Source organism: Paenibacillus sp. DMB5 (assembly GCF_001517085.1).
Taxonomy (GTDB): domain Bacteria; phylum Bacillota; class Bacilli; order Paenibacillales; family Paenibacillaceae; genus Paenibacillus_AQ.
Genome location: NZ_LRAC01000155.1, coordinates 1 through 57,167 on the forward strand (window position 1 = coordinate 1; position 57,167 = coordinate 57,167).

Consider the following 57,167-nt stretch of genomic DNA (forward strand, 5'->3'; position numbering starts at 1 on the left):
CCCGTAACCCCGTAACCCCTAACTCAAGCCCCTCAGTAACTTCCACTTTTTCTAACGGACACCAGCGCCTTTATTGGAAATCGGCCTGTTTAATCAGGCTAACGGACCGTAATGCCTTTATTTCCAGCTTGAAAGTGCTTTTTAAGCGGAAAGACGGGAAATAAGGTCACTGGTGTCCGTTAGCCTGCAGAAACAGGCCTTTTGCTGAAAATAAGCGTATCTGAGTCCGTTAGCCCGAACGCTGGTAATAATATTACTTGGAGTAGCAACAACATATTTCGTAAAGAACAGTCGACGAGCCAGCCGAGCCAGCCGAGCCCTACGTTACATGAGTGTACTGCAGCAGGTGAACTTGCAGGTTATTGCCAGTAATGGCGGGAACCTGTCGGCGGATGGGCTAGATTAGGATAAGCCGCCGCATTGGATGAATTGATAAAAACACCTCCAGGAGAATAGGCTCTGTCGTTAGACGGAGATTCTGGAGGTGTTTTTGTATTTACGGAAATAACGGTTACTGGGAGCCCGCCCCAGCCACATCATCAGCCTTCACACAATCAATCGCCACAACAATCGCAATCATGATGGCCTCCATTTGCTCATTCAAAATATGAATCTTGTAGCTATCGCCCCAGGTGAACCATTCTTTGTTGACCTCACCAATGACTGAACCGTGCTGCAGGACCTGGAAGTCCATGTCCCACCAGTTTCCGCGTACCTCAATGCCGGCTGAATCTATGGTATAGCGCGCTTTTAGCAAAGAAAATTCCTTCTTGATCGTCAGTATCTCCCGGCCGTTCACCTCCACAAAGAACTTCGGCAGCAAGCTGAACACCTTTTTCGTAATCAGTGCGACCTCCTCTCCGCGGGCATTCATAATGGAGAACGTTTTGGGAATCTGCATAAAGCTGCCCTCTACCAGATAGACATCCTGCTCCTGCTGGTTCTTAACTGTAAATTTCCCGCTTAGACTGAATACCTTCTGCTTCATATACAGCTCTTTCATAATGAACCTCCTTCGCGGTACTCGCGCGGTGATTTGCCATGCCAGCGCTTGAACTGGCGGCTAAAGTGGGCGATATCCCGGTAGCCGAGAATCGCCGAGATGTGGCTTACCGGCAGACGCGGATCGTCCAGCAGCACCTTGGCCTCATGCAGCATCTGCCGGGATAAGAATTCTCTCGGGGAGAGGCCGAACACCTGCCGGAATACCCGGTAGCAGTGCGAGGAGCTGATGCCCAGCTCTGCCGCGATATCATCGACGCCAAGCGTCCGGTCTTCCTGTGCATCCTGCTTGAACTGCTGATAGACAAGACCTTGCAGGCGGCTGCGGATCTGGTGGGCAAGCTCGACCTTTTCGTAGCTGGCAGAAGCCTGCAGGTTGGCCTCAACAGAGAAGGCCTCCCACAGCTGGCCGAATAGTTCAAACACGGCAGACTGCAGCATCATCCGCTGGGACATTGTGATGTCCCCGTGAATCTGGCGGGAGATATCGACCAGCCGGGTGAGTGAGGGCGTTAGCTTATGGGCAATCGTGCTGTCAGCCTTGAACAATACATGATGCAGCCGGCTCAAGAGCGAGATTAGAATTTTATCGTCGATATCAAAATGGATACAAAAATACGTGAACGGCCGCCCGTTGCCGCTCTGGCTGGAGTGCGAGTCTCCCGGCCGCAAAAGAACCAGATCCCCGGCACGCTGCGTATAGCTACGGCTGTTGACGATGATCCGCTGTTCCCCGTCCAGCACATAGTTGAACTCATACTGCGGGTGGGCATGAATTGGATAACTCCACGCACCGCTTACCGTCCGCAGATGCATGCCGAACAAGTTCAGCGTTGTTTTGACGTCGGGGATAATGATTTCACTAATGTTCTGGCCGAGTTCAGGCGGCAAAAAAGCCGAAGCCATAGGCGGTTCCTCCCGGTACACAAGTTCTCTGTCAATTTTAGTATAGCGGAGTTTAGCTTGATTTGGGTAAAATTCTGCCTGATTTGGCAATGTTCCCGGCATAGAGCCCCGTGATAGGATGAGAATGGGCAATCTATAAACTGCCAAACTCGCATGCTGCGTACCAGGAAGGAGCCATTATGACAAAGTCTAATCCATTCTATAATGTCCAGCATTCACCTATCGGGGCATTTGCAAGCTTCACACTCGGTTTTAAAGGTAAAAACGGAGGGCTCGGGCTGGAGCTGGGCAAACCGGCTGACCAGAATATGTACATCGGATTTCAGTCTGCGGACGGTGAAAGCTATGAGGTGCTGCCCTTTTTTGAGCAGGTGGCAGATGCCGGAGCCAGATATGATATAGAAAAAGCGGATGAGACCGCAAAAATTAAATTGAAAGCGTTTCAAAATGAGGGAATCAGCCGGACGCTGGGAACAGCAAGCGATACGTGGCAGGCTGGAGACCTGACCTTCAAGGTGTATTCTCCCGTCCGGTCGGTACCTGATCCGTCCAAGGCTGATGAAGAATCGCTGAAGGCAGCGCTGCTGCCGGCGGTTTTTGCTGAGCTTACGCTCGACAACACCCGGGGGACCTTTGCCCGCAGAGGCTTTTTCGGCTACGAAGGCAGCGATCCGTACAGCTCCATGCGCAGGCTGGGAGATACGAGCGGAGGCGCTTTTCAGGGGATCGGACAAGGCCGGCTGACGGCTATTGCCTGTGCGGAGGAAGGCGTGCTGTCTGCGCTCGGATTCACCATGGAAAAGATTCTGGAGGCCAAGCTTGAGCATAATCTATCCTTTGGACTGGGCGGAACGGGTGCCGTACTGATGGACGTTCCGGCTGGCGAAAAGCGGACGTACCGGTTTGCGGTTTGCTTTTACCGCGGCGGTCTTGTGACTACAGGAATTGATGCCTGCTATGCGTATACCCGCTTTTTCCGGAATATCGAGGAGGTGGCCGGTTATGCACTGGAGCATTTCGGCGAACTGACCGCTGCCTGTACGGACGCTGATGCCTGGATTCACTCGGCCGGGCTTAGCGCAGACCAGAGCTTTATGCTGTCGCATGCGATTCACAGCTATTACGGAAGCACTCAGCTGCTGCATGACGGCGAGAAATATCTGTGGATTGTCAACGAAGGTGAATACCGCATGATGAATACGCTGGATCTGACGGCGGATCAGCTGTTTTTTGAGCTGGTGATGAATCCGTGGACGGTACGAAATGAGCTGGAATTGTTCGCGGACCGCTACAGCTATGAGGATAAGGTTGTATTTCCGGGCGAAACCAGGGAATATCCGGGAGGAATCAGCTTCACCCACGATGTCGGCGTAGCCAATGTGTTCTCGCGTCCGCAGTATTCCGCATATGAGCTGGCGGGGCTGGATGACTGCTTTTCCTATATGAGTCATGAGGAGCTGGTGAACTGGCTGGTCTCGGCGCTCGTCTATATTGAACAGACCGGGGACCGTGAATTCGCGGACAACATGCTGCCGGTGCTCCGGGCCTGCTTCGAGAGCATGCTGAACCGTGATCACCCGGACAAGGAGCAGCGCAACGGCCTGATGGGTCTGGACAGCAACCGGACGCAGGGCGGAGCCGAAATTACCACTTACGACAGTCTGGACACCTCGCTGGGACAGTCACGCAATAACATTTATATGGCGGGCAAATGCTGGGCGGCCTATGTGGCGCTGGAGAGGTTTTTCGGGCAGGAGGGACTGGCGGAGCTGGCGGCGGAAGCGGGACAGCAGGCGGATAAATGTGCTGCTTCCATTGCAGCAGAGTTGAACAGCGAAGGGTACATTCCGGCTGTCATTCACGAAAACAACGATTCGCGCATCATTCCGGCGATTGAAGGGCTGATCTTCCCGCTTTTCACCGGCTGTGAGGAGGCGCTTGATCCGGACGGCCGGTTTGCCGGGTACCTCAGTGCGCTGAACACGCATCTGCAGACGGTGCTGGTTCCGGGCGTCTGCCTGTTCGACGATGGAGGCTGGAAGCTGTCCTCTACCAGCAATAACTCCTGGCTCAGCAAAATTTATCTCTCACAGTTTATTGCCCGCGAGATTCTGCATCTGCCTTGGGAGGAGAGCGGCCATGCGGCGGATGCCGCCCATGTGGGCTGGCTGCTCCATCCCGAGCTGTCCTACTGGTGCTGGAGCGACCAGATTCTGGGCGGCCTGATCGGCGGCAGCAAATATTACCCTCGCGGCGTTACCGCCATCCTCTGGCTGCTGGAAGGCATTGGCAGCCGGTCGCTGACGGAGCTGGCTCGGCAGGCCGGCGCTAAATAGCTGACTATGCAACTAAGAGCAGGGAGGTTCTATAACTGCAGTTTGTGCAACAAAAAGCAGGGGAAATCCGCATGTGGACGAAATAGCTGCATTTGGTACAGCTAATCGGCTGATATAAACAGTAACATTATTCAGGCAACAATCAGGAGGGGATTTCCGGATGAATGAAGCAAACAGGATCAGCAAGCGGACACAGGATCATGGCTATAATGCCTGGTTAAGCTATCCCGAGCTTTCGCAGGGCAGCCTGCAGGAGCAATATGTGAAATGGTGCCAAGCGGTGAGCGTTACAGAGACGGACGACACGGTTCAGGCTGCGCTGGCGGAATGGAAGCAGGGCGTTGCTTCGATGCTGGGCATCCAGGTGCAATTGGAAGCCGCTCCTGCGAATACCGCAGCAAATGCCCCGGAGCATTCTGCCGGGGCCGGCGCAGACCCTGTCGTTGCCTTCGGCACCTTTAGTGGCGGCAACGCAATGATCGATAGTGTGTTTGCAGAGGCCGACATCCGCAAGGCTGGCCGCGAAGGCTTCGCCATCCGCACCAGCGTAGAGCATAACTGCATTGCTGTTGGTGCCTCCGCGCCTGCCGGGGTGCTGTATGGAGTATTCCATCTGCTGCGGCTCATGGGCACGCTTCAGCCCATCGAGGCACTTGATGAGGCTGTGAATCCGGTCAATAGCCTGCGGATGATTAACCATTGGGATAATTTTGACGGCAGTGTGGAGCGGGGCTATGCCGGCAGATCATTCTTCTATGATAATAACCGGTTTGTCGGGGATATGGAGCGGGTACGCGATTATGCGCGCCTGATGTCCTCAGCGGGGATCAATGCCATTGCAATCAACAATGTGAATGTGCATGCACTGGAGACGCTGTTCATCTCGGAGTATCTGCCGCAGGTGGCTGAAATCGCGGACCAGTTCCGGGTGTATGGCATTGGGCTGTTCCTGAGTGTGAATTTTGCCGGGCCAATGCAGGAAGGCGGGGCGGGTACCGCCGATCCGCTAGATCCGGGCGTACGCCGGTGGTGGCAGGAGAAGGCTGCTGAAATCTATCGGGTGATCCCGGATTTCGGCGGCTTTGTGGTCAAGGCGGATTCGGAGAACCGTCCGGGGCCGTTCACCTACGGCCGCGACCATGCCGACGGGGCCAACATGCTGGCTGAAGCGCTGGAGCCGTTCGGCGGCATCGTCATCTGGCGCTGCTTCGTGTACAACTGCAAGCAGGACTGGCGTGACCGCAAGACAGACCGTGCGCGGGCAGCCTATGACCACTTCAAGCCGCTGGACGGCAGATTCAAGGATAATGTCATCCTGCAGATCAAAAACGGGCCGATGGATTTCCAGGTCAGAGAGCCGGTCTCCCCGCTGTTCGGTGCACTGGAGCATACTAATCAGATCATTGAATTCCAGATCGCCCAGGAGTATACCGGCCAGCAGCGCCATGTCTGCTACCTGGTTCCCCAGTGGAAGGAGGTGCTGGAATTCCAGACCCTTGCCAAAGGGGAGGCTTCTCCGGTGAAGCGCATCGTGGACGGCTCGCTGTGGGGCAACCGGCACAGCGGGATTGCAGCGGTGTCCAACACCGGCAATGATATCAACTGGACCGGCCATCTGCTGGCCCAGGCCAACCTGTACGGCTACGGCCGCCTGGCCTGGAATCCCGAGCTCAGCGCTGAAGCAATCGCAGCGGAATGGATTGCCCTGACCTTTGGTGGCAATCAGGAGGTAGCGGATGTAATCAGCAGAATTTTGCTGGATTCTTGGGAAATCTATGAATCTTATACTGCACCGCTCGGAGTGGGCTGGATGATCAATCCGGAGCATCATTACGGGCCGAATGTGGACGGTTATGAATATTCGCAATGGGGCACCTATCATTATGCCGACAACCGCGGGATCGGGGTCGACCGGACGGTGAAGACGGGAACCGGGTACAGCGCCCAGTACATCGGCAGCAATGCTGCCCGCTATGAGTCGCTTGAGGAATGCCCGGATGAGCTGCTGCTGTTCTTCCACCATGTACCGTACACCCATGTGCTCCATTCCGGCAAAACCGTGATCCAGCACATTTACGATACGCATTTTGAAGGAGCCCAGCGGGCGGAAGGACTGTTATCCTCCTGGCAGACCCTGAAGGACAAGGTAAGAGAGGATCTGTATGTGCAGGTAGAGCAGCGTCTTACTGGGCAAGCCGCGCATGCGAAGGAATGGCGGGACCAGATCAACACGTATTTTTACCGGAAAAGCGGGATAGAAGATCAGGCGTCACGCACCATCTACTAAGAGGATATGACCATGACGATTACCTTCGGAACCATTATTGACTGGCTGACGGCCGGAATTCCCGTGCCGGAGCAGACGGTAGACAGGCTGGAAACAGGAACACCGGAGACAGAGGTGCGGGGAATTGTAACCGCATTTACCGCCTCGCAACATGTGATAGAACAGGCAGCTGGACTTGGAGCCAACCTGATCGTCTCCCATGAAGGAATCTATTACAGCCATCACGATCAGCGCGAACGGCTTAGTCAGGACGCTGTTTACCTCCGGAAGTCGGCGCTGCTTGCCGGACAGGAAACTGGTATTTACCGCTTCCACGATTATGTTCACCGCTATACGCCGGACGGGATAACCGAAGGGCTGATTGCAGCGCTGGACTGGCAGGCGTATGTGACGGAGCACCGCCCGGCGGTGTCCCTTCTGACGGTCCCGCCGATGACGGCCAGAGAGGCCGCTGAGCATGTGAAAAGTAAGCTGCAGATTGCCTATGTGCGTGCAGCAGGAGATCTTTCGGCGGCCTGCAGCAAAATTGGCATCCTGGTCGGCTACCGGGGCGGGGGCCAGCTGGCGATTCCCCTGTACGGGGAAGAGGGGCTGGATCTGATTATTGCCGGAGAAGGCCCCGAATGGGAAGCGCCGGAATATGTCAGGGATGCCGATCAGCAGGGGCGCAGCAAGGCGCTGATCATGCTCGGCCACGCCGAGAGTGAGGCGCCGGGCATGAAGCTGCTGGCAGAGCGGCTGGCGGCGCAGTTTCCGGCGGTGCCGGTGCATTTTATCCGGGAACGTCCGGTGTTTGAAGTGATTTAACGCCTGAACCTCCTTGCTGCCAAGGAGGTTTTTGGTTTTGCCGGCGTGTCCTGACAGCGGGACATTGCAAGCTTTTTTATGATAATGACAATCCATTATGCATATTGAACATTGCTCCGGGCGCTGGTTATAGCTTACATTGAAGGTGCATGAAATCGCATGAAGTCGCACAGGGCGGTAACCGGCCCATATTTTACAGTGGAGGTCATCATGTTGATCAAAAGTTGGAGAGAAGGAAGGGCGAGGCATTCAGCCATTTGTTTACTGGGCATTGCCCTGCTTGCCGGAGGATGCGGAGGCTCTAATAATGAAAGCGCTTTGAAGACGCCTTCGGGCAATCCGTCTGCGGAATCCGCTGATTTTTCCTATCCGATGGCGGGGGATATCACACTCACCTTTATGAATGAACAGCTGGGCGGGACGCCGGAGCGTCTGCCGATCGATGACGAGTATGAGCTCAGGACAGGGATCCGGATCAGGCAGCTCGGAGGCACGCGATGACCGACCAGAAATTCAGTCTGCTGCTGGCATCGGGTGAGCTGCCGGATATTTTTCTCAATACCTGGCTGCAGTTTCCCGGCGGTCCCGATAAAGCGGTGGAGCAGGGCTATATTCTCAAGCTGAATGAACTGATCGGCCAATATGCGCCCAACCTGAAACGAACGCTTGCAGAGCACCCTGAAATTGACAAAATGATCAAAACCGACGCCGGAACCTATTACGCCTTCCCGTTCATCCGTTCAGAAAACGGCAGGGTGTACGGCGGGCCGATCATCCGCCAGGACTGGCTGGACGAGCTGGGGCTTGGCATTCCGGAGACGATTGACGAGTGGCATACGGTGTTGACCGCTTTTAAAGAACAGAAACAGGCGGCCGCCCCGCTGACGCTCCGGACCTTGTTCCTGGGTGAGCGGACCGGCGGATTTGCCGGCGCCTTTGGGGTGATGGGCAATTTCTACGTCAATGACGGGCACGTGGTTTACGGCTATCTGGAGCCTGGCTATAAGGAGTACCTGAAAACGATGTCCCAGTGGTATAAGGAAGGGCTGATCGACAAGGATTTTGCCTCCATCGATGCGGCGACTGTGGATAAGAAAATGACCTCCGGCGAGAGCGGAGCGACAATCGGCTGGCAATTTTACATTGAGAGCTACAATTCGGCAGCACAGGCCGCCGGGAAACAGGCTGATTTTGCAGCCGCCCCGTATCCTGCAGCCGCCAAGGGGGAAACGCCGGAGTTCGGCCAGCTCGACAATGCCTATGCCGGAACCTACTCCGCGGCTATTTCGGCTAATACGAAGCATGTGGAGGCGGCGATGCGCTGGCTTGATTATGCTTTTACCGGGGAGGGGAGTATGCTGAATACCTTTGGCATTGAAGGAACTACGTATACTTTGGCGGGCGGCGAGCCGGTGTACACGGACTTTGTGGCGAATAACCCGGACGGTATTTCCAGTGACAAGGTAATGCTCAAGTACTCGCACAGCACGAACTTCCCGATGATTCAGCAGGATAATCATCTGCCGGTGAAGTTTGCCCAGACCACAGCGGCCCTGGACATCTGGAAGAATACGAACCACGAGCGCCATCTGCTCCCGCCGGTTACGCCGACAGGCGAGGAATCCGATGAGCTGGGCAGCATTATGAACGACATCAATACCCTGGTGAAGGAAGCGGAGCTCAAAATCATCCTCGGCACCGAACCGGTGGATAACTACGACAAATATGTGCAGCAGATGCGGGATATGGGGATTGAGCGGGCACTGGACATCCAGCAGGCAGCCTATGAACGTTATCTGAAGCGCTGAGACCGGGCGAGTATCCGGAGAAAAGAATACAGGAGGAGAGTACAGGATGAACACTGCACGCAAATGGAACGGGGGCTGGCAGTTCAGCAAGCAGCAGCTGGGCTCTGAGCTGACAAAAGTAATGGCAGAGGCGGCCTGGATGCCCGTTACCCTGCCGCATGACTGGCTGATCTACGATACGAATGCGCTCTATGAGAACGGGGAGGGCTGGTACAGCAAGACGCTTACGCTGGATAAAATACCGCCGGAGCGTTGCTGCTCTCTTCGGTTTGAAGGCGTATACATGGATTCTACGCTGTATGTGAACGGACAGGAGGCGGGAGACTGGAAGTATGGGTATTCCACCTTTGAGTTTGACATTACGCCTTATCTGCAGGAAGGTGATAATACCATTGTGATGCGGGTCGTCCATGAATCACCGGGCTCCCGCTGGTATTCAGGTGCAGGCATCTACCGTTCGGTATGGCTGCGTGAATATCCGCTGAGCCATATTGCAGCTGACGGAATCTACATTGCCGCGCGGCCGGCGGACGGCGGGAACTGGACGGTGGATGTGGATACAGAGCTGGAGCTGGCAGATACTGCCGACAGGCCGGGAGACAACGGGCAGATTCATGCAGCCGGCAGGGAAAAGGCAGCGTACACGCTTTGCCATACGGTGCTGGACGGGGACGGTAATGCTGTGGCCCGGGAGGAGTCCGCAGTGCTGATGACGGACGGCGGCGGGACTGTGCATGCCCACAGCAGGCTGGCAGTGGAGCAGCCGGTGCTCTGGGATATTGCCAGCCCGAGCCTGTACTGGCTAAAGACAGAACTGCTGGCCGGCGGGGCCGTTATCCAGGAGGAACGCGAGCGGTTCGGCTTCCGGACAGTGGAGCTGGATAGTGACAAGGGATTTTTCCTGAACGGACACTCCTTTAAGCTGAACGGGGTGTGCCAGCACCATGATCTGGGTGCGCTGGGTGCAGCGGTTAATACGGCTGCGCTGCGGAGGCAGATCGTGCTGTTGCAGGAGATGGGTGTGAACGCCATCCGCACTGCCCATAATATGCCTGCGGTTGAGCTGATGGAGCTGGCGGATGAAATGGGCGTGCTCATTGTTTCGGAGGCGTTTGACATGTGGGAGCGCAGCAAGACGCCTTATGACTATGCCCGTTTCTTCCCGGAATGGTGGAGGAAGGATATTGCCAGCTGGGTCAGGCGCGACCGGAACCGTCCGAGCCTGATCATGTGGAGTATTGGCAACGAAATCTATGATACTCATGCCGGTGAGCGGGGCCAGGAGGTTACCCGGATGCTGCAGGATGAGGTGCTGCTGCATGACCCGCGCGGCAACGGATTTGTGACGATCGGCTCGAACTATATGCCGTGGGAAAATGCACAGAAATGTGCAGACATCGTCAAGGTTGCCGGATATAACTACGGCGAGAAATATTATGATGCGCACCATGCGGAGCATCCCGACTGGATTATCTACGGCAGCGAGACCTGTTCGACGGTGCAGAGCCGGGGAGTCTATCATTTTCCGCTGGAGCAGCCGGTGCTTGCCGACGATGACCTGCAGTGTTCAGCGCTTGGCAACAGCTCGACCAGCTGGGGCGCGAAGAATACAGAAACCTGCATCACCGGAGACCGGGACGCCAAGTATTCCCTGGGACAGTTCCTCTGGACCGGATTCGACTATATCGGGGAACCGACCCCGTACCATACCAAGAACTCTTACTTCGGACAGCTGGACACCGCCGGGTTCCCGAAGGATTCCTATTATATTTATCAGGCGGAATGGACGGATTACCGCACCGCTCCGATGATTCATATCTTCCCGTACTGGGATTTCTCGGAGGGGCAGCTGATCGATGTCCGTGTCTGCTCCAACGCCCCGCGGATTGAGCTGTTTCTGGATGACGTATCGCAGGGAACCTATGATATTGACCATATAAACGGCCACCAGCTTGCAGGGAACTGGAAGCTGCCGTATAAGGCAGGGGTTCTCCGGGCCGATGCCTATGATGAGCAGGGGAATGTGATAGCCTCGGAGCAGCGTGCTTCCTTCGGCGATGCTGCCTCCCTTGTGCTGACAGCAGACAAGCAGGAGCTTGCTGCTGACGGGCAGGATCTGATCTTCGTTACGATCACTGCCGCGGATGCAGCGGGTCTCCCTGTGGAGAATGCCAACAACCGGGTGCAGCTGAGCATCGAAGGACCGGGACGGCTGGTCGGCCTGGATAACGGGGACAGCACCGATTACGATGCCTACAAAGGCTCAAGCCGCCGGATGTTCACCGGTAAGCTGCTGGCGATTATTGCCGGCACACTGGAGCCGGGGGCGATTACACTGCGCGCGGAATCGGCAGGTATTGCCGGTGCTGAAATCGTGCTGCAGTCCGTGCCTGCGGCTAAGGCCGAAGGAGCGGAGGAGCCGGTGCTATACGCGGACTGCCCGCTTGAAGCCGGCCGGATCGCCGGGGATACCGATACCGGCGGCGGAGCCTTGCCTGAAGTGCCGGTGCGGAAGCTGGAGATCCTCTGCCCGGAGGGCACAGTGCTAACCCCGGATAAGTCCGGCTTGCCCATCCTCGTGAAGCTGCATCCGGAGAACGCCACTTATCATGATGTGGAATGGCGCATCACCAATGCGGCTGGAGTAGATTCCAATATCGCTACGCTTGAGGTTAAGGAACAGGAAGTGCTGATTACCCCTCTCGGGGACGGAGACGTCTTTGTGCGGTGCGGAGTGCGCAACGGGGCAGAGGGCATCCGGATCTATTCACAGATGGAGATCAAGCTTAGCGGCTTCGGCCAGGCTTATCTGAATCCGTATGAATTCATCTCCGCCGCCTACCACAGCAGCGCCAGCTATAACCTGACCAACGGCAATGAACGCGGCGTAGCGACAGCACGCGAAGGGGAGAGTCTGATCTGCTTCGAGCGGATTGACTTTGGCAGCTACGGTGCTGATGAATTGACGATGCCGATATTCGCTCTCGACAGCGAGGAATATCCAATAGAGATTTGGGAAGGGATACCTGGCCAGTCCGGTGCAGTATTGCTGGACACAGTACTGTACCAGAAGCCGTCCCGCTGGAATGTATATCAGGAGGAGACCTACAAGCTGTCCCGGCAGCTGCGCGGCATTACAACGATCTCCTTCATCCTGCGGAAAAAGATTCACCTCAAAGGCATCTCGTTTGCCCGCCGGCACAAAGCGTTTGCCCGCCTTGGCGCTTTGGAGAACAGCCGCGTTTACGGCGATACCTTCTCCGTCACAGAGCGTTCGATTGAGGGGATCGGCAACAACGTGTCCCTGGTCTACGAGGATATGGATTTCGGTAAGCAGGGGGCAGTGCGGCTCCAGATTTGCGGCCGGTCCGGGCTTGCTAACAATACCGTGCACCTGCTGTTCAGCGGCCCGGAAGGAGACTTCAAGCAGCTCGTTGAATTTCCGGGAGCGGACAGCTATACGGTGCGGGAATTTGCGCTTGAGCCTGTACACGGCGCACAGACGGTAACGTTCCTGTTCCTGCCGGGCAGTAACTTTGACCTGCAGTGGTTCCGGTTTCTGCCGGGTGAAGCTGAGGGGAGCCGGGATTAAGACCGGCGGATAATGCCATGAAAATTGAAACAGCGGCAGCCAGGGATAGGGAAATCATGTCCCGGGCTGCCGCTGTTTTTATGAACTAAAGTTTCATTTTAGTCCAAATAAAATGAAAGACCGCTGTTGAGTGCGTCCCCTCTCAGGTTTAAAAAGAGGCTGCTTTTTTTTCATAGACTCAATGTCAATCAACTAGAACAACAAAGGAATTACGCAGATGCTTTACGTCGCTCATTGGGGGGCGCCCAAACATGCGTACATACTCTCGGCTGAACTGAGATGGGCTCTCGTAGCCAACGCGAAAACCCGCATCAGCGGCTTCTAGTCCCTCTGAGAGCAGCAAACGGCGTGCTGTCTGGAGCCGAATAGCCTTCTGATACTGCAGCGGGCTAATCGCCGTTACCTTTTTAAAGTGCTTGTGCAGAGAAGAAGGGCTCATGTTCGCTTCTTTTGCCAATTCCTCTATTACAAGAGGCTTCGAGTAATCACGTTTAATCAGATGAATTACTTTTGAAATGCCATGCGCATAGCTGCCGGTTACAGCAGATTGCCTGATTAACGATCCCTGCTCACTTTGCAGCAGACGATAAAATATCTCGCGAATAATAAGCGGCGCAAGAAACTCAATATCCCCGGGCGTATCTAGAAGTCTGGTAAGCCGAAGCAAACCGTCGAGCAGCAGAGGATCGGATTGCCCCACCCATATACCCCGCCCTGTCTTCCCCTTCCATTGAATACGGCTTTTATGAATGATCTCCAAAATTACTTCTGGATTAATGGACAATTGAAGACTAAGATACGGGAGCTTAGGCGAGGCCTGAGTGATTTGTCCGATTACAGGTAGATGCACTGATGTGATCATGTATTTAGTCGGATCGTATACATAATTTTCCCCGGCCAGCGCTGCTGTCTTAGATCCCTGTACAACTACATATAGAGAGGGCATATTGACTGTATGCATCGGTTCAGACATTTGACTAGCGCGCCTGAGGCACAGTTCTGGTATTGCCGAGATGTGTGTGCCGTCTGAAGGAGTCTGGCGTTTAATAAGTACAATCAGTTCTTCCAGATAAGCAGAAATTTTAGGGGCATAGGGTTGATCTTGCATCTTCCATCTTTCCTTTCCCGAACCGCTGATGGCTAATTATATCCGCACCGAAGAGGATTAGGCAAGAATCGTACATGATTAATCTACCTGGTTCAAACGATTTTTTCTTACAATACACTTGCAAGACCAATAGATTAAGAAAGAAGGATTGAACTATGAGCTTGGAAGGAAGTATGGAGAACAAAGCCGTCGTCATTACGGGTGCGAGCAGCGGCATTGGAGAAGCAACAGCATTATTACTTGCTGAGCGAGGAGCAAAGGTCGTGCTTGGGGCACGTGGGGTGGCTCGCCTTGAGGCACTAGCATCACGCATCAAGGAAAGGGGAGGTGAAGCTGTTTATGCAAGCACTGACGTGAGACGGCGTGAAGATTTGTCCAGACTCGTTGCGCTGTCCTGCGAACAGTTCGGGAAGATAGATGCGCTTGTCAGCAATGCCGGTGTTATGCCCATTTCCCCTCTCGATGATCTGCGTGTGGATGATTGGGAGCACATGATCGACGTCAACATTAAAGGTGTTCTGTATGGCATTGCAGCAGCGTTACCCATCTTTCGCGAACAGGGCTTCGGACATTTCGTGAACATTGCTTCTACAGCAGGACACAAAACTGTTCCTAATCAGTCGGTCTATTCCGGCACCAAATTCGCCGTACGTGCGATCTCGGAAGGGCTGCGCCAGGAGGCTGGCGATAAGCTGCGCGTAACCATCATTTCCCCCGGAATTGTACAGACCAATTTCACTGAGAGCTTAACAGACCCGGCATTAAGAGAGCAGCTCGCTTCTGTCCGGGATAAACTAGCGATGACTCCGGATGCCATTGCCCGCGCCATTGCATACGCAATCGAACAGCCACACGATATTGATGTGAACGAGATCGTGATCCGTCCGACGGCTCAGTTGTAACATAAATGTCTACTTGGGTTGTGGTACGGATATGGCCTACCCAGTAAATCATACGCCAGTTGCTTGTGATAAGGTTCATCACATTGGATCTTAGGCAATCCTGCCCTTTAACTTAATGGACAGCGGGCTACTTCGTTCTCTTGCTTCCTGTAAGTAGGGGATAGTGTAGTCGACAAAGTTAATACGCCATGAGCTGAGCAGGGTTTTGAGACAAATTAGTGTGTTCCGGATGGCGGATTGTGTATGCGTATCGCCGAAATGAAGGGCAAAAATGCCTTTGATTTTGCCCAAAGCGGGCGTATCGCCGAAATGAAGGGCAAAAATGCCTTTGATTTTGGAAAGCGGGCGTACCGCCGAAATGAAGGGCAGAAATGCCCTTGATTTTGCCCGACGCGGATTGTCCCGCTGACAGGCGTGCAGCACAGCCCCGGGGCCGTCCTAGCCCCGGATATAATCCGCAAAATTCTCCTGCAGATACAAGGAATTAATATCCTCCCGCAGATGGTGGTGGATCAGTGCCTCTAGCTTGTCTGTTTCGCGCTGCGTCATGTATTCCAGAATGTGCTGATGCTCGTTCCAGATTTCCTCCAGCTTTTCTTTGCGCAGCATGTGCAGCCTGCGGTAGCGGACATAATGCACATTGGACTGCTGAATCAGGTTCCACAGGTACTCCCTTCCGGCCAGCCGGAATAAGGCGGCGTGAAATGCATCGTCCAGGTTGAGGAACGGTTCGGTAGCATTCTCTTCACGGATGACGGCCTTCTGCCGGTCCAATATATCCTTCAGCTCATGCACACCTTTCAGGGCAAGATGCTCCGAGAGATATTTGATGATCTCCTTCTCCAGCACACTCCGAAGAAAAATAATCTGCTCCACCGACTCCAGATCGATAAAAGAGACCAGATTCCCCTTTTTGGGATAAATATCGATATACGATTCCAGACTGAGCTGCTTCAGCACATCACGCAGCGGGGTCCGTGAAATCTGGAACCGTTCGGATAGGACAGTCTCACTGAGGATAGCACCCGGTTTTAAGGTCAGGGTGAGGATTTCCTGCTTCAGTGTCTTCATAATTTCTTCTTTGATTGACATGGCTACATTTGCTCCATCGATTGTATTTTAAGAACTAGTATACATCATGCCGAAGGTTAATAAAAGAATACATTCAGGAGTCTTGTGAAAAAAGCCGCAAATTCCGCTATTGTAAGGGCATACATATATGATTTTAATTGGGCATTGACAACTTTATAGAGTATAAATTATGATCAAGTCAAACTTGTATACAAGATTGTTGTTTGTCAGTCTTACCTTTGGCAACTCGCTGTAAGTCTGATTGACACAATGCTTCTTCATTTTCTTTATACATCATAAGGAGGGTTTATTTATGAACATGACATGGAGATGGTACGGCGAAGGGAACGACAATATCACTCTGGACCATATCCGGCAAGTTCCGGGGGTAATGGGCATTGTATGGTCGCTGCATCATAAGGTGGCCGGTGAAGTGTGGGAGATGGAGGAGATCCAGAAGGTTGCGGATCAGATTACGGCCAAGGGCTTCAGCCCCGCTGTAGTTGAGAGTGTTAACGTTCATGATGATATTAAGATCGGCCTGCCGTCACGCGACAAATATATCGACATTTACATTGATACGATCCGCAAGCTGGCCAAAGTCGGCGTAAAAGTCATCTGCTACAACTTTATGCCGGTGTTCGACTGGACGCGAACGGAGCTGTACAAGGAGCTGCCGGACGGATCGAACGCCCTCTTTTATGAAAAGGCTGCCATTACCGATAATCCGCGTGAAATGGTTGACCGTATCCTCAAAGGCGCAGGCGAATTCACGATGCCCGGCTGGGAGCCTGAGCGTCTGGAGAGGCTCGATGATCTGTTCGCGGCTTATGCAGATGTGACAGAAGATAAATTGTTCGATAACCTGGTGTATTTCCTTGAGCGCATCATGCCGGTGTGTGAAGAAGTGGATATCAAAATGGCCATCCACCCCGATGATCCGGCCTGGCCGATCTTTGGACTGCCGCGCATCATCCGCAGCCGCGATACGATCCGCCGGATGCTGGATGCCGTAGACAGCCCTTACAACGGGCTGACCTTCTGTACCGGCTCGCTCGGCACGAATCCGGAGAATGATCTGCCTGCGATGATCCGCGAGTTCCATGACCGGATTTATTTTGCCCATATCCGTAACGTTAAGGTATTCGACAATGGCGACTTTATCGAAGTCTCACACCGCGGCCGCGACGGCAGTGTTGATGTGGCTGAGGTGGTAAAGGCTTATCACGAGAGCGGGTTCACCGGCTATGTGCGTCCGGACCACGGCCGTCACCTCTGGGGAGAAGAGAAGAACTGCCGTCCGGGCTATGGCCTCTACGACAGAGCGATGGGTATTATGTATCTGCTTGGCGTATGGGATAGCCTGGAGAATGTAAAGGAGGCGAAGTAACATGCTGCGCCTGACCCGATCCAGTATCCGGAATGAGGCGGCCTCCTGGGAGGCCGCCGGTGTAGAGCTTCCCAAGTTCGACTATGACGCAGTAGCGAAGAACACGCTGGAGAAGCCGGAATGGGTGCATTTCGGCGCAGGCAACATCTTCCGCGGATTCGTGGCCAATGCCCATCAGAAGCTGCTCGACGGCGGGGCGGCGGACACGGGGATCATTGCGGCGGAGACGTTTGATTTTGAAATGATCGACAAGGTATACAAGCCGTATGACAATCTGACACTGCTGGTGCTGATGAATGCACGCGGCGAGTTCCAGAAGAAAATCATAAGCAGCATTGTGGAAGGCATCACTGCCGACAAAACCCGTGAAGCGGATGACCAGCGGCTGACGGAAATCTTCGAGAACCCGAGCCTGCAGATGGCCAGCTTCACGATTACCGAGAAGGGCTATTCCCTGACGGGACCAAACGGCCAGTATCTCGGCATTGTGGAGAAGGATATCGCCGACGGACCCGGGCAGCCGATCCATGCGATGAGCATCGTGGCTGCCCTTGCATACAAGCGGTATCTGAAGGGCGCATACCCGATGACTTTTGTCAGCATGGATAACTGCTCGCATAACGGCGATAAACTCAAGAACGGGATCGTTACAATTGCCAGGGAATGGGCGGCAAAAGGCTCCGTGGAAGCAGGCTTCGTAGACTATCTGCTGAATGAGCAGCTGATTACCTTCCCGCTGTCGATGATCGACAAAATCACGCCGCGCCCGTCCGAAACCGTTCAGGCTGCACTGCTGGAGCAGGGCATCGGCGAAATGGATGTCATTGTTACCTCCAAGAATACTTACACCGCTCCGTTTGTGAACGCCGAAATCAGCGAATATCTGGTCATAGAAGACAAATTTACGAACGGCCGTCCGGCGCTTGAGCAGGCGGGGATTATTTTTACCGATCGGGATACGGTCAATAATATAGAAACCATGAAGGTAACCACCTGCCTTAACCCGCTGCATACGGCCCTTGCCGTAACCGGCTGCCTGCTCGGCTACACTCTAATCGCTGATGAGATGAAGGACGATACGCTGCGCAAGCTGGTTGAGATTATCGGCTACAAGGAAGGGCTGCCGGTTGTTGTTGATCCGGGTATTATCAGTCCGAAGCAGTTCCTGGATGAGGTGCTGAAGGAGCGCTTCGCCAATCCGTTCATTCCCGATGCGCCGCAGCGGATCGCTACAGATACCTCGCAGAAGGTCGGCATTCGCTTTGGAGAAACGATTAAGTCTTATGTCCGCAGAGAAGACCTGGATCCGGCTGACCTGACGGCCATTCCGCTGGCTATTGCTGTATGGTGCCGTTATCTGCTGGGGGTGGACGATAAAGGCGAGGCCTTTACGCTCAGTCCTGACCCGCTGCTCGAAACATTGCAGGGCCATCTGCAGGGTGTGAAACTGGGCGATACCAGCTCTAATGTGCGTGCTATTCTCGAAGATGAGCAGCTGTTCGGCGTGAAGCTGTATGACATCGGGCTTGGGGACAAGATCGAGGGTATGTTCTACGAGCTGCTGGCCGGACCGGGAGCGGTAAGAAGCACAATTGAGAAATACGTGAAATAAAGGCAGGGGAGCATACGTAATGAAAGGATTAATTCAGGAGGATTTTCTGCTGCAGTCCGAGGAAGCACGAATACTGTACCATGAGTATGCCAAGGCGCTGCCGATCATTGACTATCACTGCCATCTTGATCCCCAGGCCATAGCCGAAAATAAACGCTTCAGCAGTATCACTGATGTCTGGCTGGGCGGGGATCATTATAAATGGCGCGCGCTGAGAACGTTCGGCGTGGAGGAGAAATATATAACCGGTCCGGCTACTGATGAAGAAAAGTTCGCCAAGTGGAGCGAGGTGCTGCCCTATACGGTCGGTAACCCGCTGTACCACTGGTCCGCGCTGGAGCTGAAGCGTTATTTCGGTGTGGAGGAGCAGCTGAATCCGCAGAACTGGCGGGAGATCTATGGCCACTGCAACAAGCTGATTGCCACGGACGGCTTCACGGCTCAGGGGCTGATCACAAGCTCTAACGTGAAATGGATCTGTACCACCGATGATCCGGTTGACGATCTCAAGCATCATACTGAAATAGCGGCGCAAAAAGAGTTCAAAACCGGCGTCACGCCAACCTTCCGTCCGGATAAGGCCTTGTTAATCGGAGCCGAGACGTTTCCGGCTTATCTCGCCAGCCTGGAGCAGGCGGCAGGATACGAGATTACCAGCTATGCCCTGCTGGAACGTGCCTTGCTGGAGCGGATCGAATATTTCGACAAACACGGCTGCATGATCTCGGATCACGGCTTCACCGATTTGCCGTTTGAGGAGGCATTAGCTTCCGAGCTTGAAGCCATCTTCAGCAAGAGGCTGAGCGGACAAAGCCTCAGCAAGCTGGAATGTGACCGGTATGCAACGGCTCTGTTCCTGGCGATGGGACGCAAATACGCGGAGCACGGCTGGACGATGCAGCTGCATATCGGAGCGCTCCGCAATCCGAACACCCGGATGTTCCGGCAGCTCGGGCCGGATACGGGCTTTGATATTATCGGTGACCACAGCTATGCAGAGCGTCTCTACAAGCTGCTGGACGGTCTTGACCGGACAGGCGAGCTGCCGAAGACAATTGTGTATAATTTGAACGGCGCGCAGAATGATGTGCTGGCGGCGATGATCGGGGCTTTTCAGGGTGAAGGCATCAAGGGCAAGGTCCAGTTCGGCTCTGGCTGGTGGTACAACGACCAGAAGGACGGCATGATCAAGCAGCTGACCTCGCTGTCTAATCTCGGCCTGCTGAGCTGCTTTGTAGGGATGCTGACCGATTCCCGTTCCTTCCTGTCCTACACGCGCCATGAGTACTTCCGCCGGATTCTCTGTAACCTGATTGGCGGCTGGGTGGCCAGCGGCGAAGCGCCAAGGGATATTCCCTTCCTGGGCGGCATCGTGCAGGACATCTGCTACAACAATGCCGAGCGCTATTTCGGCTTAGTTGAAAGATTCTAATCTATCAGACTTTTATAGTTAAATTAAGTTCAATTCACGCAGAGCCCGAAATTAACGGGTTCTGCGTTTTTTTCATGTATAATTAGTTTCGTCCAGAAAGAATAGTCATAGGGAGCGGATAGAGAAATGAATGCTGGAGAGTTTCAACGGTATGTGAGAACGTTTAGTGAAGTTAAGGGCTTTGATACGAGCACGATCGAACAACGGATGCTGTATTTAATGACCGAGGTCGGCGAATTATCCAAGGAAGTGCTGTCCGTCTCCTTTCATCCGGATGAAGAACTCAAGGCCAATCTGGGCTATGAGATGTATGATGTGGTATGGAACATTTTTGATCTGGCGAACAAGCTGGGTATTGATCTGGAGCGGGCTTTCCGCGAGAAACGGGAGATTAATGACCGCAGAAGCTGGGATTGATCTGAAGGTACAGCAGGAATATATGGAATGGAAAGGACGAGCAGGAAATGTTGAAAACAGAATACATGGATGTATAGTCTTTTTCACAGCCGATGCCCGGAATTTATCCAGCATAATATCCTGATGCAAAAATGCCGTTTTAAATATCCGGCAACGGGTAAATTGGAAATGTGAAGCGCTATCCTGCATCAGTAGCTGCTGACAAACACACTATAACACCGGTCATGCAGGGGAGCCTCACAAATCCCGCCTCTGTCAGCCGAAAGAGAAAGCAGCGTCAAAGCGCAGGCGATGTCGTCGGATAACTGAATAAGCGGGACAGGCGGTATGCCGGCATTATCCGGTATACCTGTTTTGTTGTAGCGGAATCAGGCCTGCACAGCAGCATTTCCCTACAGCTCCCCAGCCGTCTTTTTACGGAAAAGATAAACCGCGTTGTCCTCAGACGGCGGCACAATCAGCGCTGACAGGCGCTCGTCTAACTCCATTGTAAACTTATCATCGTTATGGTAAGCCTCGAAATCACCGGTAATCTGCGGATTCCGCGTTCCAATCACGATATAGAGCTGCACGGAATCCGCCTTGAATACATGCTTTTCATACGGGTTCTTCGGCACGGGCCAGGAGCACAGCACCACTTTAGGGGTGTATTTTAGCAAGCGCCGTTTTCGCATCAGCCTTCTCCACGTAAGCCGGATAGTCGATATAATGCTTCCAGCTGTAATCATCGGTAGCGATGCAGACCGTACCCGCCTCATTCAGAAAACGTGTCAGCGTTCCATCCCCCGCAGCAATCTCCAGACATTTCCGGGCGCCGATCAACGCTGTCAGCTCCTTGATCAGTTCCTTGGAGTAGAAGCAGTAAATCCCCTTTTTGTTAACGAGCGGCATCAGAAGCTTTTTATCCTTAATGAATCTCCAGAAAAAGCGGAACAGGGGCAGTGACACAGGCTTGCGCTCGAACCCTTTGCGGAACAGCAGCCTTTGCAGGATGGTCCCGTCCCAGCGGTTAAAACGGACATTACCGGCAGGCGTTTTGGCGGACACCGCAATATTCAGCTGCTCCAGCAGATAGACCGCAAACCGCGCCTTGATAATATTCGGCAGAAAAGCATTCACGGTGGCTTCATTCATCCCGCTTTTGCTGATCTTGGTATTGGCTGTCTTGGCGCTGGCCGTGTACCGGTCGATGATGGCCTGTACTATATTCGCCGGGGTGCCCTTTTTCATTTCACCCAGCTCACGCAGGACCTCATCCTTATACTCCGGATATTGTTTCAGCAGTGCTTCGACACTGATTTCATTGGCCATTATTTTTCTGGCGGTTTCAATCGTAAACTTCCTCATTATGTAAGCTCCAGTGCTTCGTTTTTCTTTATTATAAAGAAAACAAGGAGCTGGTCCAAGACCAGCTCCTTGTTAAGCAAAGCAAAAGAATTATTCGCTGCGCAGAGCCACGACAGGGTCTTTCTTCGCCGCGAATTTGGCAGGAATGAAGCCGCCCAGCATGGTCAGGCCGACACTGAGCACAACGAGTCCGAAAGCATGCAGCGGGTTCAGCTGCGCGACATTCGACAGATCAGTAATCGACTTCAGAATGATGTTGACCGGAATGGTCAGCAGATAGGCAATCCCGATCCCGAGCAGCCCGGAGAGCGAGCCGATAATGCAGGTTTCTGCATTGAATACGCGGGTGATATCCTTTTTGCGGGCACCGAGGGCACGCAGTACACCGATTTCTTTTGTACGCTCCAGTACAGAAATATAGGTGATAATACCGATCATGATCAGCGATACAACCAGCGAGATGGAGGCAAAAGCGATCAGCACCATCGTAATTCCGTCCATAATACCGCTGGACAGGCTGGTTACCATGGCTGCAAGATCGGTGTACACGATCATTTCTTCCTTGCCGTGATCGTCATTCCATTTATCGAGATAGGCCACAAGGCTCTCTTTGGCTCCAAAATCCTTCGGATACAGGGAGATTGAGGACGGCGTCGCTACAGCGCCAAGCGCAGCGAGCGCAGCTTCCTGGGAGTTTGCGCTGCCCGGATCCGTACTTGTGCTTGAACCGCCCATGCCCATACCCATGCCCATGCCGCTCATGTCCATTCCGCCGATCTGGGAGAACACTTTGCCGGTTAGCACATTGACCTGATCCTGCTGCTCCTGGGCCTGCACAATGGCTGAGCCCTGTGCATTCTCAATGAACTGCTCCGCCAGGCTGTCGGAGTAAGCGATGCCCGCCGACATGGTGGACATCGGGGAGTCCTGCTGCTTGCGGATAATTCCCGAAATTTTCAGGGTAACGGCGTTAGCGCTGTTGTACATTTCACTCAGGTTGGCAGCGTTACCGTTCAGCTTGAACATGCCGTCTGCTTCCGTATAGAAGTCATCATTATAGATCAGCTTGAACTCACGGCCGACAACATCATCGAAGCTGACATTGGCAGCTTTATAATCTAACCCGAGCGCTTCGATAATACTCTGGTTCATCCGGTTGTATTCATCAACAACCATTACCAGATCGGTCGGTTGCTCAGGCAGGCTTCCGGCAAGCAGATCATAGTAATCCGCCAGATAGCTGCCTTCCGTACCGGCCGGCTTATCCGGGTAGGTGGTGAAGTTCAGGCTGGCTGTATCAACAGGAACGGCGGTTTCGCCGTCTGAACGCAGGATGTTCATGTTCACCTTGCGGCTGTAGGATACGCCATCCAGCAGGGCAGGGTCGATTTTGTCCAGATAGTCCAGATATTCCTGGCTCAGCTCATTCGTATGCAGAACCGTGTTGGCGGTTGGATCATACGGGTACACTTCAGAGGCATCGGTGAATTCGGTCCACTTCTTGTCAGCTTCTTCCGTTTGTGCTCCCGGCGGGTTAGACATATCAATCTGCGCGGCTGTTTCACTAATCGTCACCGGGAAGTTCGATAACGCCCCGGACTCATAGCTGCTGATCTGCTTATCGAACCCGTTCGATAAGGACAGGATCAGTGCAATGCCGATAATGCCGATGCTGGATGCGAAGGCGGTAAGAGCGGTTCTCCACTTTTTGGTCGAGATATTTTTGCCGGACAATTTGAGGGCGGTGAAATAGCTCATCGCCGTCTTTTTCAGCTGATAATTCGCGTTGGTTTTAAGGTCAGCCGGAGGGTTGGTATCGGAAATAACCTTTCCGTCCCTGAACTGCACAATCCGGTCGGCGTAGGCTTCGGCCAGCTCCGGGTTGTGTGTAACCATGACGACGAGCTTGTCTTTGGCGATTTCCTTGATCAGCTCCATAATCTGCTCACTGGTTACGGTATCAAGTGCGCCGGTCGGCTCGTCTGCGAGAATAATATCAGGATCGTTGGCGAGCGCTCTGGCGATGGCGACACGCTGCATCTGTCCGCCGGACAGCTGGCCCGGCTTTTTGTGGATATGATCCTTCAGCCCGACCTTCTCCAGTGCTTCCACTGCCTTGCGGTGCTTGATGTCGGCACTTACGCCGCTCAGGGTCATACCCATTTCCACGTTATCCGTGATGCTCAGGTGGGAGATCAGATTGTAGCTCTGAAAAATAAACCCTACACTGTTGTTGCGGTAAGCATCCCAGTCACTGTCCTTGAACGCTTTGGTTGAGGTTCCGTTAATAACCAGATCCCCGCTGTCATATTGGTCGAGCCCGCCGATGATGTTCAGGCAGGTGGTTTTACCCGAACCGCTGGGGCCGAGAATGGCCACGAACTCGTTTTTCCTGAAATCGAGACTTACATCATTAAGTGCAGTTTGCGTGAAACTGCCGGTGGTATAGCTTTTGGAGATGTTTTTAAGCTGCAGCATACCGTTAATCTCATCCTCTCTTCATCCATGAATCTCTGTCTTTGTGCAAAGCGTAACATACATTTATGAACTGAACATCAACTCGTACCGCCCCGGACAGCAGGAGGGTGGCTGATACATAGTAAGTGATACGCGCTAAAGTTCATAATGGGTTCATATAAATATTGTACAATGTGAACAGGCATTGGAATTGCAGGACGGTTGTAATGACTTCTAAGGGATTGCGGGTGTATTTCACGTTTTCTTATTGAGAGACTAAGCATAGAGGAAATCAAGCGGACGGCGGCGAATGACATTGTATCCGGAATAACCAGATAGTCCTTGTATCCAGGACAATGCTAACACCACTATTTTAAGGAGATTATATATGTCCTATAACAACTCCAATAAAACAATAACTACGGAACGGCTGCTGCTGAGAATGTTCACCTCATCTGATGCAGCGGCGGTAGCCAGGCTGTGCAACAACTATAATATCTACAAAACAACCCTATACCTCCCGTATCCCTACACGATAGATGATGCCCTGAGCTGGATTGACCGCCATGAAGCTAATTTTGAGGCAAGGCTGTCGTATGAATTTGCCGTAACAGACAAGATCAGCGGAGCATTATATGGTGCGATAGCCTTGTCCTACACTGAAAAATCCAATAACGGGGAGCTGGCCTACTGGATTGGCGAAGAATTTTGGGGAAACGGATATGCAACCGAGGCGGCAGAGGCAATGGTGAAGTATGCTTTTGAAGACAGGCTGTACCATAAGGTATTCGCCCGTTACTTCAGTTCCAACATAGCCTCGGGTAAAGTAATGGAGAAAATAGGCATGAGTAAGGAAGGAATCCTGAGGGAACATATAAGAAAAGATGGCGAATACCACGATCTGGTGCATTACGGAATGATCCAGCCGTAGAAAAATGAAGTTGCTCGGGTAAAAAAGGAATCATCGTCTGAATCAGCATATAAACAAAGAAAAGAACGGCATCCGATGCCGTTCTTTTTTGTACATTAGCAGGAGTGAGTTACCTCAGCGATCTTATTTCGCACCTTTATTCTTCAGAATTTCCTGTACCTTGCTGACCATCGCGGTCCCGTCTGTACGGGTGATCGGGTCTTTCGGATTGAAATTGCCGCCTTCGTCCAGGCTGACAATCTTCAGGGAAAGCGCCGTCTGGATCGCCCCGGAGTTCAGAATATCCATTTGATCCTCGTCTGCAATCGCAACCGGAACGAGCTTATACATCGGCAGCTGGCCGCTTGTCTGCAGCGTATTAATCAGCAGGTAGGTGAAGGCTTCTCTGCTCATGCTGGCTTCAGGGGCGATCTTGATCTGCAGATCCGCTTCGGGGCCTACGGCTTCCTTGATCAATTGAACGGCTTCTTCTGCGGTGAGGATTTCGCTCTGGGCAGCCGGTGCAGGATGCGCCTTCAGGTAGGCCAGCGCATTGCTGATCTCAACCGCAGCCTCAGCCCGGGTAATCTGCTGCTTCGGATTCAGCTTGCCGCTGCCGTCCAGCTTCACAACCCCGTAAGCCAATGCGCGCTGGATCGAGCCTGAATACTCTGCTGTGACCTGATCCTGGTCTGCGAATTCCACAGGAGCGATCTTGATCATCGGCAGCCGGCCGCCCAGCTCAATCGCATCAATAAGCTGATGGGTAAAGGCCTCGCGTGTCAGCTTGCGGCCCGGCTGCAGATCAGCCGGCAGGTCCAGGCCGTGGACACCTGCAATAATGAGCGCCTGCGCGTACCAGGCAGAGTCATTGGCGTTGGCGAAATAATCCGAAGCCTTCGGCGCCTTCACAAACCGGATTGTATCCAGATTGAGGCCGGCGGCATTGACGATCATCTGCACGCCTTCCGCTTCAGAGATCGGCAGATGCGGGCCGAACTTTGTCGCGCTGATTCCTTTGATTAGCCCCATATCCTGCAGGGCGATGATTTTTTCTTTATCTGCTACATTATTCAGATCGGTAAAAGCGGCGGCGGAAGCGAATTGTTCCCCGGCAAAGCTGAACGCGATGGCGGCAGCGGCGGATAATGTAACGAGCTTGAATGATTTTTTCATTAGAGTTCACCTCAGGAAGTAGTTTGTGGTATTTGTTTTCATAGACGGACGATGGCACAAAAAGGTTACAACGATTTTTTTTATCCGCCGGAATGAACGATTCGCCCTGGCTGTTCGTATTACAGTTAGTTGTTTAACAGTATGGGAGAGGTGAAGGCATGCTAACCATCAGAGGATTTTCCAAAAGCTATAAGGGCGGCAAGAAGGCCGTACATAATTTGAATCTGACCGTCGAGCAAGGGGATATTTACGGCTTTATCGGACATAACGGGGCAGGCAAAACGACAACGATCCGGGCAGTCGTAGGGGTTATGGATTTTGAAGAGGGTGAGATTGAAATTGACGGCATTTCGATGAAAAAAGACCCTCTGGCCTGCAAGTCGCGGATCGCGTACATTCCCGATAATCCGGACCTGTATGATCATCTTACGGGGATTCAGTACCTGAATTTTATCGGCGATCTGTTTAACGTATCCCGGAAGGACCGTGAGCTGCTCATCGCCAAATACGGCGGCGCTTTTCAGCTGACCCCCCATCTCGGTGATCTGATCTCCGGGTATTCCCACGGCATGAAGCAGAAGCTGGCGATTATCTCAGCGCTTATCCACAAGCCGAAGCTACTGGTGCTGGATGAGCCTTTTGTCGGATTGGACCCGAAGGCGGCTCATATGCTAAAAACGATCATGGCGGAGGTGTGCAGGGAGGGCAGTGCGATTTTCTTTTCCACACATGTGCTGGATACGGCAGAGAAGCTGTGCAACAAGATTGCGATTATCAAGGAAGGCAGGCTGATTACAGAGGGCAGAACTGAGGATGTAAAAGGGGAAAATAGCCTGGAGGACGTATTTATGGAGCTGATTGATCATGGTTAATATCTGGAGACTGACGAAGCTGCAGCTGATCTCGACCTTTGGCCTCAATAAAGCCCTGCATACCAGGGATGCAAAAGAGCGGCGCAAGCTGCTCCTGCTCAGCATCGCCATTCTGCTCGGTGTGCTGATGATTGCCGTTTTTTCGTTCGGTTACAGCTATGCAATGGCAACAGCTTTTGAGCAAATCGGCCGGTTAGATCTGCTCCTGGCTATTATGATGGCAGTCACTTCAGTTGTCGGGTTCTTCACCACGGTATATAAAGCGGGCGGTGTGCTGTTCAGCTATAAGGACTACGATCTGCTGATGTCACTGCCGGTGAAGACGAGCCATGTGGTGGCGAGCCGGGTGCTGCAGCTGTATGTGCTGAATCTGTTTTTTACCGTGATGGTCATGCTGCCGGCGGGAGCAGTCTATGCGTTAAAAGTGCATCCGGAAGCGTATTACTATCTGCTTTTTGTGCCATTGCTGCTCTGTATCCCGTTAATCCCCATTATTGCAGCGACTGTAATCGGCGCACTGATCAGCTGGTTTTCCTCCCGGTTCCGGGCGAGCCGGATGATCAGCATGGTGTTGACTCTGCTGTTCGTGGTTGCGCTTATCCTGGGTTCATTCACACTGGACGGGAACGAGCCGGAGCTGGCTGATCTGGGAACAGGGCTGGCGGATTCGATATTCAAGCTATACCCGCTTACAGAGCTGTATGTGGATGCTGTGAGTGCATACCGGATGGATGCGTTTCTCTTGTTTATTTTGCTGTCCGTGCTCGCATTTGTAGTGTTCTGCGCCGTACTCGGAACCCGCTATAAAGCGATTCATACCGGTCTGACGACCAGCCGGGCAGGCGGGAAATATACGATGCAGCCGCTCAAAGCCTCCACGCCTTTCAGGCCCTGTACCGCAAGGAGCTGCGCCGTTACTTCAGCTCTTCCAATTATGTGCTGAACACCGGGATTGGCATGGTGCTACTGCTCATCATGTCAATCTCCCTGCTGTTCACCAGTCCAGAGCAGCTTGGACAGCTGGCTGACATTCCGCAGCTGCAGCAGTATCTTAATACACTGGCGCCGCTGTTCGTGTCCTTATTCGTAGCTCTTAGCTGCACTACGTCCAGTTCGATTTCCCTGGAGGGCAACAATCTGTGGATTCTGCGGAGCTCTCCAGTGCCCAAGCACATTATTCTGCTCAGCAAGGTAGCGGTGAATCTGACCATTACTGTACCTATAACGGTTGTGAGCTGTGTGCTGCTGATGATCTCGCTGGGCACAGGCTGGGCAGACAGCCTGCTGCTGCTTGCGATCCCTGTCATTTATGCCTGCTATACCGCGTTGATGGGTATTATCGTTAACCTGAAGCTGCCCAAGCTGGAGTGGACGAATGAGGTCCAGGTTGTCAAGCAAAGTGCAGCAGTGCTGGTGGCAATGCTGCTGGGCTTCATAAGCCTGATTATTCCGGCCGGACTGTCGTTTGTGCTGACCAGTGTGGACGGCAGGGTAATTATGCTCGGGGCCGGGGTGATCCTGGCTGGAGTGAGTGCGGGGATGTACAGGTATGTTAAGGCGCAGGGAGAAGGATTATTTCTGAGGTTGTGAGAAGTAAAATGTCGCTTATCCAATAATACAGAGATCAATCATTTAATTCATATAAACAATATAAAAACCGGTTCTGCTGTCCATGGGGGTAGACAGCAGAACCGGTTATTTATAATGCCAGATTAATTGCGGATCAGATAATCAAATGCTCCCAGGGCGGCAGTAGCGCCGGAGCCCATGGAGATGATGATCTGCTTGAAAGGGCTGTTGGTGCAGTCGCCTGCAGCGAACACGCCCGGGATGCTGGTTGCACCATGGTTGTCGACGATGATCTCGCCGAAGCGGGTGCGTTCCAGTGTCTCGGCCAGCCAGTCGGTGTTCGGCACAAGGCCGATCTGGACGAATACACCTTCAAGCTCGACATGCTGCTCCGTACCCGTGTCACGTTCGATAAAGGTAATACCGTTCACCTTGTCGGTGCCCGTAATTTCCTTAGTCTGAACGTTTTTGTGCACGGTTACGTTAGGCAGGCTGTACAAACGCTGCTGGAGTACGGAGTCTGCCTTCAGCTCGGGCATAAATTCCAGAACGGTTACATGGCTGACGATACCCGCCAGGTCAATTGCCGCTTCGATACCGGAGTTGCCGCCGCCGATTACAGCGACATGCTTGCCGGTGAAGAGAGGGCCGTCACAGTGCGGGCAGTACGCCACGCCTTTATTCTTGAACTCGGCTTCGCCGGGAACACCCACATTGCGCCAGCGGGCGCCAGTGGAGAGAATGACCGTCTTGCTCTTCAGCACGGCGCCGTTCTCCAGCTCGATTTCGATGAGCTCCTTCTTCTCCAGGCGCTTGGCGCGCAGAGTCTTCATCACATCGACTTCGTATTCCTTAACATGCTCTTCCAGACTCGCAGCGAGCTTCGGACCTTCGGTGTACTTCGTACCGATGAAGTTCTCAATGCCCATCGTCTCCATGACCTGGCCGCCGAAGCGCTCAGCGACAATACCGGTGCGGATCCCTTTACGGGCGGCATAGATAGCCGCACTCGCGCCGGCAGGACCGCCGCCGACAACCAGCACATCAAACGGTGCCTTGTCGGATAATTCAGAAGCATCTGGTCCCGTACCCAGCTTGGCGAGGATTTCTTCAGCGGTCATCCGGCCGCTGCCAAAGAATTCGCCGTTCAGGTAGACGGACGGTACTGCCATAACATCCTTGCTCTCGACTTCGCTCTTGAAAGCGGCACCGTCGATCATAGTACTGGTTACGCCGCTGTTAAGTACGCTCATCAGGTTAAGCGCCTGCACCACATCCGGACAGTTATGGCAGGTCAGACTGATGTAGGTCTCGAAGTGGTATTCACCCTTGAGGCCCTTGATCTGATCAATGGTCGCCTGCTCCGCCTTCGGAGCTCTGCCGCTTACTTGCAGCAGGGCAAGCACCAGCGAGGTGAACTCGTGGCCGAGCGGAACGCCGGCAAAGGTAACGCCGGTATCTTCACCCGGACGATTCACGCTGAAGCTTGGCGTGCGCGGAAGTGTGGTATGTTCTACTTTGATATTGGCCGACATTTCGGCCAGCTCATTCACCAGGGACAGCGTTTCTTGCGAAACGCTGTCGTCTCCGGCGCTGACCTTCAGCAGTACCTCGCCCTCCATGAGCTGAAGATACTGCGCTAACTGTGCTTTGATATCCGCATCAAGCGCCATGATTCATCCGCTCCTTAGATTTTGCCTACGAGGTCAAGGCTTGGTTTCAGGGTTGTGCCGCCTTCCTGCCATTTGGCCGGGCATACTTCACCTGGATTGTTGCGCACATACTGTGCAGCCTTGATCTTGTTGACCAGGATGCTGGCATCACGTCCGATGCCGTCAGCGTTAATTTCGACAGCCTGGATTACGCCGTCAGGGTCAATGATGAAGGTACCGCGGTCAGCCATGCCGGCTTCTTCAATCAGAACGTCGAAGTTGCGGGAGATGGTGTGGGAAGGGTCACCGATCATGATGTATGTGATTTTGCCGATGGCTTCGGAGCTGTCGTGCCATGCTTTATGTGTAAAGTGGGTATCAGTGGAAACAGAGTACACTTCAACACCCAGGCTCTTCAATGTTTCGTATTCGTTCTGCAGGTCTTCCAGCTCAGTAGGACATACGAAAGTGAAGTCTGCAGGGTAGAAGCAAACTACGCTCCATTTACCTTTAAAATCAGCTTCGGACACATCGATGAAGCTTCCATTGTGGTAGGCGGATGCTTTGAACGGCAGTACTTCTTTTCCAATCAGGGACATATTAATTTTCCTCCTAAAGTTGTGCCTGCATAAATGCGGCATTTTTTTTGAATTGCTATTTATATAGCATTTCTTTATTGATAATTATTATCATCTAGAAATTATTATTTGTCAAGTACGGGTTATTAATTTCACAAGTCGTTCATATAGGGCAAGTACAACAATAATATACACGTGGAAATGGCTTCCCATACATGGGCACAGCGGTACAGAATGGAGTTAGTGTCGGTTAACATAGGTCAATGGGGGAGTATTAGAAAGTATTCGCAGATTCACAAATAAATTACCCTGCTGCCGCGCTGATGAATGTGTAAAAAGTATGAACATTGCCATTCTTAATAAACAGAGGAATTTCATGTGAAATTTCGAACAATCTTTCGCTGAGCTTCGTAATGTAAGATGACAGAGCAGACGGAGGGGGAGAATGATTAGCGACAGACAGCTTATAGAAAGCTACAGATTAGGTCAGCAGGAGGCTCTTGAATGTCTGATCAACAGGTACAGGGATGATTTATTCCGGTTTTGCTATCATCTTTCCCTGGAAAAGCAGGAGGCAGAAGACCTGTTTCAGGAGGTGTGGGTGCGTGTACTCCGTAAGCTGGAGAAGTATGATCCGGAGCGGCCGTTTAAGGCCTGGCTGTTCCAGGTGACCCTTAATATACATAAAGACCGGTACCGGAAATGGAAAAAGCTCCGTGAGCGCCTGGCGCTGGCCTGGACCGACGAAAGCAGCAGGTTTAAGGAAACCGGGGATGCTGTGCCGTTAACAGAAGATTTTTTGATGAAAAAGGAAGAGGTTCTGTACCTTGAGCAATGCCTGCGAACACTGCCCAAGCGATATCTTGCTCCATTAGTATTGTTTTATTATGAAGAATTCAGCTATGAAAGTATCGGAGAAGTGCTGGATGTTCCGCTGGGGACGGTAAAGTCCAGGCTGAATCAGGGAAAAAAGCTGCTTAAAGCAGCGATGGGGGAGCGGAGAGAGTGAACGAGCCAATGGACAATGAGCAGCTGTTAAAAGAATACTTCAACACTCCGGTAGCCGCGCCGCCTTATATAGTCGCCAGTACTACTCGGAAGATTGACGAAAGTCAGCCTCTCGGCTTATTGATGAGTGCAGTTGCAATAAATATGATTGTAACGCTAATTCTCGCGTTTATTCTGCTGGCCGCACCGCTCTTGCTGCTCTGGAAAATAGGGATGCTGCTGGTCTTTACATTGTTTCAGGCCATTGCCGTAGCGCTGCTGGTTTATAACATATCGTCGAGCTCTTTGGAGACCTCGGCGAATTAGATTAAGGAACAATACCATCTCCGGAAAGGAGCATTATGAAAAACCGGATAGGGCTGGAAAAATGGATTTTTTGTTTGCTGACGGCAATTGTTGTATTGGGGTTTGGCGCTTTTTTTGTTGTAATGGCTCCTTCTATAAAAGAAGTATTTGAGGATGATTATGGCTGGCTCACCGTGATTGCAGGGCTTATGCTGCTGTATTTAGCTTTAAATGTGCTGATTGCTGTGTTCATCTATAAGGATGCCTCCAGGAGGAAAATGAATCCCTGGCTGTGGATGCTGGCCGTCATCTATATTCCCAATTTTATCGGACTGCTGCTGTATCTGTTTGCCCGCAGACGGCAGCATACTGCCGCACCGGCTGATCCGGGGAGCAATTTGGTACAGTGTCCTCATTGCGGTAACTTAATTCACCCATAAGGAGTGTCAAGAGTGATGAATAAGAAATGGATTGTTCCGGGAGTGCTGGTACTGATGCTGGCAATGCTGCTTACCGCCTGTGAAAAGAAAATAATGTACGTGGGTTCGGATTTCGGCTCTAAAGTTAAGGCTTCGTATAAGCTGTTCACCGGAACAGATGTGAAGAAGGTTAAGCTGAAAAGCGGGGAGACGCTTGTGGTGGACTATAAGTCTAAGGTGGAAAAAGGGGAGCTGACGATAAAGCTATACGATCCCGATGGCCAGCTGGTCAAGGAACTGGAAACGGGCGGGTCAGGAAGCGAGGAGATTGAAGCAGACAAGGATGGAAAGTATAAGTTTGAAATCACGGGGAAAGGCGCCAAGGGCAGCTATGAAATTAAGTACAGCACTGATTAATACAGGTACAGGTGGGCCTTGAAAATGAAAATAAAACAGCGACTGCCAGGGACAGAACAAAGTCACTGGCAGTCGCTGTTTATATTAAATAATCTTTACCCGTCTATAAATCTTCTGCACCGGCAGGCTGATTTTTACTTGCTGCATTTGGCTTAGTATACAGTTTATTCAGAATGACCGTTTGCACGATAATGAACATGCCGCCAACAGCCCAATATAGCGGTAACGCTGCGGGCATCTGAAAAGAAAATATACCCATCATCACCGGTGACAACCATCCGAGGAACGCCATTTGGTTATTTTGATTTTGCTGAATCTGCGCTGAAGCGGATTGAGACACGCGGAACTGAACGTAGTATACCGCAGCGGCAATAAGCGGCAATATCATATCCGTTGTCCCAAGGTTAAACCACAGAAAATCGTGAGCTGCAATCTCCGGGGTACGACGAATGGCATAATAAAATGCAAGCGTAATCGGCCATTGAAGGAGCATCGGTAAACACCCCATGTTCAGGGGATTAAATTGATGCTTTTGGTACAGCTGCAGCATTTCGGCCTGCTGCTGTTTTTTGCATCCACGCTACTAGCGTTCTTATACTTCTCGTTAAGTGCAGTTAAATCCGGCTGCAGGACGGCCATCTTTTCTTTCATGTCCGTTTGCTTTCTGGCTTGATTCATCATGAGCGGCATGATCGCAAGTCTGACGATGAAGGTCATCAGCACGATCGATAATCCGTAGTTTCCGTGAAGTGCATCCGCAAGGAATTTGATCATGACCGAAAAGGGATAAATCAAAAAGTGATTAAATATCCCTGCTGAATCAGCATTAATCGGGTCTGACGGGGATGCCGCCGAACATCCGCTGAGCACAATGACCGGAAGAACTCCAATTAGCATGACGAGAATGGGCTTGGCCCATTTTTGAAGCAATACAATCTTTTTCATCGTTATCCTCCCTGATTGAATGAATGAAATATCAATGTGGGGAAGGATAATTGTCGTCTTCATCAGGGGCTTTTCTTCGTCTGGCGATACGTATGATCCACCGCTGAATACTGCTTACCTGCGGCAGTCTGACAGCTGCATACCAGGCTGAACCGGCTGCAGCAGTTTCATGATCCCAGTGTATCTTTTGTGCAGAAAAACAGGCGAATGGAAGTAACACTAAGGAAGAGAAGAGGGCAATTGAGAATGCCAATTGGATCAAGTCATAAAAATGCTCCAGTCAGGTTCACCTCCGCATGAGCCGTATGGGAATAATTTGAATAATGATCATACGTCAGAGTAACTGCGTGGTTTCATATGTTATTTATATGTAATAATTAATAACATAAATTAAGGAATTTTAAATTTTAAGCTTGCAAAGTGCTTATTCCTTGCTATAATTATGGATAAATCAGAGGAGTGAATAACCGAACTAGTAAAACCATGTAATATAAAGTAACACAATGTCTTGTTTATATTTTTTTAATCTCAAAAAAGAACAACGTTCCGCAAATAAGAACAATAGAACCAAGAGAGAGGTGGTTGCTGATGGAATCAGAATCTAAGCCAAAAAAGAAGCCCAAGCTGGAGACGGCGCACCGGATGCTGTTGCTGCTCGAATGTTTCACTGATGCCAAGCCGGAATGGGGAGTAACAGAACTGAGCGAGGAGCTGGACTGTTATAAAAGTGTGGTTCACCGCATGCTCTCCACTCTGGAGGAGCGCGGATATGTTACCCAGAATCCAGTGAATAAAAAATATTCCCTTGGTCTAAAGCTGTTCGAACTGGGAATGGTAGTAGCCCGCGGTATGAATCTTCGTACCTTGGCCAAGCCGGAGCTGAAAACGCTGGCTGAACAGACTGGAGAATCCGTGCTGTTGACGGTAGTGGACGGACACTCAGGCGTATGTATTGAGAAGTTCGAGAGTCACGAGTCGATCAAGTCAACCTCCCAGCTCGGAAAGAGAGTGCCGCTCTACGGCGGAGCCCCGACCAAGCTGCTTATGGCCTTTTTACCGGAGCCGGAGCAGGAGGAGATCATTGCCGCCGGCCTCCAAGCATTTTCTCCTTTTACGGAGACCGACCCGGACATCCTCCGCGAAGCCCTCGCTCAAATCCGCAAGCAGGACTACAGCTGGACTTTTCAGGAAGTGGATATGGGCTCGGTAGGCATCGCCTTTCCTGTAAGAAATCATGAGAACCAGGTTGTGGCCTCGATATCCGTGCTTGGCCCCCAGTTCCGGATGGAGGACAAGATGGAGAAATGTCATGAATGTTGCAGACAGGCTGCCCAGACAATTTCCTTGAAGTTAGGCTCCAAGTGGGTTTATGAAGCCCGGATCGCGGAAGTTTAGAACTGCTCCCGGAGGAAGGAGGACATATGGAAAAGGCAAACCGTTTTCTGATGATTTTTGGACGAGGCCGGGAACTGGAGAAGAAGGATGGGGGACTGCGAAAAGGCGGGCTGCTGGACAGGCTGGATCGTCTGAGTGATACTTCGACAGCCTATCTGTATTTAATGCCTACGATGACACTTATTTTGTTAACAGTAATTGTGCCGATGCTATACGCGCTGTTCATCTCATTTAGCAAAGTCGCTTTTACTCAAGGCAGCATGACCTATGATTTTGTCGGACTCAGCAATTACATGCAGCTTCTGCGCGACGCCCGTTTTCCGGATGTGCTCTCCAACACTGTGTTCTTCACTGTCACCAAGGTCGTAACTACGCTGGCTATCGCCTTCGGCATTTCACTGACCATATATTTCGGGGTATGGGGGGCAGGTTTTTTCAAACGGATCTTCCTGATTCCCTGGGCGCTCTCCAATGTAGTCAATTCCCTGATGTGGCAATGGATGTACAGCGGAGATTACGGCATCTTTAACGAGATCCTGCTGAGACTTGGTTTTATTGATGAATATCAAATGTGGCTGGTCAATGTACATACGGCCATGTCGGCCGTTTTATTCGCGGATATATGGAAGAGTGTCCCCTATGTGGCCTTGCTGCTGCTGGCAGCCATGCAATCTATCCCCAGAGAGCTGCACGAAGCGTCCAAAGTGGACGGCGGCGGCCCGATAACCGCTTTCTATCATATCATTTTGCCTCATATCAAACCTGTCATCATGGTTCTGCTCGTCATTGAGACGATGTGGACTTTACGGGTGTTCGACCTGATCTGGCTGCTTACCAAAGGCGGGCCGCAGGACAGCACCATGACCCTTAACGTATTCGCCTATGAACAGGCATTCCGCAACTTCGACCTCGGCTATGGAGCCGCAATCAGCTACTGCATTACGATTTTGACTCTGATATTCACCTTTTTCTATATGAAAACACTGAAAGTAGAGAATTAATCAAGAATCCATGGATACGAGAGGAGATTGCAGGATGAAAAAGGAATGGTGGAAACGGAAGAAATTCCCGGCAATTGCAGGATTGGCATTGGTTACGGTGGTTTCGGGCTGTAGCGGATCAAATGCCGGAGACAACGGCGAAGCAGGCGCAGCGGATGACGATGATAAAGGGGAGATTACCGTTTTGTATGTCGAGACCAGTTCTGGCAGGATCAGGCTAAGGAATTTGAGCAGGTCTCCGGCATTAAAGTCAATTATGAAGTGGTGAACTTTACCGAGCAGCATGACAAGCTGGCCACCGCCTTCGCCGGCGGAAGCACGGAATATGACATTGTGCATGTCCGTGATGATTTTGTAGCAGAATTTGCCCCGAAAGGTTTCCTCACCCCGCTGGATGATCTCATTACAGAAGATATGAAAGCTAACATTTCCGAAAGCTACTTTACTCCGATGATGAATGGCGGACAGATCTATGGATTTCCCCGCTACCTGTGGCCGTGGCAGTTCTATTACAACAAGGCGCTGTTTGCTGAGGCAGGCATAGAGAATCCGCCGGCAACCTGGACCGAGTTTAACGCTGTTGCCGAGAAGCTGAAAGCCAAGGGAATAACGCCTTATGCCGAGCCTTGGGGCGAAACCTTCTCCTATACACCGTTTATTGTTCATCTGCGGTCAGAGGGCGGGGAATTCTGGGATGAGGAACAGGATCTGCCGACCTTTAACAGTCCGGAGGGGGTACGGGCGCTTCAGTTCATGGCAGATATGAATCTGAAAGACAAAATCATCAGTCCGCAATCTGTGCAGTATGACAGTACTGCGCCATTAGCTGATGCTTTTGCACAGGGGACGATTGCCATGATGATGAATGCCCCGCATACCTATCCTTTAGCCAACAATCCGGAAACCTCCAAGATTACAGGACAGGTTGGGGTAGCCCTGGTGCCGGGAGCCGAGCTTAAGACTGCCTCCTATGCCGAGACAGGCGGCCTTGCGATTCCGGCAGGCTCGAAGAACAAGGAGCAGGCGATGGAATACATCAAATTCGTGACTTCTACGGAACAGGAAAAAGCTATGGCAATCGGCATAGGACGGATTCCTGTGGATAATGTGGCGCTGCAGGATGCTGAGGTGCAGGAAGCGAATCCTCATTTTGCTTCTGTAGCGGAGCAAATGGAGTACCCTTACGGAATGTTCAAGCATGAAAAGGCCGCTGCGATTTCCACTGAAGTGTCCAGACATATTTCGGCTGCCGTTGCCGGCCGGGAAACTCCTGAAGAAGCGCTGAAAGCTGCCGAAGCTAACGTGCTGAAGATTATCGGGAAATAACGGGCGCTGCACAGCTAATAACGAGGAGGTACGGAATATGAATCACACGGCAACGCCCAAACGTACCCTCCGGCGTGCTGTTAAAGGCATTCTGGTTCGGGGCATTTCGCTCAGTCTGATGTTATATGTGCTCTTTCCCTTTCTGTGGCTGGTGCTGTCCAGCGTGAAGCTTCCTGTAGAACTGCTGTCGCGCCCGCCTGTCATCATCCCGGAAAAGCTTACGTTGAAATATTATGCCAACCTCTTTGAGAACGGTTCGTTTATGACGGCGGTATGGAACAGTCTGATCGTTGCCGGGTTTACCACCCTGCTGTCACTCGTTCTGGGCGTGTTCGCTTCCTACGTGTTCGCAAGGCTGAAGTTTCCCGGCAGGAAGACTGTATTTCTGACGATACTCGGCTCACAGATGCTGCCGCAGATGGCTTTGCTGATTCCGTTGTTTATATTGATGCGGATGACCGGCTTGCTGTACAGCTTTCAAGGCCTGGTGCTGGCGTACATTACCTTTTCGCTGCCTTATGTCGTATGGATGTATTACTCCTTTCTACAGTCTTTGCCGCATGAAATCGAGGAGGCTTCCCGGATAGACGGCTGTACCCGGCTGCAATCCATCTTCAGGATTATGCTGCCGCTGTCCGCAACGGGCCTTACGGCAACTGGAGTATTTGTCTTCATCGGAGCATGGAATGAATTTCTGCTCGCTTCGGTACTTACCGATTCCGGGAGCAGAACGCTTCCGTCGCGTATTTCCGAATTTATCGGCCAGGACCGCATCGCCTATGAGCTGATGTTCCCGGCCGGGGTAATCTCCTGCATTCCTGTTCTGGTGCTGGTGCTGTATTTTCAGAAATATATCGTTCAAGGCCTGACGGAAGGCGGAGTGAAATAATCAAGTCCTGATGAAAGCACCATATTCTGAACAAGAAAGGGATCCCTTATGAGAGAACCGGCAGATTTATTAATTACAGATTGCAGCCTCATGACACCTGAATTCGATATTCTGGACAACCAGTACGTAGCCATCCGGGACACCCTGATTATCGCGATTGGCAAGGCGGAAGAGATCAAGGACAAGTATGAGCCGAAGGAGGTCCTTGAGGGCAGGGGCAAGCTGCTTATGCCCGGGCTGGTGGATGCCCATACGCATACCTGCCAGCAATTCCTGCGGGGCCGGACTCTTGGCGAATATCCGATGATCTGGTCGCGGATCCTCGTGCCGTTCGAGAGCAGCCTCAGTGAAGAGGATACTTATCTGGGGGCACAGGTAAGCTGTCTGGAGATGCTGAAATCAGGCACAACCTCCTTTGCTGAATCCGGCGGAGTACATATGCACAAGGTGGCCGAAGCGACGATCGAATCGGGACTTAGGGGTGCAATTACCTGTTCGACTATGGACACAGGCCCGTTCATACCTGAGTCCATGCTGGCATCATCGCCTGGGGAGGCCGCTTCACGGATCGAGGAGCTGTACCGCGCCTATAATGGTGCGGGTGAAGGGCGGCTGCGTATCTGGTTTGCACTGCGGCAGGTAATGACAAGTACACCGGCTCTGATCACTTTAATGGCAGATAAGGCCAGAGAGTATAATGCCGGGCTGCATGTTCACCTTGCCGAACACCGGGATGAGGTCAGCTACTGTCTGCAGAATTACCAGAAAAGACCTGCAGAGGTGTTCGACCAGTTCGGCGCACTCGGCCCTAATATGCTGGCAGCGCACAATGTTGTTCTCTCCGATGGCGAGATTGCCCTGATGAAGGAGCGCGGCGTCAAGGTTGTTCACTGTCCGAGAAGCAATTTCGGCAGTCATGGCTTTCCAAAAACACCTACACTGATGCAGCAGGGACTGTCCATCGGAATGGGCAGCGACGGAGCGGCAGGCTCAAGCCTCAGCCTGTTTGATGAAATGCGTGTTTTCCGTTCCGGACTTCATGCCTTCTGGGGATTGCCGATTTTTGATCCGGTCGTTATTCCGGCGCATGAGCTGATCCGGATGGCTACGAGCGGCGGCGCACAGGCACTGCAGATCGAAGATCAGATCGGTACGATTGAGATCGGCAAAAAAGCGGACCTGATCCTGATTGATATCAATCAGCCTCATATCAGTCCGACTCACCGGATGATCCCTACCATTGTGGAATCCGTGAACGGCAGTGATGTCCGCGATTCAATTATCAATGGAGAAGTCGTAATGAAGGATCGTCAGGTCCTGACCATGGATGAAGAGAAGATTCTTTACGAAAGCGGCAGGGCGCTGCCCCGTGTAGCTGTTAGAGCGGGTATATAGGATATCCCGGGTGTAGGATGAGATCATCAACAGGAGTGTGAGAAATGAGTAGCCGTAAAATTCTTATGATAGATACCGATACTGCCGGCGATGATTGTACTGCACTGCTGCTGGCGCTCCGCTGGCCGGATGTGGAAGTCAAAGCGATTACAACTGTAGCGGGAAATGTTCCCCTGGCGCTGTGCACACGCAATGCGCTGACCACACTGGAGATCGCGGAACGCCCGGATGTTAAAGTCTATCCCGGAGCGGCCAAGCCGCTGATGCGGGAGCTGTTCACTGCAGAGCATATTCACGGCTCAGACGGAATGGGCGGAGCTAATTTTCCTGAACCTGCACTTAAGCCCGAGCAGGAGCATGCGGCGCTGGCCATCATCCGTCTGATCAATGAGTACCCCGGAGAAATCGAGATGATTGCACAGGCGCCGCTTACCAACCTGGCCCTGGCCTATTCACTTGATCCTTCTATTGCCGGAAAGCTGAAGCATTTGTGGGTGATGGGCGGGGCGAACAATTTCATGGGCAATGACAGTCCGGCTGCGGAGTTTAATTTTCTCGTGGATCCCGAGGCCGCTCATATTGTTGTTCACGCCGGCTTTAATCTCACGATGGTCGGATGGGATGTATGCCAGCGGAATCCGGTGATGGTGGAGGAGCATTTCCGGAAGATCGAGGCCATGGGCACCGGCTTTGCCGGCTTTTATATGAAGGTGCTGAAGACAGGCATGGAGCTCGGGCTGAAGCGGGGCGGCGGGCGCAGAATCTCCCATCCGGATACGCTTACGGTAGCTATGGCGATTGATAACCGGGTTATGGCACGTTCAAGCCGTTTTTATATTGATGTCGAACATAAAAGTGAGCTGACCAAAGGGTACAGCCTGGTTGATCAGAATGGCATACTGAACAAAGAGCCTAATGCGGAAGTATGTATGGAGGCAGACCTGGAATTGTTCCGTGAGATGGTATTTTCGCTGCTGGAGCAGAAGTAGTCCGAAGGGAGTGGCATCAGTGGAAGAACAAGTCTCTTGGGAATCTGAACAATATATTGTCATTGCAGGCGTTGTTGCCAGGTGCAGGGCCCGCATTTTTGGCGGGCAAAAGTTTTATGTGCAATATCCCTACGATGGCAGTGTCAGGGCTGTTAACCGGGAGTCCGGCGGCACCGCTGATGTAGAGAGCTATGTATTCAGCAGCAAGGAAGCCGCGCAGCAGGCTGTTCTGGGACAGACACTCAATCCCTGTGCACTGACCTGGCAGGCGTTCGGGCTTCCGGCCATATATTTGGCAGGCTTTCACGTATTCCGTCCTGATGCGGTAGAGGAGGGACGGAGGATGCGGGAAAGCTGCCGCAAATACGGGTTTGAAGGGCTTTTTCCGCTGGATAAAGAGAACTATGACAATCTGGGGCAAAGGGATACGGCTGCAATGATCTTTCATGCTAACGATGGCCTGATCCGTGAAGCGGATATTGTTATGGCCAATCTGAACCCCTTTCGCGGCGCTGAACCGGATTCAGGTACGGTATTCGAATGCGGGCTTGGATATGCGCTCGGCAAAAAGCTGTATGGGTATATTGCGGATGGCCGGAGTATGAGTGAACGGCTTGGGGCCTCTATAGATCCCGTTACAGCACTGTATAGTGACGGCATGCATGTGGAGGATTTTGATCTGCCGCTGAATCTGATGCTTGCGGTGCCGCTGAATATTGTCATTGGCGGGCTTGAGGAATGCCTGATCAGAGCGCAAAAGGATTATTATGGGGCAGGCTGAGTTTTCGCTGAAATGAATGCCAGGCTCCGGCGTAAGGGCACAAGCCTGCTTATACAAACCCGGTCTCCTTCAATGCAATCTGAAGGGCCGGGTTTCTATGTCTAATCCTCCGTTATCGAACCGAAGTCAGTGACTATGGTATGGTTCGCTTAGGCTTGCATACACCACCTAATAAAGCAGGGATGTTTTTTTGGTTTTCAGCAAGCCACATCATTTCCTTAGCGAAGCGGGCTGGCGGTACACTATGCTGATTCATATTAGCATGAATCCACCATGTGCTTTCCATATACCACAACAACTGTAATGAATATGTTAAATAGCCCTCTGCCACGTTCTGTTCCTCGCTGTACCCTTCCATAAATGCCGAAGCCAGGGAGATATCTAAATGATCATCTAAGGCACAAGATATAACAGCACGGGCTACATCAAGTTGCGGATAGTCATACTTTAGCCGGTCGAAATCCAGAATGGCACTTAATCCGTTGTCATTAAATAAAAGATTATCTACCCAAAGGTCACGATGTGCCCATCCTGCTTGAAGGAAATCGAGTATGTCCATATCCATTTCTTCTGTTGCCTTTATTTGAGTTTCTATATCAGCAAGCAGCTGAGGTTTACCAGCTTCCCTGGTCTTTTCCCTGACTAAGCTCCAATGTGCTAAACGCTCCTCGCGGCTTGGAGGAATAAATTGCGGACTATTCTTAATGCCAAGTGTCCCGTCATTTAATAGTCGGTGCATTTTTCCTGTTGCCCGGCCTAAATCGTATATTTGGCAGGCATTGGTCTTACCCGGCAGAATTAATATGCCCTGGCAATATTCCATCACCATGAAGAGCTCACCATTATCCGATTCAAGCAAAATACTTTCATTGTGGGATAACAGCCTAGGGCACGCCAGACCTTGGTCATGCAATCTAATCTGCTGAGTGAATGCAAACAATAGCTCCTCAGGGTTAAATAATTTATATCTTTCTTTGTTGTATTGTTTAACTAAAAACTCTCCTGCCTCAGTCGTTACTTTCCATTTTAAGTTTAACCAGCCTCGTTTTATTGAGGTCGTTTCAATTACATTCAAACCAAATAAACGTTGAAAGGTTGTTATTAGGTCATCCAGGATCATTTCCTCTGCTGATATAGCCTCCATATGGGTCAGCTCCGATATTTATAATGTATATGTTAATATTCCTTATGGAGACTTATATAACCTTCTCGGATAAACGCTTCAGAAACAGGAGACACCCGAAGGCCTTGATGGTATTCTGGAATAAATTCTTAAATAACAAGGGGGCTGGGTATCGATGCAAAGGATTATCGGAATGTACAAACAATTTTTGTGGGAGCCTCTGTGGTTTAAAATTCTGATTATAGCTTCCTTGCTTGCTGCAGTGGTATTCAGCAGTTCGTTTTTTGCGGATCACGGGTATTATCAGAGTATTGCCAAAATAGCAGCCGCCATTTTTTTTGGGGCATACGGGATCAGATTCAAGTCTAATACCCGGATTGCCGGTATCTTTTTTGGAGCAGCAGCCCTATGTGTATTTCTGTCCTGGACTTACTTGAACTGAATATTAAGGTTAAGCGGCCTTCGTCCGGTTTTTTGCACGGGATGGGGGCGTTTTTATTTTGCCGATAATAAGGTCTTGAAGTAGATCTGGAAATTTCTCCTTGCATTCTGCCGGAGCCTCTGCTAAATTGATATTAACAAAATGTAATTATCAAATAGTTAATATGTACTCAACTCAGGATATGTAGAGAAAATGGAGGTATGCTTCATGAGCAAAGCTACAGGGAACTGGAAGTGGTTCGAAATCGTCTGGCTGATCGTATTTTCGGCAATAGGGGTACTTTTCACATTACTGTCCAAGGATTCATTCTTTGGCTTTACGGTATTTATCACCGGGGTGCTGTGTGTGGTGCTTACCGCGAAGGGGAAGCTGATGAGCTATGTGTTCGGGATGTATAATACATTCGGTTATGCGTATCTGGCCTATGTTAATGGATTGTTCGGGGAAGTGCTGCTGAATCTGCTGTTTTTTGTCCCGATGAACATTGTCGGCTTCTACATGTGGAGTAAGAATTTTCAGGGCGGTAAGCTGGCGATGCGGCAGCTGGAGGTTAGAGGTATGCTTCTGGTTGGAGCTGTCTGTATCTCCGGGTTCCTGCTGTTAGGCTACGGTCTGTCGTTCATACCCGGGCAGAACTCGCCGTATATTGATGCCCTGACCACTGTATTGTCGGTCGTTGCAACGATCCTGATGGTGCGCAGATTCAAGGAGCAGTGGCTGGTCTATATTGTGCTGAATATGTTCACGGTGCTGCTGTGGGCAATCCGGACATCGGAGGGGAGCAGCGAAGGTCCGCTGATGATCGTCATGTGGAGCGCCTATCTGCTCAACGCGGCTTACGGCTACTATAACTGGAACAAAGGTGCGAAGGAGGCGCTGGCATGAAAACACTTGGACTGACACTGGGCAAATTCGCCCCGCTGCATAAAGGCCATCAGTATATGATCGAAACGGCGCTGCAGGAGGTAGATGAGCTCATTGTGGTGATCTATGAAACGGCGGTATCTCCTATTCCGCTGCACATCCGGGCGGGCTGGATCCGCAAGCTGTACCCGGCGGTCCGGGTGATCGAGGCCTGGGACGGTCCGGACGGCTATTCCGACGACAGGGAGCATGAGATCCGTGAGGAGCAATATATCCTGGGACTGTTAAAAGGAGAGCAGGTAACCCACTTTTATTCCAGCGAGTTCTACGGCAAGCATATGAGCATCGCTCTTGGTGCGGCAGACCGGCGGGTGGATGAAGCCCGTTTAAAAGTACCGGTATCAGCCACAATGGTCCGTTCCGATCCCTATAAGTACCGGGATTATGTCAGTGATCTCGTATACCGGGATTTAATTACGAAGGTCGTCTTTGTGGGAGCAATGTCCACCGGTAAATCCACCATTACCGAAGCGCTGGCCCGGCGGTACCGGACGGCTTATGCCAGTGAATACGGGCGTGATTATTGGGCAGAACATCAGGTGGACCGCCGGATCGGACTTGAGGCTTTTGACGAAATTGCAGCCGGCCATATAGAGCGGGAGGAGCAGGCGCTGCTTGCGGCGGACCGGTATCTGTTTGCCGATACGAATGCGATCACGACCTATATGTATGCGCTGGATTATCACGGGCAGGCCCCGGAGCTGCTGACCCGGCTCGCTCTGGAGAATGCGCAGCGGTATGATCTGTTTTTTCTGTGCGACGACGATATTCCTTACGATGATACGTGGGACCGCAGCGGGGACCAGAAGCGGCATGTGTTTCATAAGCAGATCATTGCTGATCTGCAGGCACGGCGGATTCCGTACATCACGCTAAGGGAAGCCTTGAGGAGCGGATGCGCAAAGTGGATGAGGTGCTGGCGAAATTCACGCCTTATAGCAACTATTTCGGTGGACAGGTATAGTAGTAGTAATAGATGAATGAGGGGGCAGCGGCAGTGGAAATTGTGGATCGTAACGGACTTACGGAGCGCGCGTTTTTGGAGCAATACCGGGCAGGGGATTATGAGCGGCCTTCGGTGGCAGCGGATATGGTGATTTTTGCGGTAGCGGATGCTGACCAGGGTGAAGATAGCGGTTTTCCGGAAAAAGAGCTGCGCCTCCTGCTCATCCGCCGGGGAGGGCATCCCTTTCTCGGGAAATGGGCGCTGCCGGGCGGCTTTGTCCAGCCGGACGAGACGGCAGACCAGGCTGCTGCGCGGGAGCTGAGCGAGGAGACCGGCTTGAACGATGTCTATCTGGAGCAGCTGGGAGTCTTCTCTGATGTCGGGAGGGACCCGCGCACCTGGGTGATAAGCTGCAGCTATATGGCGCTGGTCAGCAGCGGGCGGCTGCAGGTGCAGGCAGGTGATGATGCCCAGGATGCTGCCTGGTTCAAGCTGAGCTACCGCCAGCTGGCGGAGCATAAGGAGCAGCTGGATAAAGGATACGTTCAAGCATGGACGTATGAGCTTAAACTCAGTAACGGAGGGGAAGAGCTGAAGGCTGTTATAAGCCGGACTGTTACGGCCAGGCTGCATTCGAAGTCTGTTGCCTACTCTGTACAATTGAATGACGGCCTCGCCTTTGACCATGCGAAGATCATTGCCTGTGCCATTGAACGGCTGCGGAAGCAGACGCTGGACAGCGATATCGCGCTGCACCTGATGCCGGAGCAGTTTACCTTGCCGGAGCTGCAGCAGGTGTATGAAGGAATATTGGGCGAGAAGCTGCCGGTGGGTGAGTTTGAGCGCAGGGTGGAGGGAATGGTTGTTGAGACGGGGGAGTATTCGCATGATGCGGGACAAGTCTGTTTTCACGTTCGAAAGGAGTTTTAGTCTGAGATAATGGATGACAAAGCCCCTCATCCCAGAGGGGCTGAAAAGCCGAAACCCTCAGTTAAAGCGGAGAATCAGCTCAGGATAAGATCATGTAAACTCTCTAATGTAAATGTTAACCATAAAATATGAGAATAAGGATTTTCCTATGAGTGAATTACTGTTCTTGATTCAAGACTTGTGGTATTATTTACCTCATAACCGACAGACAGTCGGTCTGTTAACAGCTTGAATGTAACTACCACCCCATAAGGAGCCAACCATGAGAATCGTAAAAGAAGCGGAAGCGCGCAGAAATGAAATCCTCGATGCCGCCGATGAGCTGTTCGGGCAGAAGGGGTTCGACGGAACGAGCACCAACGATATTTTAAACAAGGTCGGGATCGCCCGGGGGACGCTGTATCATCATTTCAAATCCAAAGAGGATATTATGGATGCGCTGATTGAGCGCTTCAGCAGCAAGATGCTGGGGGCGGCGCAGGCCATTGCCCTGGACACCACTATTCCCGTGGTCGAACGGATACTCCGTGCCGTTATGGCCATGAACATCAGCAGCGGTAACGGCGGGGAGAGCAGTAAGGAAATTATGGAGCATATCCACCGGCCGCAAAATGCGCTGATGCACCAGAAGATCCAGAAAATCATTGTTAACGGCGTGCCGCCCATCCTGACCCCCATCGTCCGTGAAGGAATCGAGCAGGGGATATTTAATACTCCGTACCCGTATGAGAGCATGGAGATGATCATCATTTATGCGAACACCATTTTTGATGAGGAGATGGTTGAGATGAACGAAGAGGTGCGCATGTCGCGCATTCTGGCCTTTATTGCCAATGTGGAACGGCTGCTCGGGGCGGAGGAAGGAAGCCTGATAAGTGTAATGCAGGCTTTCGGCGGTAACGGGGGAGATGAGCGGGGCAATGAGTAATCCGCAAAAAGCCTTTGGAAAATTTCTGCTGCTGTGGTCAGGACAGCTGATTTCGGCGGTTGGCAGCGGGCTTACGGCGTTCGGACTGGGGGTTTACCTGTACCAGCAGACCGGGCAGGCATCTGCGATGGCCCTGGTCACTCTGCTTGCCTTCATGCCCTCCCTCTTGTTAAGTCCTGTTGCCGGCGTGCTCGCGGACCGCTATGACCGGAGATTATTAATGATGCTGGGCGACAGTCTGTCCGCTACCGGACTCATCTACATTCTGATCTGCCTGCTTAGCGGGGGAGCGGAGCTATGGCAGATCTGCCTGGGAGTGACTGTAAGCTCTGTGTTCTCCTCACTGCTTGATCCGGCCTATAAGGCTACAGTGACAGATTTGCTGACGGAGGAGCAATATACCAGAGCGAGCGGGTTCGTCCAGGTGGCCGGTTCGGCCAAATACCTCATCTCCCCGGCGCTTGCCGGCTATCTGCTTCTGGTGTCGGATGTGAAGCTGCTGCTGGTCATCGACATCTGCACTTTTTTTGTTACCGTTGCTTCAACGCTTGCTGTACGCAGGGGGCTTCCTTCCAAACCGGCAGAGCAGACAGGGTCCTTTATCCGTGAGCTAAAAGAGGGCTGGAACGCAGTTTCCGCAAGCAGAGGCGTGCTTTTACTGGTTATCATGACATCCGTAATGACCTTTTGTCTTGGATTCATCGAGACGCTGTCGATGCCGATGATTCTGGCTTTTGCCGATAGCGCTGCACTGGGTACGCTTGAAACTGTTATTGCACTAGGGATGCTGGCATCCAGTATAGTCATCGGGATTCTCCCGCTCAAAAAAGGCTTTGTGAAGATTCTGGCGCTGTCCCTGTTCTGCGGAGGGCTCTGTATGGCTGTATTCGGACTCCGGGAGAATGTGGTTCTGCTCGGGATTTCCGGATTTGTCTTTTTTGCTACCCTGCCGTTTGCCAATACCAGCCTGGATTATCTGCTTCGTACCAACATCAGCAATGCCGTGCAGGGACGGGCCTGGTCACTGATCGGGTTAGTCTCCAGCTGGGTTTTATAGCTGCATATATGCTGTCCGGGGTACTTGCGGATCATGTGTTTACTCCGCTCCTTAGTGATGGCGGACTGCTTGCGGGCAGTGTGGGCCGGATAACCGGTACAGGAAGCGGACGGGGAATCGGCCTTCTGATCATCCTCGCCGGGCTGCTGCTGAGTGCGGCTGCGGTTATTCTGTATAACCTGAAATCCATTAAAAGGCTGGACTCCGGAGGTGACCTATGTACTACAGGATAATCCGGGGCGACATGCGCGCCGGCAAGCTGATTGCAATGACCACGCTATTGTTCGTTACCGCTGCCGCTATGCTTGTTTCCCTGTCGGCCATTCTGACCGTGAATCTTACGGGGGCTATTGATACGCTGATGACGCAGGCGAAAACGCCGCATTTTCTGCAGATGCATTCAGGAGAGCTGGACCGGGCGCGGTTTACAGCTTTTGCCGGGCAGAACACCAAGGTTGAAGCTTATCAGGTGCTTGAATTTGTAAATGTGGAGAATGCGCAGATTGTCATCGGCGGCAAGTCGCTGGCGGACAATGTCCAGGACAACGGGTTCAGCACACAGAGCGGCAAATTTGACTACCTGCTGGGCCTGGACGGGAAGGTGATCACGCCGGCTGAAGGTGAGCTGTATGTGCCAATCGCCTATTTGAAGGACGGAACCGCGAAGGCCGGAGATACTGCTGTGATTGCCGGAAAAGAACTGACCGTGGCCGGGTTTCTCCGCGATTCCCAGATGAACTCGCTGCTGGCCTCCTCCAAACGATTTCTCGTCAGCGAACATGATTACGCCGCTATTCAATCCTCAGGGATTACGGAGTATCTGATTGAGTTCAGGCTAAAGGAGTTATCCATGCTTGGCGACTTTAAGAATGATTACACCTCGGCAGAACTTGAAGCGAACGGCCCCACGATTACCTATCCTCTTTTCAAAATGCTCAATGCCATGTCCGACGGGCTGATGATTGCCATTATCCTGCTGGTAAGCGTGCTTGTTGTAGCTATTGCCTTTATGTGTATCCGGTTCACATTACTTGCAACTATCGAGCGGGATACCCGTGAAATCGGCGTCATGAAAGCGATTGGACTTCGCGTATCGGACATCAAGAAGCTGTATCTCGCCAAATACGCGGGCATTGCTGCCCTCGGCTGTGTACTGGGATATACCCTTTCGCTCGTGTTCAGGAGCTTGCTGCTGGACAATATCCGGCTGTACATGGGGGGAAACGAAAAAGCGTCTTTGACCCTGCTGCTTGGACTGGCCGGAGTCGTGCTTGTGTTCCTTGCCGTTACCGGCTATGTGAACGGGGTGCTGGGACGTTTTCGCAGAATTTCTGCGGCAGAAGCAGTACGGTTCGGCACTGCGCAGGACAAATCAGGCGGAGCAAAGCAGCTGCGGCTGAGTGCGAACAGGCTGCTGAATACGAATGTTTTTCTCGGAGTCAAGGATGTGCTTGCCAGGAAAAGCCTGTATGCGACCATGCTTGCTGTGATCATCATTGCATCATTCGTTATCACTGTACCCCGGAACCTTTACAACACGATTTCTGCCAAAAGCTTCATCACCTATATGGGTGTAGGCAACAGCGATCTGCGTCTGGACATCCAGCAGACGGACAATATCGCCGCCAAAGCAGCAGAAGTGGCTGCGGTTATGGAGAAGGACCCTTCGATCTCCCGGTATGCCGTGCTTGCAACAGAGAGCTTTACCGCTTTGAGGGAGGACGGCACGGAGGAAAGGCTCAAGATTGAGCTTGGCGACCATTCCATTTTCCCGGTGGAATATGCTAAGGGCAGAGCGCCTGCGGCTGACGATGAAATCGCCCTGTCCGTGATGAACGCGGATGAGCTCGGCAAACATCCTGGCGATGTCATTACGCTGAAGACCGGCGGGCAGACGCTGGAGCTGACGGTATGCGGCATTTACTCGGACGTTACCAATGGCGGAAAGACGGCCAAGGCCGCTTTTGTCAGCCAGTCTGCAGAGGTGATGTGGTCCGTTATTTATGCGGAGCTTGATGATAAGACGCATGTCAGCAGCAAAGCGGGGGAGTATGCGGACCGGTTCTCTTTTGCCAAAGTATCCGGTGTTGATGAGTACGTTACGAAGACCTTCGGCTCGACCATAAGCTCAGTCGGTACGGCCTCCCGCATTGCCGTTGTTATGATGCTGGTGATCAGCGTACTGGTTACGGTGCTGTTCATACGGCTGCTTGTAGCTAAAGACCGGTATCTCATCGCCGTCATGAAGTCGCTCGGGTTTACTGACGGAGACCTCAGGGTGCAGTATTTTGCGCGTGCGGCAGCTGTGCTAGTAATTGGAATTGTACTCGGGACAGCTCTGGCCAACACACTCGGCGAGGGGCTGTCGGGTGCGCTTATCCGCTCGTTCGGCGCAGCCTCGTTCCAGTTCGTGGTCGATCCGCTTGCGGGATACCTGCTCAGTCCGCTGCTGCTGGCCGGCACGGTGCTCATTGCAACTATAATCGGTACAGCGGGTACGGGGCAGATCACCATATCCGGCTATATTAAGGAGTAGATCAGGAACATGAAGAAGATTATAGCAGCTGACCATATCGAAAAGGTCTACGGCCAGGGCGGAGAACGCCGCAAGGTGCTTAACGGAGTATCTGTGAGCATTAACGAGGGGGAGTTCGTGTCGGTGATGGGTCCTTCCGGCTCGGGCAAGTCGACGCTGCTGTTTGCGGTGAGCGGAATGGACACGGTGGACGGCGGGCGGGTGTTTTTTGACGGCAGGGAGCTTGGGGTACTTCAAGAGAATGAGCTTGCTGACCTGCGCCGGAGACGAATGGGCTTTGTGTTCCAGCAGCCGACGCTGCTGAAGAACATGAACCTGCTGGATAATATTATTCTTCCGGCGATGCGTGATCATAGAAAGAACGTGAAGAAGATTACGGAGCGGGCGATAGTCCTTATGAAAAAGACGGGCATTGGAGGCCTTGAAAAGCGGGACATCACCCAGGTATCCGGCGGCCAACTGCAGCGGGCAGGCATTTGCCGGGCGCTGCTGGGCGGTCCGCAGATCCTTTTTGGCGACGAGCCGACCGGAGCGCTGAACCAGGAGGCAGCCGAGGGCATCATGAGCCTGTTTGCCGAAATCAATGAGGCCGGGACTGCGGTAATGCTGGTCACCCATGACGCCAGAATTGCCGCCAGGACGGAGCGCATTCTGTTCATGTGCGACGGACAAATCGTAAGCGAACTGCGGCTGCCGAAGTTCAGGGAAGCGGGGCTCGGGGAGCGGATGGAGCGGGTTGTGACGCGGATGCGGGAGCTGGGGATATAGACAAATGAAAGGACCCTTCATTCTGAAAAAAGAGTGGAGGGTCTTTGGTTTTTATGTGATATATTGGATTTGTTCTATTAGAATCTACATTGCGGAATGGGGCCGTTATATGCCGTTATTTAATGAAAATGGAGAGTGTAGTCTGATCGAAGCTTTGAAAACGTACATACCGGAGGTTGAGGAGCTGTTGAATCCGGGAGTCGATGAAGTGCAAATCATGGAGGCCGAGAAAGAAATCGGGTTCCCGTTTCCGGATGACTTTAGAAAACTGTATATGAAGCATAACGGCGAGGGAGATCAGGTCATGGGCGTCATGGCCGGATTTACCTGGCAGAGTTTGCCGAGTGGTAATAATTGGGGAAATCAGAATCTGAATATCGTCTCCGGTAAACCGGATGCAATAAAAGAGGGAGGATACAGAAAAGGCTGGGTCCCGTTTGCAGATGATGGCGGCGGGTCGGTTCTTATTATGGATTTGGAACCCGGAGTAAAAGGAAGCTATAGTCAGGTAATCTCGTTAGACCGTAATACCAACGTCTCCTACGTTATTGCCGAGAGCTTCGGTGAGTTTGTTGAATCCATCGTCTCCCAGCTCCGAACAGGTGAGCTGGAACCGATGGAAATGGAGGATGTGATCTATGTTCACCGGAAGCGGGGACATTTGTTTGACGATTTGCTGGCGCTGACCCATATGGAGAACGAACAGAACAATCCCATTGCCGTTAGCGGATACTGGGCGGAGCATTTTGCAGATAACCTTGAAGATGGCTGTATTTCTACGGAAACGTTGAACAAACAGAAAATGATCTTTATCCGGCCTGAATTGGCGGAAAAACACGGGACAGTGTCTTTGGAGCTTTTGACGCGTATGCCTAACCTTAAGGAGCTTATTATCCACGCCAAGGAAATTGAAAGCTACGATGTGCTTAAGCGGCTGAATGGATTAACAAAGGTTGTTATGGGCGGTGCTTCGTTCACAGACTCTGATCTGAAATACCTGAGTTATTTGGAGGATTTAAGGGATTTATCACTGACAAGACTCTCATTGAAGGATTTAAGCATACTGAAGGATATCCCGAAATTAAAATCTCTCAGATTATATAAAATAGATTCAATTGACAGCAGCACTATTGGAGCTCTGGTAAACTTGACCGAGTTAAGCCTGGAGGAATTAACAGCTGGGGATTTAAGCTATATCTCCAACCTTACGAAGCTGAAAAAGCTGGAGCTCAAAAAGGTGACGATCCCAGGCTTTGCATTTATGAAGGATCTGAAGAATCTTGCTATTTTCAGAACAGACGGCCGGGCAGAGGATGAATCAGACATGGCCGCCCTGGGAGAGCTGCGCAAGCTTGAGGAGTTTACCTATCCGGTTGGCGATTTATCCATTTTCGCAAATTGCCTGAGTCTGCGGGAAGTCGGTGTAGATGCATCAAGATACAGCGGGCTGGCAGAGCTTGTAAGGTGTAATATTAGAGGAATCAAGGTGTTTGAGGCAAGCTCAGAGGAGCATGCAAAGTCTGTGGTTGCAGCGTTCAGTAAATATTTTAACCTTGGGTCTTACGGGTGGTCGGTAACGTGGGAATGAAGGGCGGCAGAGTGTTAATAGCTGCGTTAAAAGAGGAGGCATTCTTGTGATCGAACTAATCCGGTATGTTATAGAAGATATGAACAAGCAGCTTGAGCGGATTGAGAAGAGCCTGAATCTGTTAAGCGATGAGCTGGTGTGGACAAAAACGAAGGAATCCATGAACAGCATCGGCAACCTCTGTATGCATCTGGCAGGCAATGAATATCAGAATTTTGTCAGTGCCATCGGAAACAAGCCGTTCATCCGGGAGCGGACCCGTGAATTCACAACGGATGGAGGGATCTCCAAGGAAGAGCTGATAAGCCTGCTTCGTAATACGCGTTTACAATCGGAAGAAGTATTATCTGCTGTATCGAACGACGATTTGTCCCGCGAGGTGATTATCCGCTATGAGCAGGAGGACTGGAACCGGATGTACCGGAGTGCTGCAGGGGCCGGCGAAACTTATGATACAAGAACGATTGGCCGTCTGATTGTCCAGGTATCCACACATTACGGCTATCACGCCGGGCAGATTGTGCTGCTTGCCAAAATGCTGCTGGACACAGATGAGCATGTCACGGGCCAATATCATTGGAGGAAGGGGGGAACGATGTGATCAGACTGGAGCCGTTCGAACGCACTGATTTTAAGCAATTAATTGCCTGGATTGATTCACCGGAGTTTATGGTGCAGTGGGGAGGGAAAACGTTCAGCTACCCTTTAACGGATCAACAATTAGAGGATTATATCAACAGCAGTACACTAAGCTACCGGGTGGTGTATGAGAAGAGTAACGAAGTCATCGGACATATCAGTTTAACGCTGGACCCGTCAAATCAATCAGGAAGAATAGGAAAGGTAATCGTAGGAAACAAACATTTACAGGGGCTTGGCATCGGACAGCAGATGATCCGGCAGGTTCTGGATATCGCATTCGGACAGCTGAAGGTACACAGAGTCAGCCTTGGTGTATTTGATTTTAACCATGCGGCCATTGCCTGCTACGAGAAGTCGGGGTTTGTAAAAGAAGGCATGCTCCGGGAAGCGCGCAAAGTCGGCAGCGAGTTCTGGAATCTGTGGGAGATGGGGATTCTGGAGCAAGAATGGCTTAGCAAGAAGATAATCAAATAAATGAGTGAATGCTGTCTCTTGGAGCTCAACAAGCCTTCCATCCTGCCTTTCCGGCAGTGATAGAGGGCTTTTTGTCATTACAGCAAGATTTGAAAAGTGGATCATAAGCGCCTGTGTTACTTTGGATTTAGCAAAGCAATGATTACAGCAGGCAGGAGGGGTCAGGACACTGAATCTATCGGCAATTTTTTGACAGGTGCATAGATGTGGTAGGCGGATTGGAGGTCATGGACATCATCAAACGCCTGGATGAGCTCAATATTTGAGTCCCCGGTTTCCTGACGGGAAATCTTGAGAAACCTGGCATAATCCGTTTTGAGTACATCGCCAATTTCCAGAAGATCACCGGAATATTTGAATCTGGCACAGAATAGCTGTGGTACATCAATGGTGAAATAATAAGGCCCGTCAAGCCGGAGGTCAGCCGTAATGCCGAACAGCACCTTGAACCGGGTGGAATCAGGCTGACAGTTGGAATAGATGACATAGCAAGGTCCTTTTACCGTGGTATCAATAGCCTGCAGCAGCTGTGCCGAGTGCGAGCGGATCTGAGTTTTGTAATCTTCAGCAAGATCCACCTCAAAGGCAATCCCCGTTACCCCGATGGATTCGAACTCCGTCAGGGTGAAGTCGGTGACTACATCTCCGTTGATGTTTTTCAGGGGTCTTTTAACCACCGGGGGAATAGGGACTGGAGAGATGTCTGCTTCTTGCGCTTTTAGAGCGCTGGGAGCGATCCCGAATTGCCGTTTAAAAGCGCGTGTGAAGGAGGACTGGGCTCCAAAATTAAGCTGGTACGCAATATCGGTCAGTGAACATCCGCCGGATTGAATGAGTTCTACGGAAGCGTTCAATCTGCGGGAGAGTATGTAGTTGTTTAAGGAAGAGCCTGTGACAGCCGAAAAAAGCCGGTGAAAATAGTATTTTGACATGTTGAAGCTGTCCGCTACCGACTCTACTGACAAAGGCTGGTCCAGATTGTCCTCAATATGGACTAAAGCACGCTCGATGACTTCATAATGATCCATAGTAACCCCCGCTATATGTTTTGAAATAAAAAACCGCGTAAATTGAAAGTGTACGTACAGGAGGAAGTGCATATGACACAGGACAGAAGAAATGGAATCCTTATCGGAATTTTTTATATTGCAGCTGCCGTCACTTCAATTATCGCCGTAATCTCATATGAGCCGGTATTGTCGGAGCAATGGTTTATGGTTGTAGCAGACGGATTTAAGACAAAGGTTTTGCTCGGAGTTATTAACGATCTTCTGCTTGTGCTGACGGCCGTGGGTACAGCAGTGATGCTGTTTCCTTATCTCCGCCGCTGGAATGAACATCTGGCACTCGCCTATTTATGCTTCCGGTTTATGGAGGCCGTGCTGATTGCGATAGGTGTGGTAAGTATACTGGGTTTATTGCAGCTTAGTGTACATTATGAGGCAGGCAGCCTGAAAAGTGTAGATAATCTTGACGGGCTCGGCTATATGCTGCAGGGCTTTCACCGCTGGACCTCAATGCTGGGCCCCAATTTCATGCTGGGTGTGAATACGGTAATTTACAGCTATCTGCTGTTCAGAACGGGCATCGTCCCAAGACCCTTGGCGCTATTCGGTATGGTCACTGCTGTACTGGTTTTCATCGCCGGGCTGCTGGAAATGTTCGGTGTGGTAGAGCCTATGTCTGCGGTAAAAGGATTGATTGCCCTGCCTGTAGGTGTGTATGAAATGAGTCTGGCAGTATGGCTAATAGTGAAGGGGTTCGGCCGTGGGAAGCTTGAACAGCTAAAGCAGAGGTGAGTGGAACGCGCTTTTGATGAGATAGACGATTATAATCAAACTCTCCCTTGAAGGCAGTCATTCCCTCTATGTAAAATAATGGATGGGGGCTGACTGTAGCTGCCGCCAGGCATGTGTACAAGGAGAGGTGTGTATGAAATTTAACTGGATAAATGCTGAGGAATTTTCCTTTAACAGCTTTCTGCTACTGGACCGCTGGATTATCGGGATGATCTGCCGGAATTACCGGGAGTGGGCCGAATTTGAAAAGAACCTTGGAGCCGCGCTGGCCTACAATCCGGTGGTTGCCTGGTACTTCGTTCAGCGGAGTCCAGAGAGTAAGCCTTATGTTGAGCAGATCATTGCTGCTGCAGCAAAGGGGCTCAGTGCTGATGAGGTGCGCCAGGCCGAAGTTTTTGTCCTTCAGGCGATGGAAACCTCGGTGGTGTACGCTTACCCGGAAATCATGAACCGGAATTGTAATTATATCTATGATTGGGATAAGCAGCATCTGCTTCATTTGGCAGATTTCAGAGACGCTCTGGTGCTGGATGTCGGGAGCGGTACCGGGCGGCTTGCTTTTGCGGCAGCGGAGCAGGCCAGACGGGTCTATGCTAGTGAACCTTCGGACAGGCTGAGAGAGTACATGCGCGACAAAATCAGGCGGGAAAACATCCGCAATGTGAAAGTTCTCGACGGTACGGCAGATAGTCTGCCTTATGAGGATAATACCTTTGATATCGTGATGTCAGGGCATGTCTTAGGCGACAACTATGACCTTGAGCTGGCTGAACTGACCAGAGTCGTCAAAAATGGCGGTGTAATCATCGACTGTATCGGAGACGACGATCTTAAGAGAAAACTCAATGAAGAGCTGTTGCGGCGGGGCTTTGAAGCCTTTTACCATGTCAGCAAATCCGGCGGGGATATCTATACCTACCGCAAGAAAA

At 51.8% G+C, this 57,167-nt stretch carries 56 protein-coding genes (1 of these 56 running past the window's edge); 41 read left to right on the forward strand and 15 right to left on the reverse strand.

The genetic code is table 11. The features are described 5' to 3' along the window. Nucleotides 1-511 precede the first annotated feature (511 nt). Both AWJ19_RS27835 and AWJ19_RS27840 read right to left on the reverse strand, forming a co-directional pair. A complete protein-coding gene (locus AWJ19_RS27835; protein WP_068728452.1) occupies nucleotides 512-1,003 on the reverse strand; it encodes an LURP-one-related family protein in 492 nt (163 codons plus the stop codon). Next, on the reverse strand, nucleotides 1,000-1,908 hold the full coding sequence (locus tag AWJ19_RS27840; protein ID WP_068728453.1) for an AraC family transcriptional regulator: 909 nt from the start codon (nucleotides 1,906-1,908) through the stop codon (nucleotides 1,000-1,002). The genes AWJ19_RS27835 and AWJ19_RS27840 overlap by 4 nt, the downstream gene beginning before the upstream one ends. 179 nt (nucleotides 1,909-2,087) lie before the next feature. Between AWJ19_RS27840 and AWJ19_RS27845 the strand changes: the two genes are divergently transcribed. From AWJ19_RS27845 to AWJ19_RS27865, 6 genes are all read left to right on the forward strand, one after another. Continuing rightward, complete coding sequence (locus AWJ19_RS27845) at nucleotides 2,088-4,244, forward strand: glycoside hydrolase family 52 protein (RefSeq protein ID WP_068728454.1); 2,157 nt, start codon at nucleotides 2,088-2,090, stop codon at nucleotides 4,242-4,244. Between the two features lie 160 nt (nucleotides 4,245-4,404). Then, nucleotides 4,405-6,531: an alpha-glucuronidase family glycosyl hydrolase gene (locus AWJ19_RS27850; RefSeq protein WP_068728455.1), complete on the forward strand. Its 2,127-nt coding sequence runs from the start codon at nucleotides 4,405-4,407 to the stop codon at nucleotides 6,529-6,531. Between the two features lie 12 nt (nucleotides 6,532-6,543). Continuing rightward, entirely contained in the window at nucleotides 6,544-7,338 is a 795-nt protein-coding gene (locus tag AWJ19_RS27855) for a Nif3-like dinuclear metal center hexameric protein (protein ID WP_068728456.1), read from the forward strand. Between the two features lie 210 nt (nucleotides 7,339-7,548). Then, on the forward strand, nucleotides 7,549-7,839 hold the full coding sequence (locus AWJ19_RS36975) for a hypothetical protein (RefSeq protein WP_241781917.1): 291 nt from the start codon (nucleotides 7,549-7,551) through the stop codon (nucleotides 7,837-7,839). Beyond that, nucleotides 7,836-9,146 (forward strand): extracellular solute-binding protein, encoded by a 1,311-nt coding sequence (locus tag AWJ19_RS27860; RefSeq protein WP_241781918.1) that lies wholly within the window; start codon nucleotides 7,836-7,838, stop codon nucleotides 9,144-9,146. The genes AWJ19_RS36975 and AWJ19_RS27860 overlap by 4 nt, the downstream gene beginning before the upstream one ends. A 46-nt stretch (nucleotides 9,147-9,192) precedes the next feature. After that, complete coding sequence (locus AWJ19_RS27865; protein ID WP_068728457.1) at nucleotides 9,193-12,738, forward strand: sugar-binding domain-containing protein; 3,546 nt, start codon at nucleotides 9,193-9,195, stop codon at nucleotides 12,736-12,738. Nucleotides 12,739-12,922: 184 nt separating this feature from the next. On the opposite strand, the gene AWJ19_RS27870 is transcribed toward AWJ19_RS27865, so the two are convergent. Next, entirely contained in the window at nucleotides 12,923-13,846 is a 924-nt protein-coding gene (locus tag AWJ19_RS27870) for an AraC family transcriptional regulator (RefSeq protein WP_068728458.1), read from the reverse strand. A gap of 155 nt (nucleotides 13,847-14,001) precedes the next feature. Between AWJ19_RS27870 and AWJ19_RS27875 the strand changes: the two genes are divergently transcribed. Continuing rightward, nucleotides 14,002-14,748 (forward strand): SDR family oxidoreductase, encoded by a 747-nt coding sequence (locus tag AWJ19_RS27875; protein ID WP_068728459.1) that lies wholly within the window; start codon nucleotides 14,002-14,004, stop codon nucleotides 14,746-14,748. 90 nt (nucleotides 14,749-14,838) lie between these two features. Here AWJ19_RS27875 and AWJ19_RS36040 read toward each other — a convergent pair whose 3' ends face one another. Then, nucleotides 14,839-15,171 (reverse strand): hypothetical protein, encoded by a 333-nt coding sequence (locus AWJ19_RS36040; RefSeq protein ID WP_198536656.1) that lies wholly within the window; start codon nucleotides 15,169-15,171, stop codon nucleotides 14,839-14,841. A 15-nt stretch (nucleotides 15,172-15,186) separates the two neighbouring features. Continuing rightward, nucleotides 15,187-15,840 (reverse strand): GntR family transcriptional regulator, encoded by a 654-nt coding sequence (locus AWJ19_RS27880; protein ID WP_068728460.1) that lies wholly within the window; start codon nucleotides 15,838-15,840, stop codon nucleotides 15,187-15,189. A gap of 292 nt (nucleotides 15,841-16,132) precedes the next feature. Between AWJ19_RS27880 and uxuA the strand changes: the two genes are divergently transcribed. The 4 genes from uxuA to AWJ19_RS27900 all read left to right on the forward strand — a co-directional run bounded on the left by uxuA (nucleotide 16,133) and on the right by AWJ19_RS27900 (nucleotide 20,670). Beyond that, a complete protein-coding gene (gene uxuA / locus AWJ19_RS27885; protein WP_068728461.1) occupies nucleotides 16,133-17,209 on the forward strand; it encodes a mannonate dehydratase in 1,077 nt (358 codons plus the stop codon). A gap of 1 nt (nucleotide 17,210) precedes the next feature. Then, nucleotides 17,211-18,821, forward strand: a complete 1,611-nt coding sequence (locus tag AWJ19_RS27890) for a mannitol dehydrogenase family protein (RefSeq protein ID WP_068728462.1) — start codon at nucleotides 17,211-17,213, stop codon at nucleotides 18,819-18,821. Nucleotides 18,822-18,840: 19 nt separating this feature from the next. After that, complete coding sequence (uxaC, locus tag AWJ19_RS27895) at nucleotides 18,841-20,253, forward strand: glucuronate isomerase (protein ID WP_068728463.1); 1,413 nt, start codon at nucleotides 18,841-18,843, stop codon at nucleotides 20,251-20,253. A gap of 126 nt (nucleotides 20,254-20,379) precedes the next feature. Beyond that, the gene (locus AWJ19_RS27900; protein ID WP_068728464.1) at nucleotides 20,380-20,670 is read left to right on the forward strand and encodes a MazG-like family protein; all 291 of its coding nucleotides are present in this window, start codon (nucleotides 20,380-20,382) and stop codon (nucleotides 20,668-20,670) included. A 392-nt stretch (nucleotides 20,671-21,062) separates the two neighbouring features. Here AWJ19_RS27900 and AWJ19_RS36045 read toward each other — a convergent pair whose 3' ends face one another. From AWJ19_RS36045 to AWJ19_RS27910, 3 genes are all read right to left on the reverse strand, one after another. Continuing rightward, nucleotides 21,063-21,344 carry a hypothetical protein gene (locus AWJ19_RS36045; protein WP_198536657.1) on the reverse strand — a complete coding sequence of 94 codons (282 nt, stop codon included), beginning with the start codon at nucleotides 21,342-21,344 and terminating at the stop codon, nucleotides 21,063-21,065. Then, a complete protein-coding gene (locus AWJ19_RS27905) occupies nucleotides 21,310-22,017 on the reverse strand; it encodes a hypothetical protein (protein ID WP_198536658.1) in 708 nt (235 codons plus the stop codon). Before AWJ19_RS27905 ends, AWJ19_RS36045 begins: the two co-directional genes overlap by 35 nt. A gap of 90 nt (nucleotides 22,018-22,107) precedes the next feature. Beyond that, nucleotides 22,108-24,495 carry an ABC transporter ATP-binding protein/permease gene (locus AWJ19_RS27910; RefSeq protein WP_068728465.1) on the reverse strand — a complete coding sequence of 796 codons (2,388 nt, stop codon included), beginning with the start codon at nucleotides 24,493-24,495 and terminating at the stop codon, nucleotides 22,108-22,110. 367 nt (nucleotides 24,496-24,862) lie between these two features. On the opposite strand from AWJ19_RS27910, the gene AWJ19_RS27915 reads away from it, so the two are divergent. Beyond that, on the forward strand, nucleotides 24,863-25,405 hold the full coding sequence (locus AWJ19_RS27915) for a GNAT family N-acetyltransferase (protein ID WP_068728466.1): 543 nt from the start codon (nucleotides 24,863-24,865) through the stop codon (nucleotides 25,403-25,405). A 123-nt stretch (nucleotides 25,406-25,528) separates the two neighbouring features. Here AWJ19_RS27915 and AWJ19_RS27920 read toward each other — a convergent pair whose 3' ends face one another. After that, entirely contained in the window at nucleotides 25,529-26,560 is a 1,032-nt protein-coding gene (locus tag AWJ19_RS27920; RefSeq protein WP_068728467.1) for an S-layer homology domain-containing protein, read from the reverse strand. Between the two features lie 158 nt (nucleotides 26,561-26,718). On the opposite strand from AWJ19_RS27920, the gene AWJ19_RS27925 reads away from it, so the two are divergent. The 3 genes from AWJ19_RS27925 to AWJ19_RS36985 are packed head-to-tail and all read left to right on the forward strand — an operon-like array spanning nucleotide 26,719 to nucleotide 29,022. Continuing rightward, complete coding sequence (locus AWJ19_RS27925; RefSeq protein ID WP_068728468.1) at nucleotides 26,719-27,432, forward strand: ABC transporter ATP-binding protein; 714 nt, start codon at nucleotides 26,719-26,721, stop codon at nucleotides 27,430-27,432. Next, nucleotides 27,425-28,375, forward strand: coding sequence for a hypothetical protein (locus tag AWJ19_RS36980; RefSeq protein ID WP_068728469.1), 951 nt, complete (start codon nucleotides 27,425-27,427; stop codon nucleotides 28,373-28,375). The genes AWJ19_RS27925 and AWJ19_RS36980 overlap by 8 nt, the downstream gene beginning before the upstream one ends. Nucleotides 28,376-28,407: 32 nt before the next feature. Further along, nucleotides 28,408-29,022, forward strand: coding sequence for a hypothetical protein (locus AWJ19_RS36985; protein ID WP_241781919.1), 615 nt, complete (start codon nucleotides 28,408-28,410; stop codon nucleotides 29,020-29,022). A gap of 122 nt (nucleotides 29,023-29,144) precedes the next feature. Here AWJ19_RS36985 and ahpF read toward each other — a convergent pair whose 3' ends face one another. Both ahpF and ahpC read right to left on the reverse strand, forming a co-directional pair. Further along, a complete protein-coding gene (gene ahpF, locus AWJ19_RS27940) occupies nucleotides 29,145-30,674 on the reverse strand; it encodes an alkyl hydroperoxide reductase subunit F (RefSeq protein WP_068728471.1) in 1,530 nt (509 codons plus the stop codon). A gap of 14 nt (nucleotides 30,675-30,688) precedes the next feature. Further along, a complete protein-coding gene (ahpC, locus tag AWJ19_RS27945) occupies nucleotides 30,689-31,252 on the reverse strand; it encodes an alkyl hydroperoxide reductase subunit C (RefSeq protein ID WP_068728472.1) in 564 nt (187 codons plus the stop codon). 424 nt (nucleotides 31,253-31,676) lie between these two features. Here ahpC and AWJ19_RS27950 point away from each other — a divergent pair, with 424 nt between their 5' ends. From AWJ19_RS27950 to AWJ19_RS27965, 4 genes are read left to right on the forward strand one after another with little or no spacing between them, the layout of a single operon-like run. Then, nucleotides 31,677-32,240 carry an RNA polymerase sigma factor gene (locus AWJ19_RS27950; RefSeq protein WP_068728473.1) on the forward strand — a complete coding sequence of 188 codons (564 nt, stop codon included), beginning with the start codon at nucleotides 31,677-31,679 and terminating at the stop codon, nucleotides 32,238-32,240. Continuing rightward, complete coding sequence (locus tag AWJ19_RS27955; RefSeq protein WP_068728474.1) at nucleotides 32,237-32,545, forward strand: hypothetical protein; 309 nt, start codon at nucleotides 32,237-32,239, stop codon at nucleotides 32,543-32,545. The genes AWJ19_RS27950 and AWJ19_RS27955 overlap by 4 nt, the downstream gene beginning before the upstream one ends. Nucleotides 32,546-32,580: 35 nt before the next feature. After that, a complete protein-coding gene (locus tag AWJ19_RS27960) occupies nucleotides 32,581-32,964 on the forward strand; it encodes a PLDc N-terminal domain-containing protein (RefSeq protein ID WP_068728475.1) in 384 nt (127 codons plus the stop codon). 15 nt (nucleotides 32,965-32,979) lie between these two features. Next, the gene (locus AWJ19_RS27965; RefSeq protein ID WP_068728476.1) at nucleotides 32,980-33,360 is read left to right on the forward strand and encodes a hypothetical protein; all 381 of its coding nucleotides are present in this window, start codon (nucleotides 32,980-32,982) and stop codon (nucleotides 33,358-33,360) included. Nucleotides 33,361-33,463: 103 nt separating this feature from the next. Here the strand turns inward: AWJ19_RS27965 and yidC are convergent, their stop codons facing one another. Further along, the gene (yidC, locus tag AWJ19_RS27970; protein ID WP_277815844.1) at nucleotides 33,464-33,910 is read right to left on the reverse strand and encodes a membrane protein insertase YidC; all 447 of its coding nucleotides are present in this window, start codon (nucleotides 33,908-33,910) and stop codon (nucleotides 33,464-33,466) included. Continuing rightward, nucleotides 33,871-34,305 carry a YidC/Oxa1 family membrane protein insertase gene (locus tag AWJ19_RS37440; protein ID WP_277815845.1) on the reverse strand — a complete coding sequence of 145 codons (435 nt, stop codon included), beginning with the start codon at nucleotides 34,303-34,305 and terminating at the stop codon, nucleotides 33,871-33,873. The genes yidC and AWJ19_RS37440 overlap by 40 nt, the downstream gene beginning before the upstream one ends. Before the next feature lie 588 nt (nucleotides 34,306-34,893). Between AWJ19_RS37440 and AWJ19_RS27975 the strand changes: the two genes are divergently transcribed. From AWJ19_RS27975 to AWJ19_RS34370, 8 genes are read left to right on the forward strand one after another with little or no spacing between them, the layout of a single operon-like run. Further along, nucleotides 34,894-35,700 carry an IclR family transcriptional regulator gene (locus AWJ19_RS27975; RefSeq protein WP_068728477.1) on the forward strand — a complete coding sequence of 269 codons (807 nt, stop codon included), beginning with the start codon at nucleotides 34,894-34,896 and terminating at the stop codon, nucleotides 35,698-35,700. 26 nt (nucleotides 35,701-35,726) lie between these two features. Continuing rightward, the gene (locus AWJ19_RS27980) at nucleotides 35,727-36,701 is read left to right on the forward strand and encodes a sugar ABC transporter permease (protein WP_082708169.1); all 975 of its coding nucleotides are present in this window, start codon (nucleotides 35,727-35,729) and stop codon (nucleotides 36,699-36,701) included. Nucleotides 36,702-36,735: 34 nt separating this feature from the next. Beyond that, complete coding sequence (locus tag AWJ19_RS27985; protein WP_068728478.1) at nucleotides 36,736-36,969, forward strand: hypothetical protein; 234 nt, start codon at nucleotides 36,736-36,738, stop codon at nucleotides 36,967-36,969. Further along, a complete protein-coding gene (locus AWJ19_RS27990) occupies nucleotides 36,963-38,027 on the forward strand; it encodes a sugar ABC transporter substrate-binding protein (protein WP_068728479.1) in 1,065 nt (354 codons plus the stop codon). Before AWJ19_RS27985 ends, AWJ19_RS27990 begins: the two co-directional genes overlap by 7 nt. Before the next feature lie 37 nt (nucleotides 38,028-38,064). Next, nucleotides 38,065-38,916, forward strand: a complete 852-nt coding sequence (locus tag AWJ19_RS27995; protein WP_082708171.1) for a carbohydrate ABC transporter permease — start codon at nucleotides 38,065-38,067, stop codon at nucleotides 38,914-38,916. Between the two features lie 48 nt (nucleotides 38,917-38,964). Further along, nucleotides 38,965-40,311, forward strand: coding sequence for an amidohydrolase (locus AWJ19_RS28000; RefSeq protein WP_068728480.1), 1,347 nt, complete (start codon nucleotides 38,965-38,967; stop codon nucleotides 40,309-40,311). A gap of 44 nt (nucleotides 40,312-40,355) precedes the next feature. Further along, complete coding sequence (locus tag AWJ19_RS28005; RefSeq protein WP_068728481.1) at nucleotides 40,356-41,300, forward strand: nucleoside hydrolase; 945 nt, start codon at nucleotides 40,356-40,358, stop codon at nucleotides 41,298-41,300. A gap of 19 nt (nucleotides 41,301-41,319) precedes the next feature. After that, nucleotides 41,320-42,081 (forward strand): nucleoside 2-deoxyribosyltransferase, encoded by a 762-nt coding sequence (locus tag AWJ19_RS34370; protein WP_198536659.1) that lies wholly within the window; start codon nucleotides 41,320-41,322, stop codon nucleotides 42,079-42,081. Nucleotides 42,082-42,214: 133 nt separating this feature from the next. On the opposite strand, the gene AWJ19_RS28015 is transcribed toward AWJ19_RS34370, so the two are convergent. Continuing rightward, complete coding sequence (locus AWJ19_RS28015) at nucleotides 42,215-43,225, reverse strand: phosphotransferase (protein ID WP_068728482.1); 1,011 nt, start codon at nucleotides 43,223-43,225, stop codon at nucleotides 42,215-42,217. A 154-nt stretch (nucleotides 43,226-43,379) separates the two neighbouring features. Here AWJ19_RS28015 and AWJ19_RS28020 point away from each other — a divergent pair, with 154 nt between their 5' ends. From AWJ19_RS28020 to AWJ19_RS28070, 12 genes are all read left to right on the forward strand, one after another. Further along, a complete protein-coding gene (locus AWJ19_RS28020) occupies nucleotides 43,380-43,646 on the forward strand; it encodes a hypothetical protein (protein WP_068728483.1) in 267 nt (88 codons plus the stop codon). Nucleotides 43,647-43,853: 207 nt separating this feature from the next. Beyond that, nucleotides 43,854-44,531 (forward strand): nicotinamide riboside transporter PnuC, encoded by a 678-nt coding sequence (pnuC, locus tag AWJ19_RS28025; RefSeq protein ID WP_068728484.1) that lies wholly within the window; start codon nucleotides 43,854-43,856, stop codon nucleotides 44,529-44,531. Continuing rightward, complete coding sequence (locus AWJ19_RS28030) at nucleotides 44,528-45,550, forward strand: AAA family ATPase (RefSeq protein WP_241781920.1); 1,023 nt, start codon at nucleotides 44,528-44,530, stop codon at nucleotides 45,548-45,550. The genes pnuC and AWJ19_RS28030 overlap by 4 nt, the downstream gene beginning before the upstream one ends. Before the next feature lie 17 nt (nucleotides 45,551-45,567). Continuing rightward, nucleotides 45,568-46,446 (forward strand): NUDIX domain-containing protein, encoded by an 879-nt coding sequence (locus tag AWJ19_RS28035; protein WP_068728485.1) that lies wholly within the window; start codon nucleotides 45,568-45,570, stop codon nucleotides 46,444-46,446. Between the two features lie 262 nt (nucleotides 46,447-46,708). Continuing rightward, nucleotides 46,709-47,374: a TetR/AcrR family transcriptional regulator gene (locus tag AWJ19_RS28040; RefSeq protein ID WP_068728486.1), complete on the forward strand. Its 666-nt coding sequence runs from the start codon at nucleotides 46,709-46,711 to the stop codon at nucleotides 47,372-47,374. Next, nucleotides 47,367-48,431: an MFS transporter gene (locus AWJ19_RS28045; RefSeq protein WP_241781921.1), complete on the forward strand. Its 1,065-nt coding sequence runs from the start codon at nucleotides 47,367-47,369 to the stop codon at nucleotides 48,429-48,431. The genes AWJ19_RS28040 and AWJ19_RS28045 overlap by 8 nt, the downstream gene beginning before the upstream one ends. A gap of 8 nt (nucleotides 48,432-48,439) precedes the next feature. Next, complete coding sequence (locus tag AWJ19_RS36990; RefSeq protein ID WP_241781922.1) at nucleotides 48,440-48,664, forward strand: hypothetical protein; 225 nt, start codon at nucleotides 48,440-48,442, stop codon at nucleotides 48,662-48,664. Further along, nucleotides 48,649-50,967 (forward strand): ABC transporter permease, encoded by a 2,319-nt coding sequence (locus AWJ19_RS28050; RefSeq protein ID WP_068728487.1) that lies wholly within the window; start codon nucleotides 48,649-48,651, stop codon nucleotides 50,965-50,967. Before AWJ19_RS36990 ends, AWJ19_RS28050 begins: the two co-directional genes overlap by 16 nt. Nucleotides 50,968-50,976: 9 nt before the next feature. Further along, nucleotides 50,977-51,735, forward strand: coding sequence for an ABC transporter ATP-binding protein (locus tag AWJ19_RS28055; RefSeq protein WP_068728488.1), 759 nt, complete (start codon nucleotides 50,977-50,979; stop codon nucleotides 51,733-51,735). 109 nt (nucleotides 51,736-51,844) lie between these two features. Beyond that, nucleotides 51,845-53,323 (forward strand): SMI1/KNR4 family protein, encoded by a 1,479-nt coding sequence (locus tag AWJ19_RS28060; protein WP_068728607.1) that lies wholly within the window; start codon nucleotides 51,845-51,847, stop codon nucleotides 53,321-53,323. A 46-nt stretch (nucleotides 53,324-53,369) separates the two neighbouring features. After that, a complete protein-coding gene (locus AWJ19_RS28065) occupies nucleotides 53,370-53,924 on the forward strand; it encodes a DUF1572 family protein (RefSeq protein ID WP_068728489.1) in 555 nt (184 codons plus the stop codon). After that, nucleotides 53,921-54,439, forward strand: a complete 519-nt coding sequence (locus AWJ19_RS28070) for a GNAT family protein (RefSeq protein WP_068728490.1) — start codon at nucleotides 53,921-53,923, stop codon at nucleotides 54,437-54,439. Before AWJ19_RS28065 ends, AWJ19_RS28070 begins: the two co-directional genes overlap by 4 nt. Before the next feature lie 161 nt (nucleotides 54,440-54,600). On the opposite strand, the gene AWJ19_RS28075 is transcribed toward AWJ19_RS28070, so the two are convergent. Continuing rightward, nucleotides 54,601-55,467, reverse strand: coding sequence for an AraC family transcriptional regulator (locus AWJ19_RS28075; RefSeq protein WP_068728491.1), 867 nt, complete (start codon nucleotides 55,465-55,467; stop codon nucleotides 54,601-54,603). 72 nt (nucleotides 55,468-55,539) lie between these two features. Here AWJ19_RS28075 and AWJ19_RS28080 point away from each other — a divergent pair, with 72 nt between their 5' ends. Continuing rightward, nucleotides 55,540-56,238, forward strand: coding sequence for a DUF4386 domain-containing protein (locus AWJ19_RS28080; RefSeq protein WP_068728492.1), 699 nt, complete (start codon nucleotides 55,540-55,542; stop codon nucleotides 56,236-56,238). 133 nt (nucleotides 56,239-56,371) lie between these two features. After that, nucleotides 56,372-57,167: the 5' portion of a class I SAM-dependent methyltransferase gene (locus AWJ19_RS28085; protein ID WP_068728493.1), read on the forward strand. Its footprint extends 11 nt past the window's final position; only the first 796 of its 807 coding nucleotides appear in the window; it begins with the start codon at nucleotides 56,372-56,374; the stop codon falls past the right edge of the window.

Coding starts and splice junctions, on each gene's coding strand:
- AWJ19_RS27835 (WP_068728452.1), bottom strand. CDS start 1,003: ATGAAAGAGCTGTATATGAAGCAGAAGGTATTCAGTCTAAGCGGGAAA.
- AWJ19_RS27840 (WP_068728453.1), bottom strand. CDS start 1,908: ATGGCTTCGGCTTTTTTGCCGCCTGAACTCGGCCAGAACATTAGTGAA.
- AWJ19_RS27845 (WP_068728454.1), top strand. CDS start 2,088: ATGACAAAGTCTAATCCATTCTATAATGTCCAGCATTCACCTATCGGG.
- AWJ19_RS27850 (WP_068728455.1), top strand. CDS start 4,405: ATGAATGAAGCAAACAGGATCAGCAAGCGGACACAGGATCATGGCTAT.
- AWJ19_RS27855 (WP_068728456.1), top strand. CDS start 6,544: ATGACGATTACCTTCGGAACCATTATTGACTGGCTGACGGCCGGAATT.
- AWJ19_RS36975 (WP_241781917.1), top strand. CDS start 7,549: ATGTTGATCAAAAGTTGGAGAGAAGGAAGGGCGAGGCATTCAGCCATT.
- AWJ19_RS27860 (WP_241781918.1), top strand. CDS start 7,836: ATGACCGACCAGAAATTCAGTCTGCTGCTGGCATCGGGTGAGCTGCCG.
- AWJ19_RS27865 (WP_068728457.1), top strand. CDS start 9,193: ATGAACACTGCACGCAAATGGAACGGGGGCTGGCAGTTCAGCAAGCAG.
- AWJ19_RS27870 (WP_068728458.1), bottom strand. CDS start 13,846: ATGCAAGATCAACCCTATGCCCCTAAAATTTCTGCTTATCTGGAAGAA.
- AWJ19_RS27875 (WP_068728459.1), top strand. CDS start 14,002: ATGAGCTTGGAAGGAAGTATGGAGAACAAAGCCGTCGTCATTACGGGT.
- AWJ19_RS27880 (WP_068728460.1), bottom strand. CDS start 15,840: ATGTCAATCAAAGAAGAAATTATGAAGACACTGAAGCAGGAAATCCTC.
- uxuA (WP_068728461.1), top strand. CDS start 16,133: ATGAACATGACATGGAGATGGTACGGCGAAGGGAACGACAATATCACT.
- AWJ19_RS27890 (WP_068728462.1), top strand. CDS start 17,211: ATGCTGCGCCTGACCCGATCCAGTATCCGGAATGAGGCGGCCTCCTGG.
- uxaC (WP_068728463.1), top strand. CDS start 18,841: ATGAAAGGATTAATTCAGGAGGATTTTCTGCTGCAGTCCGAGGAAGCA.
- AWJ19_RS27900 (WP_068728464.1), top strand. CDS start 20,380: ATGAATGCTGGAGAGTTTCAACGGTATGTGAGAACGTTTAGTGAAGTT.
- AWJ19_RS36045 (WP_198536657.1), bottom strand. CDS start 21,344: ATGCGAAAACGGCGCTTGCTAAAATACACCCCTAAAGTGGTGCTGTGC.
- AWJ19_RS27905 (WP_198536658.1), bottom strand. CDS start 22,017: ATGAGGAAGTTTACGATTGAAACCGCCAGAAAAATAATGGCCAATGAA.
- AWJ19_RS27910 (WP_068728465.1), bottom strand. CDS start 24,495: ATGCTGCAGCTTAAAAACATCTCCAAAAGCTATACCACCGGCAGTTTC.
- AWJ19_RS27915 (WP_068728466.1), top strand. CDS start 24,863: ATGTCCTATAACAACTCCAATAAAACAATAACTACGGAACGGCTGCTG.
- AWJ19_RS27920 (WP_068728467.1), bottom strand. CDS start 26,560: ATGAAAAAATCATTCAAGCTCGTTACATTATCCGCCGCTGCCGCCATC.
- AWJ19_RS27925 (WP_068728468.1), top strand. CDS start 26,719: ATGCTAACCATCAGAGGATTTTCCAAAAGCTATAAGGGCGGCAAGAAG.
- AWJ19_RS36980 (WP_068728469.1), top strand. CDS start 27,425: ATGGTTAATATCTGGAGACTGACGAAGCTGCAGCTGATCTCGACCTTT.
- AWJ19_RS36985 (WP_241781919.1), top strand. CDS start 28,408: ATGTCAATCTCCCTGCTGTTCACCAGTCCAGAGCAGCTTGGACAGCTG.
- ahpF (WP_068728471.1), bottom strand. CDS start 30,674: ATGGCGCTTGATGCGGATATCAAAGCACAGTTAGCGCAGTATCTTCAG.
- ahpC (WP_068728472.1), bottom strand. CDS start 31,252: ATGTCCCTGATTGGAAAAGAAGTACTGCCGTTCAAAGCATCCGCCTAC.
- AWJ19_RS27950 (WP_068728473.1), top strand. CDS start 31,677: ATGATTAGCGACAGACAGCTTATAGAAAGCTACAGATTAGGTCAGCAG.
- AWJ19_RS27960 (WP_068728475.1), top strand. CDS start 32,581: ATGAAAAACCGGATAGGGCTGGAAAAATGGATTTTTTGTTTGCTGACG.
- AWJ19_RS27965 (WP_068728476.1), top strand. CDS start 32,980: ATGAATAAGAAATGGATTGTTCCGGGAGTGCTGGTACTGATGCTGGCA.
- yidC (WP_277815844.1), bottom strand. CDS start 33,910: ATGCTGCAGCTGTACCAAAAGCATCAATTTAATCCCCTGAACATGGGG.
- AWJ19_RS37440 (WP_277815845.1), bottom strand. CDS start 34,305: ATGAAAAAGATTGTATTGCTTCAAAAATGGGCCAAGCCCATTCTCGTC.
- AWJ19_RS27975 (WP_068728477.1), top strand. CDS start 34,894: ATGGAATCAGAATCTAAGCCAAAAAAGAAGCCCAAGCTGGAGACGGCG.
- AWJ19_RS27980 (WP_082708169.1), top strand. CDS start 35,727: ATGGAAAAGGCAAACCGTTTTCTGATGATTTTTGGACGAGGCCGGGAA.
- AWJ19_RS27985 (WP_068728478.1), top strand. CDS start 36,736: ATGAAAAAGGAATGGTGGAAACGGAAGAAATTCCCGGCAATTGCAGGA.
- AWJ19_RS27995 (WP_082708171.1), top strand. CDS start 38,065: ATGAATCACACGGCAACGCCCAAACGTACCCTCCGGCGTGCTGTTAAA.
- AWJ19_RS28000 (WP_068728480.1), top strand. CDS start 38,965: ATGAGAGAACCGGCAGATTTATTAATTACAGATTGCAGCCTCATGACA.
- AWJ19_RS28005 (WP_068728481.1), top strand. CDS start 40,356: ATGAGTAGCCGTAAAATTCTTATGATAGATACCGATACTGCCGGCGAT.
- AWJ19_RS28015 (WP_068728482.1), bottom strand. CDS start 43,225: ATGGAGGCTATATCAGCAGAGGAAATGATCCTGGATGACCTAATAACA.
- AWJ19_RS28020 (WP_068728483.1), top strand. CDS start 43,380: ATGCAAAGGATTATCGGAATGTACAAACAATTTTTGTGGGAGCCTCTG.
- pnuC (WP_068728484.1), top strand. CDS start 43,854: ATGAGCAAAGCTACAGGGAACTGGAAGTGGTTCGAAATCGTCTGGCTG.
- AWJ19_RS28030 (WP_241781920.1), top strand. CDS start 44,528: ATGAAAACACTTGGACTGACACTGGGCAAATTCGCCCCGCTGCATAAA.
- AWJ19_RS28040 (WP_068728486.1), top strand. CDS start 46,709: ATGAGAATCGTAAAAGAAGCGGAAGCGCGCAGAAATGAAATCCTCGAT.
- AWJ19_RS28045 (WP_241781921.1), top strand. CDS start 47,367: ATGAGTAATCCGCAAAAAGCCTTTGGAAAATTTCTGCTGCTGTGGTCA.
- AWJ19_RS36990 (WP_241781922.1), top strand. CDS start 48,440: ATGCTGTCCGGGGTACTTGCGGATCATGTGTTTACTCCGCTCCTTAGT.
- AWJ19_RS28050 (WP_068728487.1), top strand. CDS start 48,649: ATGTACTACAGGATAATCCGGGGCGACATGCGCGCCGGCAAGCTGATT.
- AWJ19_RS28055 (WP_068728488.1), top strand. CDS start 50,977: ATGAAGAAGATTATAGCAGCTGACCATATCGAAAAGGTCTACGGCCAG.
- AWJ19_RS28060 (WP_068728607.1), top strand. CDS start 51,845: ATGCCGTTATTTAATGAAAATGGAGAGTGTAGTCTGATCGAAGCTTTG.
- AWJ19_RS28075 (WP_068728491.1), bottom strand. CDS start 55,467: ATGGATCATTATGAAGTCATCGAGCGTGCTTTAGTCCATATTGAGGAC.
- AWJ19_RS28080 (WP_068728492.1), top strand. CDS start 55,540: ATGACACAGGACAGAAGAAATGGAATCCTTATCGGAATTTTTTATATT.